This is a genomic window from Phreatobacter sp. (genome assembly GCF_027532945.1).
In the GTDB taxonomy this organism is placed as follows: domain Bacteria; phylum Pseudomonadota; class Alphaproteobacteria; order Rhizobiales; family Phreatobacteraceae; genus Phreatobacter.
In genome coordinates this window covers 1-41,741 of record NZ_JAPZTZ010000024.1, presented here as the reverse complement: position 1 = coordinate 41,741, position 41,741 = coordinate 1, and the positions used below count along the sequence as shown (strand labels likewise).

Sequence of the window (41,741 nt, the reverse complement as noted above, 5' to 3'; positions counted from 1 at the left end):
CTCGCACCTCAGGATGAGGATCGGGGGTGAGTGGCAGAGAGGGCGTCCCGGCGGCTGGGCGGACTGCCAGTCTCAACCTCCCTCATCCTGAGGTGCGCGCGACAGCGAGCCTCGAAGGACGCACTCGGGTTCTGCAAGGCGCAGTTCTGGCTAAGCGCCGGCCCCATCGCCCCCTTTGGCCAGCCCCCAAACGAAAACCGCCGGGCGGGGCCCGGCGGTTCGAAATGGTCAGGTCGCTTCGGCCTTGAGGCGTCAGTTCAGCCGCGCCTTCACCTCGGCGATGCCGGAGGCGATGAACTTCTCACCGGCGGCCCCCTTGGCGAGATCGGCGAGGACCGTGCCGGCGGCGGCGGTGGCGACATCGGCGGCCGCGGCGCGGACGTCGGCGATGGCCTGGGCCTCGGCCTGGGCGATCTTGGTCTCCGCCATCGCCGTGCGGCGGGCGACGAAGTCCTCGATCTTGGCCTTGCCCTCGGCGGCGAGACGCTCGGCCTCGGTCTTGGCGGCGGCGACGATGTCACGCGCCTCCTGCTCGGCAGCCTGCTGGCGCTTGCGGTACTCGGTTGCGATGGCCTCGGCCTCCTCGCGCAGGCGCTTGGCCTCGGCGAGTTCGGCGCTGATGCGATCGGCGCGGGCGTCGAGCGCATTGAGAACGGTGGTGTGGGCGCCCATCTTCCACGCAATCGCGAGGAAGATGATCAGACCGATCCAGATCGGCAGATATTCGCTCATCCCGCTCTCCTCAGCGCTTCAGGGCAGCGTCGACCGCCGCCTCGACACGGGACGCCTCGGCGGAGGCGCCGGCGAGGCGCTCGACGATGGCCTGGGCGGTCTCGACCGCGATCGAGCGGACATTGCCCATGGCGCTCTCGCGCGCCTTGGCAATGGTCGCCTCGGCGGTGGAAAGGTCGGCGGCGAGCTTGGCCTCGAGCGTCTTGCGCTCCGCATCGGCCTCGGCGGTGATCTTCGCCTTGGTCTCGGCGGCGATGGCCTGGGCATTGGCCCGGGCCTCGGCGAGCGACTTCTCGTAGGACGCGGTGGCGGCGTCCGCCTCCGCCTTCATGGTCTGGGCGGCGGCAAGGTCCGAGGCGATGCGACTGGCGCGATCCTCGAGGATGCCGCCGATGCGCGGCGCGATGTGCCGCGACATCAGGTAGTAGAGCAGGCCGAAGGCAATCGCCAGCCAGAGCAGCTGCGAGCCGTAGGTTTCCACCCGGAAGGCCGGGAAACCGCCTTTGGACGGGACCTGAGTCCCAGAAGAGGTGTTCGTCGCCATTGCGGGACCCTGACGGCGCGCAACGGCCTCACGGGGAGACCGTACGCGAATGCGGTGGCCGGCCGGAGCCGGGCGGGGAACGCCGGTTCTCCCGCGCGGACCGGACCCTCAAGGGGCCCGGCGCGCGGAGGAGCGTCCGCCGTGGATCAAACCACGAAGAGCAGGACGAGGGCGACGACGAGCGCGAAGATGCCGAGACCTTCCGCGAGGGCCGCGCCGACGATGGCGTTGGTGAACTGGCCGGCGGCAGCCGACGGGTTGCGCAGGGCGCCGGCAACGAAGTTGCCGAAGATGTTGCCCACGCCCATGGCGGCGAGGCCCATGCCGAGGCAGGCGAGACCAGCGCCGAGGAACTTGGCTGCAACCGGATCCATTTTGAACTCCTGTGAGGTGTTGGGAGCGAAGAGTGCTTAGCGGCCTGCCGTCACCGGATCAGTGATGGCCAGGATGGAGGGCGTCGTTGAGGTAGATGCAGGTCAGGATGGTGAAGACATAGGCCTGCAGGACAGCGACGAGCAGTTCGAGCGCGGTGAGCGCGGTGATCATCAGCACGGGCAGCGTGGCGCCCATCATGCCGAGGACGCCGGCGCCCGCCATGGCGGTGACGAAACCGGCAAAGACCTTCAGCGCGATATGGCCGGCGGTCATGTTGCCGAAGAGACGCAGCGACAGCGAGATCGGCCGCGACAGGAAGGAGATGACCTCGATCACCACGATGACGGGGAGGATCGCCTTGGGCAGACCCGAGGGCGCGAAGAGCGCGAACCAGTGGGTGCCATGCTTCATGATGCCGTAGACGATCACGGTGGTGATCACCAGCATGGCAAGCGCCGCGGTGACGATGATGTGGCTGGTGACCGTGAAGGCGCCGGGGATCATGCCGATCAGGTTGCCGAACAGCACGAACATGAACAGCGAGAAGACCAGCGGGAAGAACTTCATGCCTTCCTTGCCGGTTGTCTGCCTCACCGTCCCGGCGACGAACTCATAGGCGAGCTCGGCCATGGACTGCATGCGGGTCGGCACCAGCCGGCGGCCGGAGGTGGAGAGCAGCAGGAAGGCCGCGGTCACGCCGACCGCGATGAACATGTGCAGCGAGGAATTGGTGAAACCGAAGTCAGCCCCGCCGATCTTGAGCGGGACGAGGTGGACGAGCTCGAACTGTTTGATCGGATCGGCCATCGCCGGTCTGCTCCCACGCGATCTTCTAGTCGGACCGGACCGGCCGTTCAGCCGCCCCGCTGGGCCCGCTGTGCCGACTTGACGAGGTTGTAGATCCCCGTCGCGAAGCCCAGCAGGAGAAACACGATCAGACCCCAGGGCCGCGTTCCGGCGAACCGGTCCACGAGCCAGCCGATCATGGCGCCGGCGATGACGCCGGACACGAAATCGGCCGAGAAGCGGAAGAGCTTCACCAGCCCGGATGGCTCCTCAGCCGTCCGGCCGTCGGGCACTGCACCCGTGGATCGGTCGCGATCAAGTTCCGCGAGCTTCGATTCAAGGGCGCGTCGCCGCGCGTCGAGGTCGGATTCTGGGGGAGACTGACCCGTCATCGTACCGCCGCTCCACTTCTTGGCGCCTCGCCACGGCCTTGTCGGCCGGCGCCTCGCCCGAAATCAACGACGGAAGGACGCCGAACGGCCACCCCCCGAAAACCGGGCACACCTATAGTGATGCGGCCAAATCGTGTCAAGGACACTGACACATGATTTAACGCGTTGATATATATCATTTTTTCAGCCTCTTCGTCGAAGGTCCGAGCAGCCGTGCGACATCGCGTGCGCAGTGCGGCATCCCGCGGAGGCGATTGGGCTTTCGCCCGACGCGAAGGCATGCGCTGCCTGAAAAGGCCGCTTGCCGTCACGGCCGGCGCTCCCGACACTGGCGCCGTCCTATTGGAGTGCCGCCATGTCCTCGCCCCTACCTGCCGCCGATCCCGCGCCGCGCCACCCGCTGGACCCGCTGACGGCGGCTGAGATTGCGGCGGCCCGGACGATCCTGATGACGGCGAAGGCGTTGCCGGAGACGACGCGCTTCCCGACCCTCGAGCTCGACGAGCCGGGAAAGGCGGAGCTTGCCGCCTGGTCACCGGGAGTGCCGATCCACCGCCGGGCCTCCGCGGTGACGCTCGACACGGCCAGTGGCGCGGTCCACGAGGCGCTGATCGACGTCAGCGGCGGCACGGTCCTCGCCTTCACCGCCCGCGACACCAGGGTCGCGCCCTATGGCCAGCCGCCGGTGATCATCGAGGAGTTCTTCAAGGCCGGCGATATCGTCAAGGCCGATCCCGGCTGGCGGGCGGCGATGACCCGCCGCGGCCTCACCGACGCCGAGATCGACCTGGTGCAGGTCGATCCGTTCTCGGCGGGCTATTTCGGCCGCGAGGCGGAGATCGGCCGCCGCCTCGTCAGCGCGGTCAGCTACTGGCGCGCGGCTCCGGAGGACAATGGCTATGCCTCGCCGATCGAGGGTGTCGTCGCCCTCGTGGACCTGATCGAGAACCGCGTCGTCCATCTCGTCGACGAGGACCCGATCATTTCCATCCCGCGCAAAAGGCGGAACTACGACCGCGCCTCGCTCCCCGCCCCGCGCACCGACGTGAAGCCGCTGAACATCGTCCAGCCGGAGGGACCGAGCTTCACGGTCGACGGCTGGAAGGTGAGCTGGCAGGGCTGGTCCTTCCGCGTCGGCTTCACCGCCCGCGAGGGGCTGGTGCTCCACCAGCTCGGCATCACCGACAAGGGCCGCGTCCGTCCCATCCTCCACCGCGCCAGCGTCACCGAAATGGTGGTGCCCTATGCCGATCCCACCGCGAACCATTTCTGGAAGAGCGCCTTCGACGCCGGCGAATATGGCCTCGGCAAACTGGCCAATGCGCTGGAACTCGGCTGCGATTGCCTCGGCCTCATCCACTATTTCGACGTGCCCATGGCCGACGACGCCGGCAACCCCATGGTGATGCCGAACGCGGTCTGCATGCACGAGGAGGATTACGGCCTCCTGTGGAAGCATTACGAGATGAGGACGGGTGTCTTCGAGGCGCGGCGGTCGCGCCGGCTGGTCATCTCGTTCTTCGCGACCGTGGGGAACTACGATTACGGCTTCTACTGGTACCTCTACCAGGACGGCACGATCCAGCTGGAGGCGAAGCTCACCGGCATCATCCAGACCGCGGCAGTGGCGCCCGGCGCCGCCTATCCCTGGGGCGGCATGGTGGATGAGGGGCTCGGCGGGCCGACCCATCAGCACTTCTTCAACGCCCGCCTGCACATGGCTGTCGACGGCAACGGCAACACGGTCACCGAGCATGAATTCGTGCCGCGGCCCTGGGGCACCGACAACCCCCATGGCAATGTCTTCGACACGACGACGCGGGTGCTGGCCAACGAGCGGGACGCCGCCCGCGAGGCAGACGGGAAGACCGGCCGCTACTGGAAGATCATCAATCCGAACGTCACCAATTCCGTCGGCAAGCCCACCGGCTACAAGCTGGTGGTGCAGCCGAGCCCGCTCATGCTGGCGCAGGAGGGCTCGACGGTGGCGGAGCGCGGGGGCTTTGCCCGGAGACATGTGTGGGTGACGCCCTTCGACCCGGCGGAACGCTATGCGAGCGGCGACTATCCGAACCAGCATGCCGGCGGCGACGGCCTGCCGCGCTACATCCGGCAGGGGCGGAGCATCGAGAACACCGACCTCGTGGTCTGGCACTCCTTCGGCCACACCCATGTGTGCAAGCCCGAGGATTTCCCGGTGATGCCGATGGAGTACGCCGGCTTCATGCTGAAGCCGAACGGCTTCTTCTCCGAGAACATCGCCATGGATCTGCCGCCGGAGAAGAACCACGCCAGCGTGCAGAACGGGGCGGGCGAGGATGGCGGCGCGGGGTGCTGCTGCGGGTGAGGGGGATGTTGGCGGGGCGCCTGGCTGGCCGAGGCGCAGCTCTCGAACCTGCCGAAACGATACCGGAACAGCGCTACGCTGTCAAGGACTTTAGTCCTAACGCCGGCATGACGGTGCTGATGCAGGAGAGACCGAAAGGCGATGCCCCCTCACTCCGCCGCGATGAGCTGCTCGGCCCGGCCGAGATCGACGCTGACCAGCGTCGAGACGCCGCGCTCGGCCATGGTCACCCCGAAGAGCCGGTCCATGCGGCTCATGGTGATGGGGTTGTGGGTGATGACCACGAAGCGGGTGTCGGTGGTGCGCGCCATGTCGTCGAGCAGGTCGCAGTAGCGCTCGACATTGGCGTCATCGAGCGGCGCATCGACCTCGTCCAGCACGCAGATCGGCGCGGGATTGGTGAGGAAGACCGCGAAGATCAGGGCGATGGCGGTCAGCGCCTGCTCGCCGCCGGAAAGCAGCGACAGGGTCTGCGGCTTCTTGCCCGGCGGCTTGGCGAGGATGTCGAGGCCGGCTTCCAGCGGATCGTCGGATTCAACCAGCTGCAGCTCGGCCGTGCCGCCGCCGAACAGCGTGGTGAAGAGCCGCTGGAAATTCTCGTTCACCGTGGCGAAGGAGGCGAGCAGCCGCTCGCGGCCCTCGCGGTTCAGCGAACCGATGCCGCCGCGCAGCTTCTTGATGGCCTCGACCAGGTCGTCGCGCTCGCGGACCATGCCGTCGAACTGGGCCTGGACCTCGGTGAGTTCGTCATCGGCGCGCAGGTTGACGCCGCCGAGCCGCTCGCGCTCGCGGCGCAGGCCCTCGAGCTGGTCCTCGACGCGGCGCGCATCGGGCAGGGCCGCCTCGGGCCCGAGCCCGGCGAGGCGGGTCAGCGCCGGCGGATCGGTCTCGAACTTCTCGGCGATCTCGGCGCCGATCTCGCGGAGCCGGCCGCGGGCGGATTCGAGCCGGGCCTCGGCGCGGGCAAAGGCCTCGCGGGCGCCGGTCATGGCCTCCAGTGCGGCGCGGGCGGCGCGGTCGGCCTCGGCGAGCGCCGTCTCGCCGGCGGCAAGCGCGTCGGCCGCGGCGCGCTGGGCGGCCTCGGACTCCTGGATGCGGGCGATGAGCTCGCGGCGCTGCACGAGGAAGGTGTCCGGCGCCTCCGAGAGGGTTTTCGCCTCGGCGCGGGCCTCGGCGAGACGCTGGTCGAGGGCGGCGATCTGGCGGCCGGCATTGGCCTGGCGCTCGATCCACTGGGCGCGATCGCGGGCGAGTTCGCCGCGGCGGCGGGTGCGCATCTCGGCTTCGCGGGTCAGGCCCTGCGCCTCACCGCGGGCCTCGGCCAGCGCGGCACGGGCCTGAGCCACCTCGGCGCGGATCTCGGCGAGCGCCGCCTCGAGCTGGGCAGTCTGTCCAAGGCCGTCGAGGGCGGTCAGGGCATCGGCCTTCACCACCACGGCCTCGTCGATGCTGGCCTTCAGGCGCGAGCGGGCCTCGACCAGCGCCGCGAGGCGGGTGACGATGCCGGCGGCGGCGCGCTCGACACTGGCGAGCTGGTCGCGGAGGCCATCGACGCGGCGCTGGGCGGCGCGCCAGCCGTCGCGGGCGGCGATCTCGCGGGCGGCGGCGGCCTTGACCACGCCGACGGCGACCTCGGCGAGGGCCTTGAGGTCATCGACCTTGGTGCGGGCGGCGACGAGGTCCTTCTCCAGATCGCCGAGGCGGTTGCGCTCGGCGAGGCGGCGGGCGGCGGCGGTCGGGGCATTGGCGGCGACGGTGAAACCGTCCCAGCGCCACAGGTCGCCCTCGCGGGAGACGAGGCGCTGGCCGGGCTTCAGCAGCGCCGCGAGACGCGGGCCATCAGCCTTGGCGACGAGGCCGATCTGGGCGAGGCGACGGGTGAGTTCGGCCGGCGCGGTGACATGGGTGGCGAGCGGCTCGACGCCCTCGGGCAGCGTCGGATCGCCGGCGGTATCGGCGCCACCCCAGCGCTGCGGCGAGGCGCTGGCGGTGGGCACGTCGAGGTCGTCGCCGAGCGCCGCGCCGAGCGCGGTCTCGAAGCCCTTGGCGACGCGGATCGCCTCCAGAACCGGCCGCCACTTGGAGGCATGGGAGACGTTCAGCACCTTGGCGAGGGTGCGCACCTCGGTGTCGAGGCGCTGGACGGCGCGCTCGGCATCGGCGAGGGGGCGGCGGGCCTCGCCCTCCTGCGAACGGGCGCCGGCATGGGCCTGTTCCGCGGCGACTGCCTCGGCCTCCGCCGCGACGAGGGCAGCGGCGGCGGCCTCAAGCTCGGCCTTGAGGGCGGCGAGGCGCGCGGCATGGTCGGAGCCGGCCTCGAGCTTCGCCGTCTCGGCGTCGATCTCGGAGAGCTGCCCCTCGAGCCGCATCAGCCGCTCGCCGGCATCGCGGATGGTGCGTTCCAGCTGGTTGCGGCGGGCTGTGATCTCGGCGAGCGCCGAGGTCGCCTCGGAGAAGGATTTCTCGGCGACGGCAAGACCCGCCTCGGCAGCGGTGACGCGGGTCGCTGCGGCGGCCTCGGCGGCCTTGGCGCCTTCTGCGGCGGCGGCGAGTTCGGCCTCCTCGGCCGCGAGGCGGGCGATGACGCCGTCGGCATCGGCACCGAGCGCCTTTTCGCGGGCGATGTCGCCGTCGAGCTGGGCGATCCGGCGGTCGAGCTCGGCGATGCGCTCGCGGGCGCGCTTCTCCTCGCCCTCCAGCTGGTCGCGGGCAACGACGAGCCGGTGCAGCGCCGCGCCGGCCTTGGCGGCTTCGTCGCGGAGGGTCGGCAGCGCATGGGCGGCCACCGCCTGGTCCTTCGCGGCCTCCGCCTGGGCGGTGGTGCGAGTGGCGACGAGGCGGGTCTCCTCCTCGACGAGGCGCTCGGCCTCGCGGACGAGGTCGCCGGCCTCGCGGAACTTCAGAAAGGCGAGCGTCGCCTCGGCCTTGCGGATATCGGCGGAGAGGCTGCGGTAGCGCACGGCCTGGCGCGCCTGGCGCTTCAGCCCGTCGAGCTGGGTCTCGATCTGGGTGAGCACCGTCTCAAGCCTGTCGAGATTGGTCTCGGCGGCCTTCAGCCGCGTCTCGGCCTCGTGGCGGCGGGCGTGCAGGCCGGCAATGCCGGCGGCCTCCTCGAGGATGCGGCGGCGCGCCTGCGGCTTGGCGGAGATGATCTCGCCGATCTGGCCCTGGCGGACGAGGGCGGGCGAGCGCGCGCCGGTCGAGGCATCGGCGAAGAGCAGCTGGACGTCGCGGGCGCGCACCTCGCGGCCGTTGACCTTGTAGACGGAGCCGGCCTCGCGCTCGATGCGGCGCGACACCTCCAGCACATCGTGGTCGTTGAACTGGGCGGGGGCGAGGCGGCGGCCGTTATCGACCGTCAGCATGACCTCGGCGGTATTGCGCGCCGGCCGGTTGCCCGATCCGGAGAAGATCACGTCGTCCATCCCGGACGCGCGCATGTTCTTGAACGAGTTCTCGCCCATGACCCAACGCAGGGCCTCGACGAGATTGGACTTGCCGCAGCCGTTCGGCCCGACGACGCCGGTCAGGCCCGGCTCGATCAGGAAATCGGTGGGTTCGACGAAGGTCTTGAACCCGTGGATGCGCAGACGGGAGAATTTCATCGCGCGGCGAAGCCCCTTGCGGGATGGAGGAAAGACCCTGCCACGAAACGCGGCCTACCGCCACATCTAGCGGTCGATGCGAGGGGATACCTCAACATCTTGGTGCCAGGAGCTTCGCGGGCAGGGGCCCGCCGGGCAAGCTCCACGGCCGGCTTGTGCACAGAAAGCGCCCGTTTATCCCCCGGGGCCCGTGCGCTGCGGCCACCGCAGCGCACCCAGCGACGTTGCATCGCACGTCAACACACTACGGCCATGAGCCGGCTTGGTGTACAAGAAGGTGCGGAATCAGACGGCCGGGACGCCACGAAGCCCGCCCGAAGGAGGAAACCATGAGTGCCAAACCGCAACCGGTGCCGCCCAAGGGTGTCCGGCTTGAAGATCGCTACGGCCAGGTTGGCCTGAAGGCGGTGGCCGGGGCGATCAAGCCCACCAAGGCCCAGAAGGCCGGCTGACAAAGCCCCCAAAACGATAACGGCGGCCCAAGGGCCGCCGTCGTGCTTTCGAGCCTTGGCTGCGCCTCAGCGCACGATGACCTTGGTGCCCACGCCGACCCGATTGTAGAGGTCGATGGCGTGTTCGTTGTGCATGCGGATGCAGCCCGACGACACGGCCTCGCCGATCTGCAGCGGCGAGTTGGTGCCGTGGATGCGATAGAGCGTGTCGCGGCCGTTCTGGTAGAGATAGAGCGCTCGCGAGCCCATCGGGTTCTGCGGGCCGCCCTCCATGAAGGTGGGCAGGGTCGGCCAGCGGCGGCGCATCTCGGCCGGCGGGGTCCAGGTCGGCCATTCGGCCTTGCGCTGGATCGTGGCGGTGCCGGTCCAGCCGAAAGCCTCGTTGCCGACGGCCACCTGGTAGCGGATGGCGGTGCCGTTCGGCTCGACCAGGAACAGGTGCTTGGTCGAGGTCTCGACGACGATGGTGCCCGGCGCCTCGGTGGTGCGATAGGGCACGCGCAGCGGCATGCGCCAGTAATCCATCTCCACCTGCGGCGCCTGGGCCATCAGGGTGCGGTCGCGCTCGGAGACCGGCTGGGTCTGGGAAACGGTGTTGTTGCAGCCGGCGAGCGCCAGACCCAGAACTGCGAGTACGCCCCAACGCATCATTCGACCCCTCTGATGGCGTCCGCGCGGCGATTGGCAAAGCAACGCGGTTTGTGACCAGCCGTGTCAAGCTTGTGGCGAAGGGTTGGCGCTAGGTCAACGCATCAGCGCGTGGAATCTCGCGGAAAGCCGCAAAACTGTTGCATCCGTGCCATGCCCATGACCTGTCGCGTCAGCCGCATGGCGGGCGCCCCGCCGCCACGATCGCTTCATGATCCCATCGCAACGGCGCCGCGATGGCCCCCTAGCCTTTCTCCTCGTCCGGACCGGCCCATGCACCCGCGTCCGGCGAATGGAGATCGACGATGAAAACCGCCACGGCGGCCCCCCTTGTTCCGCGTCAACCGTCCCGCGAGCCCCTGGAGGCCCGCTACGGTGCCATCGGCATCTCGGCGGTCGCCGCCGCCGCGCCTTTCACCGCTGCCCGCAAGGGCTCGCCGCGTCCCCGGACGCTGGCCGAACCGGTCTCCATGGACTGAGGGATTTCCGGCTCTGCAGGGCTTTCAGACCTCCCGCATGCCTCTCCTGAACACCTTGGGCCGGTCCTCGTGACCGGCCCTTTTTTTTCAAGTCACTGGTCAGGACATGGCCAGCCAGGCCCGGACCAGTGACAGGGCGATCGCCGCCATGACCACGGCGATCAAGGCATCGAGCACGCGCCAGGCGACGGGGCGCGCGAAGAGCGGGGCGAGGAGCCGTGCCCCGAAGCCGAGGCTGTAGAACCAGATGGCCGAGGCACTCATGGCCCCGAGGGCGAAGGCGAGGCGGTCCGCGCCGGTGAAGCCGCCGGAGAGGCTGCCGACCAGCACCACCGTGTCGAGATAGACATGCGGGTTGAGGAAGGTGAAGGCGAGGGCCGCGGCGACGGTGCGGCCGAGATCGGCCTCGTCGCGGGATGCCGCCTCGAGGCTGCCGGGCGAAAGCGCCCGGAGGGCGGCCTTGACCGCGTAGACGGCAAGAAAGGTGGCGCCGCCCAGCGTGGCGACAGTGAGCAGCACCGGCGAGGCGCTGACCAGCGTGCCGAGGCCGGCGACGCCGGCGGCGATCAGCGCCGCGTCGGAAATGGCGCAGATCGTCGTGACGACGAGCACGTGCCGACGCTGGAGGCCCTGTCGCAGCACGAAGGCGTTCTGCGCACCGATGGCGACGATGAGGCCGAGGCCAAGGAGAAAGCCGGTGAGTGCGGCGGAGGCTGAGGTGCTAGCGATCATCTCACCGGCCTAGCGCGCGGCATTGATGCGGGCAACCACACATGCGCCGCCCGCGTCATGGGGATGTCATGATTGCGCCGCACGTGGTTTCAACGCTTTGCAAGCGGCGGCAGACTGGCTAGCACAGGCGCCAGTCCCATCGGAGTTCCCCCATGCTGAATGCCTATGCTGTCCGCAACGAGGCACTGGTGCGGGTGGAGACCTCGCATGACGCCGTTCCGGCCGAGGTGACCTGGGTCGATCTCCTCCATCCCCAGCAGGGCGAGGACAAGGCGCTGGAGCGCTGCCTCGGCATCGAGATCCCGACGCGCGAGGAGATGCAGGAGATCGAGCCGTCGAGCCGGCTCTATGTCGACCATGGCGTGCGCTACATGACGGCGACGACGCTGTGCAACACCGAGCTCGGCACGCCGAAGCTGACGCAGATCTCCTTCGTGCTGGCGCCGCACCGGCTCATCACGGTGCGCTACGACACGCCGAAGCCGATCAACCTCTTCCTCAACCGCGCCCAGAAGCCGGGCTCGATCCAGGGCACGCCGGAGGCGATCCTCACCGGCCTCCTCGACACCATCGTCGACCGGGTCGCCGACATTCTGGAGAAGGTCAGCGAGGAGATCGAACAGGTCTCGACCGGCATCTTCCGCGATGGCGCGGCGCGGCGCGACAAGACCTTCCAGGACGTGCTGCGCACCCTCGGCCTCAAGGGCGAGCTGGTGTCGAAGGCGCGCGAGAGCCTCGTCTCCATCAACCGCCTCCTGCTGTTCCTCGCCACCGAGATCGAGGGCAACAAGGTGTCCAAGGACATCCGCACGCTGGTGAAGACCCAGAGCCGCGACGTGGAATCGCTGATGCAGCACTGCGATTCGCTCGCCAACAAGATCACCTTCCTGCTCGACGCCACGCTCGGCCTCATTGGCATCGAACAGAACAACATCGTGAAGATCTTCGCCGTGCTGTCGGTGGTGTTCATGCCGCCAACGCTGGTCGGCACGATCTACGGCATGAACTTCAAGCAGATGCCGGAGCTCGGCTGGGAGTACGGCTACCTCATGGCCATGATGCTGATGCTGGCCTCGGGCGTGCTGCCCTATCTCTATTTCCGCAAGAAGGGCTGGCTGTAAGGGGCCTGGCTCTTTGGCCCCTCACCCTCTCCCCGCTGGCGGGGAGAGGGGACTTCGACGTTCCGCGAGTTTGGATCGGCCGTGCCAGGCACAGGGGCTGGCGGACGCGACCCGGCGCTGTTGCGCCCTCTCCCCGCCCGCGGGGAGAGGGAAGGGTGAGGGGCAGGTCAGCCCCATCCCGTCGTTTCAGCCTTACAGCCGGCGTGCGCCGATGATCTGCAGCTCGGCGAGCACGCCGACAAAAACAGCCTGTCCGGCCACGAAGGCCATACCGAGCGCGTTCGGCGCAATCGCTCCCATGACCAGCGCGCCGATGCAGGCCAAAACCCATCCGGCATTGAGCAGGCCGACGGTCAGCGCGAGGCCGCGGGAGGGTGAGACCGCGGCCCAAGTGACGAGCGCCACGAAGGGAATGAAGGCGAAGCCGACATTGCGCAGGAGCTCCGTCGGCAGGCCCAGAAGCGGGCCCATCGTCCCTGCGCCGATGAGAAGCATGAAGGTGGTTGGAGCAGCGGTTGCGGCATCGAGGGCGAGGACGCGACGCAGGAAGGTCGGGGCGTCGGCGGCGCGGAACAGGGCGAAGGCGAAAGCGGTCGCTTGGGACATGGCATGGCTCCTCGACATGGGCCGCGGCGGGGGATCCGGGCGGCGATGGGGCGAGGATGGGAGGGCCGGCGCGGCGGGTCGATTACGTCCGAGGTCATTGGACGACGGCGCTGCCGCGACTAGGGTTTTGCGATGAGCACGGCCCAAGCCTCCCCCCGCCCCGCTGCCCGGACCATCGGCGACCACCTGCGCGACTGGCGCCAGCGCCGCCGCCTCAGCCAGATGGATCTGGCGCTGGAGGCGGAGATCTCGACCCGTCATCTCAGCTTCGTCGAGACGGGCCGCGCCGCGCCGAGCCGGGACATGGTGCTGCGGCTTGCCGAGGTGCTGGAGGTACCGCTGCGCGACCGCAACCTCATGCTGGTCGCCGCCGGCTTCGCGCCGGTCTTCCCGGAGCGGTCGCTGGACGATCCGGCGGTGGCGGCGGCGCGGGCTGCCATCGACCTGGTGCTGCGCGGGCATGAACCCTATCCGGCGGTGGCGCTCGATCGGCACTGGGCCATCGTCGCGCATAACCGCGCCATCGCGCCCTTCCTGGAGGGCTGCGCGCCGGAGCTGCTCGCGGGGCCGATCAACATGATCCGGCTGTCGCTGCACCCCCAAGGCATCGCGCCGCGCATCGTCAATCTCGGCGAGGTGCGCGGCCATGTGCTGGCGCGCCTCAGGCGCCAGGTGGAACTGACCGGCGATCCGGTGCTGGAGACGCTGCTCGAGGAGGTCTCGGCCTATCCCCTGCCCTTCGCCGCGCCCCACCCGCGCAAGGGGCAGGAGGCGGAGGAGCTGTTCATTCCCGTCCGGCTGCAGAGCGCGGCGGGGCTGCTGACGCTGATTTCGGCGACCACCGTGTTCGGCACGCCGGTGGACGTGACGCTGGCGGAACTGGCGATCGAGACGTTTTTGCCAGCAGATGCGGAAACGGCGGAGCGGCTCCGGGCGATGGCGGGGTGAGCGCAGAGACGCCGCCCGTCACCACCCGGCTCAACAGCTCTCACACGTGCTGGCCGCCGTTGATGTGGATCTCGGCGCCGTTGAGGTAGCTCGAGGTCTCCGTGCAGAGCACGTAGATGATCTTTGCGACCTCGTCGGGCGTGCCGAGGCGGCGCATGGGGATCTGCTCGACGATCTTGTCGGTGCCGGGGGAGAGGATCGAAGTGTCGATCTCGCCGGGCGCGATGGCGTTGACGCGGATGCCGTGGGGGGCGAAATCCGCCGCCATCTCGCGGGTGAGGCCGGCGAGCGCCGCCTTCGACGTCGCATAGGCCGCCCCGGCGAAGGGATGGACGCGCGAGCCTGCGATGGAGGTGACGTTCACCACCGAGCCCTTGGCCTCGGCAAGCTCCTTGAGAAGGCCGCGCGCCAGCAGGATCGAGGAGAAGAAGTTCACTTGGAAGACCTGCTGCCAGACTTTCAGCGGCGTGTGGAGCGAGTCGAGGCGCGATCCACCATCGCCCTTGGGCGAGATGCCGGCATTGTTGACGAGGGCCTCGAGCCGGCCGGTGCCGAGACGGCCGCGAATCTCATCGATGGCGCGTTCGGTATCGTCGGGATCGGCGAGGTCGACCTGGATGTGGTCCTCGGGTCCCATCTCCCAGGGGCAGTTCTCGGGGAAGGCCTGGCGGGAGCAGGTGATGACCCGCCATCCGGCCGAGGAGAAGCGTTTGACGGTGGCGTGGCCGATGCCACGGCTGGCACCGGTGAGCAGGAGCGTGCGTCGGGATTGGTTCACGGTGGCCTCGGGTGCGCCGCGGAACAGAAGGCCCGTTCATAGAGCCATCTGCGGCATCTGCCTATGGCCGTTCGCGCATCACGGGTAGAGGCGGCGCTTGGCGGTCCAGGGACCGGCCGGCTCCGCGCGGGTGAATTGCACCCGGTCGTGCAGGCGGAAAGGCCGGTCATGCCAGAACTCGATGGAGACGGGCAGGATGCGGTAGCCGGTCCAGTGCGGCGGGCGCGGCACCTCGCCGACAGCATATCTGGCGGTGTAGGAGGCCACGGCCTTTTCCAGCGCGAAGCGGCTTTCCAGCTCGCGCGACTGCTGGCTGGCCCAGGCGCCGATGCGGCTGCCGCGCGGCCGGGAGACGAAATATTCGTCGGCCTCGGCATCGGCGACGCGCTCGACCGGCCCGCGGATGCGGACCTGCCGGCGCAGCGACTTCCAGTGGAAGACGACCGCGGCCTTCTTCTGGCCGTCGAGCTCGGTGCCCTTCTGGCTCTCGGTGTTGGTGTAGAAGACGAAGCCGCGGGGGTCGACGCCCTTCAGCAGCACCATGCGGACGTTTGGCAGGCCGTCGGCGTCGACGGTGGCGAGCGCCATGGCATTGGGATCGTTGGGCTCGGAGCGGCCGGCCTCGGCGAGCCAGGCGTCGAAGAGCGCGAAAGGCTCCTGGCTTTCGGTGAAATCGTCCTGATCCGAACCGGACATTAACGAACTCCGATGTTCACTGCAGCGAGAGCCACGTAGGCTCTGGAGTTGAGGGCGTATGGTCGACGGGTGTGGCGTTCGCCATGTCTATAGCGGAGCGGATGCGGGCAGCCCATGCCCGACGCCGGCTGAGCCGCCATTCCGATTCGCCCCTTGCCGTGGACCCCTTGCCGCCCTTGCGCTCATCACCTTCGTCCTGACGCAGGGATGTACGGTGGCTCTGCCCTCCCTGTGGGAGCGCAGCAATGTCGCACCCCCCGGCACGGCGCAGATGCGCCAGGGCACGAGCGACGACCAGATCACCACCGGCTCCGTTCGCCGGACGCCGGAGGCGGCTGCCGCCGCGGCGCCCGCGCCGCAGCCGAATGGCCTTCCCATCCCCCAGGCCGACTGGGACGCCGCCAAGGCGGTGCTGATGGAGGCGCTGGCCGACCGCGCCGACACGCCGAGCCTGCCCTGGGCCAATGCGGGGTCCGGCATGAGCGGCACGGTGACGGCATTGCAGCGCGCCGCCGGCACCGGCGGCCAGACCTGCCGCGACTTCCTCGGCAGCGCCATCAAGGACGGCAAGGAGGTGTGGTTCGACGGCCGCGCCTGCCGCACCAGCGGGCCCTGGGCCGTGGTGGAACTGCGCCCCTGGCGGCGGAGCTGAGCGGCGGCCCTCTCGAACTTGTGAAGGGCGGCGGCCATCCCCACATGGATCGATGAATCGATACGATCGGAGCGCCCTGAGGCGCGCTCCCCCCTGAAGGACCACCATGGCTCGCGATCCCTATGACGTGATCGGCGTCGCGCGCTCGGCGAGCGCCGACGAGATCAAGCGCGCCTTCCGCAAGAAGGCGAAGGTGCTGCATCCCGACGCCAACCCCACCGACGCGAAGGCGCAGGACCGCTTCGCGGAACTGAACAACGCGTACGAGCTGCTGTCGGATGCCGACAAGAAGCGGCAGTTCGACCGCGGCGAGATCGATGCCGAGGGCAAGCCGCGCTTCGCCGGTTTCGAGGGCTTCGGCGGCGGCCGGCCGCGTGGCGGTGCAGGCCCGGGGGCCGGCGCCGGTCCCAATGCCGAGACCATCTTCGAGAGCTTCTCCTTCGGTCCTGACGGCTTCCGCCGCGGCAGTGGCAAGTCCGGGCCGGGTGGCCAGCCCGGCGGACCGCCGCCGATGGACGATTTCTTCGACATCCTCTCGGGCATGCAGGGCAGGGCGGGCGCGCGCGGCCGCAGCCCCTTCGAGCCGGACACGGGCCCGCCGCCATCCGGCGAGGATGTGACGCTCACCATCAAGGTGCCCTTCCTCGACGCGGCGCGCGGGGCGACACAGCGCATCGTCCTGCCCTCCGGCGAGGCGCTGGACCTGAAGATCCCCGCCGGCACGCGCGATGGCCACCGGATGCGCCTGCGCGGCAAGGGCAGGCCCGGCAGCCTCGGTCGCCCCACCGGCGATGCCTATGTCGTGATCGCGGTCGAGCCTCATCCCGCCTTCAAGGCCGAGGGCAAGGACATCCGCCTCGACCTGCCGATCGCCCTCGACGAGGCGATCCTCGGGGCGAAGGTGCGCGCCCCCACCCTCGATGGCGAGGTGGAGCTGACGCTGCCGGCCATGACCTCCTCGGGCAAGACCTTCCGCCTGCGCGGGAAGGGCCTCACCGGCGAGGGCGAGCCCGGCGACCTCTATGTCACCGTCCGCATCGTGCTCCCCGAGGCGAGCGCCGACCTCGAGGGCTTCGCCCGCGTGCTGCGCGAGCGGCGCAAGGGCTCCCCGCGCGACGGGGCGTGAGGCGCTCCACCCCCTCGGCTTGCGCCATGGCCCGCCCGGTGGCATAGGGACCGGCTGGTTTTCCAAGGCATACCGCCGGGCGAGGAGCGACATGGCAGGCATCATGAAGGGCAAGCGCGGCCTCATCATGGGGGTTGCGAACAACCGATCGATCGCCTGGGGCATCGCCAAGGCCTGCCACGACCAGGGGGCGGAGCTGGCCTTTACCTACCAGGGCGAGGCGCTCGAGAAGCGCGTGCGCCCGCTGGCGGCCGAAGTCGGCGGCCATGTCGTCGGCCATTGCGACGTCACCGATGGCGCGACCATCGACGCGGTCTTCGCCGAGACCGCCAAGGTCTTCGACGGCAAGCTCGACTTCCTGCTCCATGCCATCGCCTTCTCCGACAAGGACGAGCTGACCGGCCGCTACGTCGACACGACGGAGGGCAATTTCACCAAGTCGATGCTCATCTCCTGCTACTCGTTCACGGCCATCGCCCAGCGCGCCGAGAAGCTGATGACAGATGGCGGCTCGCTGCTGACCCTGACCTATTACGGCGCCGAGAAGTGGATGCCGCACTACAATGTCATGGGTGTCGCCAAGGCGGCGCTGGAGGCGAGCGTGCGCTACATGGCCGCCGACCTCGGCGAGAAGAACATCCGCGTCAACGCCATCTCGGCCGGCCCGATCAAGACGCTGGCGGCCTCGGGCATCGGCGACTTCCGCTACATCCTCAAGTGGAACGAGTACAATTCGCCGCTGCGCCGGAACGTCACCATCGACGAGGTCGGCGATTCCGGCATGTACTTCCTGTCGAACCTGTCGCGCGGCGTGACCGGCGAGATCCACCATGTGGACGCCGGCTACCACGTCGTCGGCATGAAGAACCCCTACGCGCCGGACATCACGGTGACCTGAGGGGCGCCGGCGGCCGCAGCCGCCGGACCGGACCTCACTCGTCCTCTTCCTCGTCGTCCTCGACCGCGGCCACAGCCTTGCGGGCCGATTGCTGGCGCGACCACATGGTGGCGTAGAGGCCCCCGGCACGCAGCAGCTCCTCGTGGGTGCCGGTCTCGGCGATATGGCCGTGGTCCAGCACGATGATGCGGTCGGCGGTGACGACGCTGCCGAGCCGGTGGGTGACCGAGACGACGGTGCGCGTCTCGGCGATGCGGCGCAGGGTCTCGTTGAGCTTGGATTCGGTCTCGGCGTCGAGGGCGCTCGTCGCCTCGTCGAGGATGAGGACGGCAGGATTGCGCACAAGCGCCCGGGCGATGGCGACGCGCTGGCGCTGACCGCCGGAGAGCTGGCCGCCGCGCTCGCCCACCATCGTGTCGTAGCCGAGCGGCAGGGCGGCGATGAAATCATGGACCTCGGCCTGTCGGGCGGCGGCGATGATGTCGTCCATCGTCGCGTCCGGATAGGCCATGCGGATGTTCTCGGCGATGGAGGTGTTGAACAGGAAGCTTTCCTGGAACACCACGGCCATCTGGGCGCGCAGCGAGGCCTGGGTGACCGTTCGGATATCCGTTCCGTCGATGGTCACGCGGCCCTCGACGGGGTCATAGAAGCGCATCAGCAGGTTGAGGAAGGTGCTTTTTCCCGAGCCCGAGGGGCCGACGATGCCGAGGAAGGAGCCCTTGGGGACGGTGACGGCCAGCTGCTCGGTGCGGAAGGACGAGCCGGGATAGGAGAAGGCGACATTGTCGAAGACGATCTCGCGCTCGAAGGGGGCGAGCGTGCCGGCATCCGGCGCATCGACCATGGTCGGCTTGACCGCCAGAAGATCGTCGAGATGGCGGATGGAGCCGGCCGCCTGGGCCAGCGTCGGCACATATTGCGTCACGTTGGTGAGGGCGTAGCCCATGGAGAGGAACACGCCCTCGAAGGCGATGATCGTCCCCACCGTGATGCGGTCGGTGAAGGCCCAGTAGGCGCCGAGCGCGAAGACGGCGATGTGAATGACATAGAGGCCGGTCTGCGCGGTGCGCTCCACCAGGGCGGAGGAGAAGTTGGTGCGGCGGGCAACGGCGACCCAGACGCCGTTGATGCCGGCGAAGGCAAGGCGCGCCCGGCCCACCATGCCGAAGGCCTTGATCACCGGCTGGGCCGAGACGTTTTCCTGGACCGCCGTCATGAGGCGGCCTTCGGTCTGGCGTTTCTCATAGGCGAAGAGGAAGGCCTTGCGGGCGAAGATGCGCGGCCACCACAGGATCATCGGGAAGACGAGCGAGGCGATCAGCCCGAGCCAGATGTCGAACATGAACATCAGGATCGTGGCGTAGATGACCTCCATGAAGGGCATGACGAAGCCGGGCACGAAGGCGACGAGGGCCGCCTCGAGCGCCACGAGGTCGCCGGAGAAGCGCGACAGGACCGTGCCTGTCGGCGTCGTGTGGAAGAAGGGCATCGACATCGACTGGACATGGTCGAAGAGGCGCTGGCGGATGTCGCGCGTGATGTCGGCAAAGAGGCGCGTGTAGACGAAATCAGCGAGCAGGGCGACGCCGGAGACCGCAATGGCGGCAATGCCCATGAACATCAGCGAGTTGAGGAGCGCCCGCCACTCCTTTTTGATCAGGCCCTCGTCGATCAGGTACTGGGTGACGAGCGGGAAGGAGAAGTTGAGGGCCGCCTCGGTCAGGATCAGGACGACGAGAATGGCGATGGTGGTCTTGTAGGGCGCGGCGAAGGGCGCCAGGAAGCGGGCCATGAGCCGAAGGTCATCGGCGCTGACATCCTCTTCCTCCTCCTCGTCATCCTCGTCGACGGGCTCGACGTAGTTCTTGTCCTGGCTCATGACGGGTCTTGGGGTCGGTACGGGGCCATGCGCGGCCGGAGGGGCCCGGACGCCTGTCGCCCCATCCTCATGCCGCATTCTGTCACAGGATGCATCCGAAAACCGCGCCGGCAGCCCGCCGGGGACCATAAGCGCGATGCAAAAAAGCCGGGCGCATGGCCCGGCTTTCTCGGATGTTATCGATTGGAGCGGCTCAGCGCTTGCCGCCGGCCACCAGCCGCAGCTTGGAGGTCGGTCCCTTCTCGCGGCCGGCCATCAGCTTCTCCACCCACTGGGCGGCGTCCGGCTTGGCGTAGAAGCAGTAGCGCATGGTCTCCATGTCCGGATACCAGGGGAAGTCGCCCTCGTTGGCGTCGCACTCGATCTTCCAGGCCCTCTTGAGGATCTTCTGGTCGTGGACGGCCGGGCGCCAGCCATGCTTCTGGAAGCGCTCGGACCACTGCCAGGTCGTCTCCAGAGTCAGGACGCCGTCGAAGACGTCGTGATACTCGATCACCTCGCGGGTCATGTCGGCGGTGATGCCGCCGAAGAAGATGCCGATGCGGGTGACGCGGAACAGCTCCTCGATCGCCTTGTCGATCAGCTCTTCCGGCACGTAGCACAGGCAGGTGTCGTAGATGACGTCGAAGGACTTGTCCTCGAAGGGCAGGTTCGTCACGTCGCCGAGCAGGTTGCGGTGCAGCCAATCCTTCGGCGTCTGGGCATGGACGTGCCGGGAATTCTCGATGCCCCAGGCGTCGATGCCGATATCGGCGAAGCACTTCAGCGTCAGGCCCGAGGCCGAGCCCACGTCGAGCAGGGTGTAGGGCGGCTTGATGCCGAAGATGCACTGGTAGAGATCGGCGTTGTACTGCTCGTCGAAATACTCGCGGAAGCTCTCCTCGTAGGAGAGGCCGACGGCATATTCGTCGTGGTAGTCGTCGGTGAGGGTCGACTCGACGAAGCCCTCCTCGATGACGCCCTTCTGCTTCTCGAGATCGGCCTTCTTGCGGGCGCCGGAATAGGCGGCACCGCGCAGCTTGCCCATCATCATATCGACGACGAAATTGGCGCTGTCATAGGCGCCGTTCACCGTCGAGTCGAAGAGGTAGTCGCCGACGAGATAGAGGTTCGGCAGAACCTTGCCGTCCGGCTGGTGACGGTCACGCAGCGACGGGGTCGGATGGCCGCCCGGCAGGCCGGAGATGGTGCCGACCCAGCGCTGGACCTTGGCATCCATCATCTGCTTCTTCGCCGTGGCGATCAGCTCGGCGGGGAGCGAGTCGAGGGCGAGCTGCACGAGGCGCTCGTCGTCGAGATTCGACAGGGCGAGAGCCTGGCTCGCCGGGATCAGCCAGCCGAGCACGCCGTGCTTGGAGGGATGGCGGGCGCTCTCGTCATAGATGCAGCAGCCGCCGAAGGCGTCCGTCATAACGTAGTGGCCCTGGAAGGTCTCGCCCCAGAACGGCTTCTTGAACTGGATGGTGACGCGCAGATAGTGGGCCGGGTTGTCGTAGCGGGCCTGGTGCGCCTGGATCGCCATGCGCTCCTCGCGGCCCTCGAACTCGATCTGGCTGACCCAGTAGTTCGGCACGGCGACGACGACGTGGTCGAACTCGTGCGTCTCGTCGCGGCCCTTGCGGCGGACGGTGAGCGTGTAGGTGCCGCCCTCGTTGCGGCGGACCTTGGCCACGCGGCTCTCCAGCATGACCTTGGCGGAGATGCGCTCGGCGAGACCCTCGATGAGCTTCTCGTTGCCGCCGACGATGGAATAGAGGCGCAGGTATTTCGGGTCGTCCATCAGGACGTTCTTCAGGCCGTTCAGCGCGTTGGTGAGCTGGGCCTCGGTGGCGACGTCGGAGCGCGAGGCGACCTCGATATATTTGCGGGCCATCTCGTCCGGGATCTCGTCGAGCACCTCGCGGAAGGTCTTGCCGCCCCAGGGGTGCTTGTTGTCGTCGCCCGAATAGCCCTCGTAATACTCGTCCGCCGAGCAGAGCTCATGGCACTTGGCGTGGAAATCGTCGATCGCCTTGGCGGTCGCCTCGCCGAAGTGCTTCTTGATGTCCCGGCGGGTGTTGAGGACCTTGCCGTCGAGGATGACGCCCTTGCCGTCCATCGGCACGACGTCGAGGCCGAAGACCTCGGTGATGATGCGCTTCAGCGGGTCCGGGCCGAAATGGGAATAGTCGTAGAACTCCGCCACGCCGCGCTCGAAGAGCGAGTTGCCCTTCTCGAAGCTGTCGGTGGCGACCTTGCCGCCGAGCCGGTCGGAGGCTTCGAACAGGGTCGCCGTGAAGAGGCCGTCACAGAAGCGGTCCAGCAGGTAGTTGGTGAAGAGCCCACCCGGCCCGCCACCGATAATCGCGACTCGCGTCATGTCCGAACTTTCGTCCCTTGGGCCGGCCACGCCTGTGGCGCCGCCTGGCCGTCATCCGCTGAAAATCAACCGGGACGGAGCTATAGCGAGGCTTTCCTGTCGAATAAAGCCACCGTGTCGCGATTCCTCGCGCAGGGTGAACTTCGGCAGGCGGCCCCGACGCCCCGACGGTCGTGAGGCCCCTGTCATGGGACCTTCCAACTGAACGCAATCTGAACCGATCGCCGGGGCGGGCCCGCTCTCAGCGCATGACGCTTGGCAGCCAGAGGGCGATGGAGGGAAAGACCATCAGGATCCCCACCGCCAGGATGTAGACGAGCATGAAGGGCAGGACGCCGGAGAAGACGTCGGTGATGGGCCCGCCATCCTTGCGCATGCCCTGCAGCACGTAGAGCACCGTGCCGTCAGGTGGCGAGATCAGCGCGATCTCCACCAGCATGACGACGATGACGCCGAACCAGATCGGGTCGTAGCCGAGCGCCTGCACGACGGGGAAGATCACCGGTATCGTGGTGATCATCATGGAGAAGCCCTCCATGAAGGTGCCGAGCGCCAGGTAGAACCCGATGATCAGCAGCATGATCGCCCAGGGCGGCAGCGGCATCTCGGAGACGAGCTTGGCGAGGGCCTGCGGCACGCCGAGCGCGGTGAAGACGTAGTTCAGGAGATAGGCGCCGAAGAGGATCAGGCCGATGAGCGCGGTGTTGCGCGCGGTGGCCTCGGCCGAGTCGTTCAGCATCTTGAAGGAGAGCTTGCCGTCGAAGGCGGCGAGCACGATGGCGGCGATGACGCCCAGCGCCGCCGATTCCGTTGCGGTGGCAAGGCCGCCATAGATCGTGCCGAGCACGATGAGGATGAGGATGGCGGTGGGGGTCAGGTCCACGAGGCTGCGGAATTTCTCGCCCCAGGTATAGCGCGGCCCGTCTGGGTCCTTCGGCGCGGCGGTCTTGGCCTTGAGCAGGATGATGGCGATGAACAGCGCGACGACGAGGATGCTCGGCCCGATGGCGGCGATATAGAGCGCGCCCACAGAGGTCTCGGTGATGAGGCCGTAGATGATGAAGGTGATGCCGGGCGGGATGAGGTTGCCCAGCGCGCCGCCGGCGGCGAGGGAGCCGAGCACCATCTTCGGGTCATAGGGCTTTCCCTGGAAGAAGGGCAGCGCCACCGAGCCCATGGTGGCAGCGGTGGCGACCGACGAGCCGGAGATCGCCGAGAAGACGCCGGACGCCGCGATGTTGGTGTGCAGGAGGCCGCCGGGCATCCGGTTCAGCCAGATGTTCAGCGTCTTGTAGAGCCGGTCGGAGAGGCCGGCGCGCAGCAAGATCTCGCCCATCAGCAAGAAGAGCGGCACCGCCACCAGCACGAAGGAGGAGGAGGGATTCCAGATGGTCTGGCCGATGAACAGCCAGAAAGGCCGGTCGGAGAAGGCATAGCCGACGATGAGGCCGAGGACGCCGAGGGCGGCGCCGACATAGATGCCCATTCCGAAGAAGACGACGAAGAGGCCGACCAGCAGCAGGATTTCGCCCATGAGCTCGCCCGACGGCGCATGGCCGGTGAAGCTCATGCCGACCATGATGCCGACGAGGATGAGGAGGAAGACGACGGCGATCACGGCTTCACCTCGGGGCTGGCGGCGGCGGTTTCGGGGACGGGTTCGCCGACGGCTTCGAGCGCCTCGGCGACCTCCTCCTGGTAGGTGCGGCTGGTGAGCAGGGCCTCGGCTTCGCCGGTGCGTCCCGCAAGGACGAGGAGCAGCGCCTCGATGAAGAGCGCGAGGATGAGGACGAAGAAGACGCCGATGCCGGCGGCCCAGAGCCCTTGCGGGATCGCCAGCGGCGTGCGGATGACGCTGATGTCGGTGGCGTTGAACAGCATGGATTCCTCCACCAGCGTCCAGGCCCCGTAGAACAGGTAGCCGGCCAGCACGCCGAGGAAGGCGAGGCTGGTCAGGTGCAGCCACTGGCGGATGCGCGGGGGAAACAGGTTCACCACCACGTCGATCCGCACATGGGCGCGCATGGAGAGCGTGTGGGCGAGGCCCCAGGCCATGCCGAAGGCCAGCGCATAGCCGGAGAGCTCTGTGGTGGCCTGGGTCGAGATGCCGAAGAAGCGGCGGCCCAGCACGTCGAAGGTGATGAGGGCGGAAATCGCGAGGAAGCCCCAGCCGGCGACATAGCCCATGAGGGTGCCGACCCGGGCGACGGCCCTTCGGCCCAGCCCCGCGACATCAATCAATGTGTTCAGCATGGCAGTCCCCTCGCGGCCGGCCAACGGCCCGCCCGTTCCGGCGTCATGATCGCGCCGGCATCCGTCGATGTCGTGATCAAAATGATGCAAGGTTCCGGCGCGGGTCCCCGCCCGCGCCGGGCCGTGTGTGTCAGTTGGTGCCGAAGCGGACGCCGGTGATCGGGGCGACGACGCGGTTGTAGACCTCACCGCAACGGGCGCCGCAGCGCTGCACCCAGGCCGGCAGGATGGTGGAGGTCAGCGTCGTACGCATCACCGCCGTGTCGGCTTCGACGGGACGGAAGACGCGCATCGGATTGGCGTCCGGCACGCGGCCAAGCTTGCAATTGGCACGGTCGCCGATGTTGCAGGAGATGCCATCCTCGGTCTGCTCGAGACCCAGCTTCCACTGCGCCTCCTCGACCTCCTTGATGGTCTCTTCCATGGCGGCGCGCACGGCCGGGTCGAGGCGGTTCCACCACTGGATGTTCACGACATAGGCGGAGACCGACCAGAAGAGCGGCAGGGCATAGAGGCTCTGGGTGACCTCGTACCAGCGAGCCGAGTTCCCCGAACCGCTGCCGGTGATGGCGCAGTCGACAACGCCCCGCTCGAGCGCGGAGTAAACCTCGGGGAAGCCGATGCCGGTGGGCTGGCCACCGATCTGGCTGACGAAGTCATTCGAGGACCCGCCGCTGGTCCGGATGCGCTTGCCGCGCAGATCGGCAAGGCTCTTCACCTCGCCGCGGCAGAAGAACTGCTGCGCCGCGAAGGGATACATGGCGAGGATGCGGACGCCGAAGCGCTCCAGCTCCCTGTTGGCCTCCGGCAGCATGGCGGCGGCGACCTTGCGGGCCTGGTCGAGGCTGGGATTGAGACCGGCGAGGTCGACCACGTCGAGCAGCGGCACGTCGCCAGCCACCGTGTTCAGCGGCACCGCGCCGATATCGACCTGGCCGGAACGGACAAGGCGGAGAATTTCCGGACCGTTGAGGTTGCGCTCGGGCCAGGAGGCGAGCGTCACGCGGATGCGGCCGTTCGACTTGGTGGCGAGGCCGTCGCGCAGCAGCGGCTGATCGACCCGCGTGAACTGCGGCATGGTCGGGTTCGGCTGGGTGACGATCTGCACATTGACCTGCGGTCCGGCCGGCACCGTCTGGGCCAGCACCGGCAGTGCGCCGGTGAGCGTGAGCGCGGCTACGGCCGCGGCGGTCGTCCATCGATACATCGGGTCACTCCTTCGTCGTGTCCGCCCGGAGGCGGGGTTGCGGCGGTCTCTGGATGTTCTGGTTATGGGGTCGGCGGGTAGTACATGAACTCGATCAGCAGGCAGCCCTCGTCGCTGAAGAAGGGACCGTGGACGACATGGGCGGGGCGCACCGCATAGGTGCCCGCCGGCAGAAGCGTGGACTGGTCCCTAGCAGCGGACGTGCCAATGCGGAGCGAACCGGAGACAATGAAGACCTCCTCGCACCAGTCATGCGCCACGGTCGTGGCAACGGCTGCGCCGGGCTGCCAGCGGGCGAGGCGGGTGACGGCACCGGCGCGGCGGGCGGGATCGAGCCGGCCCGAGAGGATCTTCTCACTGACGCCCTCATAGCCGGCGACGTCGGTCCAGCCCTCGGAGCCGAGGGCGTCGAAGAACTCGCGATGGATCTTGCCGAAGGCCCCGAAGCCGGGGTGCGGCGTCGGGGCGGCGGTCACAGGGCGGCCATCCGGCTGTTGGTGAGGTCGGTGACGAGCATGGAGCCCGGTGCGTGGGTGATGGCGAAGGGCGGCTTCGCCGCGGCGATGACCGACTGGGGGGTGACGCCGCAGGCCCAGAAGACCGGCAGCTCGTCCGACTTCACCTCGACCGGGTCGCCGTAGTCGGGCTTGGTGATGTCGGCGATGCCGATGTCGCCGGGCAGACCGAGATGGACCGGCGCGCCGTGGACAGCGGGGAAGCGCGAGGTGATCTGCACGGCGCGAATGGCGTCGGCGGGCTTCAGCGGCCGCATCGAGACGACCATCGGCCCGGCGAAGGGGCCTGCCGGCGCGCAGGCGATGTTGGTCCGCCACATCGGCACAGTGGTGTTGCAGCCAATGTGGCGCATGGGGATGCCGTCCTGGATCAGCGCCTCCTCGAAGGAGAAGGAACAGCCGATGACGAAGGAGACGAGATCGTCGCGCCACCAGGACCGGATGTCGGTCGGCTCGTCGACCATGACCCCGTCCTTCCAGACGCGGTAGCGCGGCAGGTCGGTGCGGATGTCGAGATCGGCGCCGAGCGACGGCACGGCCGGGTCGCCCGGGTCGGAGAGGCCGATGATCGGGCAGGGCTTGGGATTGAGGGTGCAGAAGCGCAGGAAGTCGGCCGCGAGATCCCTGGGCAGGATGGCCAGATTGCCCTGGACGCGTCCCGGCGCGAGGCCCGCCGTGTGGCCGGTAATGTCGCCGCGGCGGATGGCCCGGCGCACGGCGGCCGGATCGGTGACGTCGGCCACGTGCGGCGCGCGAAACTGGGCAATGGCCATAACGTCCCCCAAGGAAGACCCCCGACAGAACAGGGTCCCACACTTCCTTGGGCTGGTAGTCGATCATTCCCCTTGCATTGCGTCCAATCCGAAGTTTGGATCACCTTTGATAAGCAGGATTTATTGGAACGCTGGCGGATGGTGGACTTCAAGGCGCTGGAGACGCTGGTCTGGGTGGCGACGCTGCAGAGCTTCCACCGGGCCGCGGCAAGGCTGAACACCACGCAGCCGGCGGTGTCGCAGCGCATCGCCCAGCTCGAGGCCGAAGTCGGCCAGCGGCTGCTGGTGCGGGAGAAACGCCAGGTCGTGCCGACCGATGCCGGCCGGCGCGTCCTCGACTATGCCGAGCGGCTGCTCAAGCTGCGTGCGGAGATGCTGCACGCGGTGGCCGACCGCAGCGCCATCCGCGGCACGTTGCGGCTCGGGGTCGCCGAAACCATCGTCCACACCTGGCTGCCGCGCTTCGTCGAGCGCATGGCCAAGGCCTATCCGGGACTGGTGCTGGAGATCGAGGTGGACATCACGCCGAACCTGCGCGACCGGCTGGTGGCGCAGGAGCTCGATCTGGTCTTCGCGCTTGGCGCCTTTGCCGCGGCGCAGCTGAAGAACCTGCCGCTCTCCACCTACAAGCTCGCCTTCCTCGCCGGGCCGGGCCTCGCGCTGCCGCAGCCGGTGGATCTCGCGACCCTTGCCACCCATCCGATCATGACCTTCTCGCGCAACACCAAGCCCTATCTGGTGCTGCGCGAGATGTTCTCCGCGCCCGGCCTGCCGCCGGTGCGCATCCACGCCTCATCCTCCATGGCGACGATCCTGCGCATGGCCGAGGATGGACTGGGGATCGCCGCCGTGCCGGAGGCGATCGCGAGGCTGGAACTTGCGAGCGGCCGGCTGCGCCGGCTCGAGACCACCGTCGTCCTGCCGGAGCTCGACTTCTTCGCTTCCTGGCGCATGACACCGGAAGCAGCGACGCCGGAGGCCGTGGCGACCATCGCTGCGACGGTCGCGGCGGAGCGGTGATCGTCAGTCGTGCCGCGGGGTGGCCTCGGCTGCCCAGGCGGACCCAAGATCGTCCATCGCCGCCTCAATGCACTCGACGGAAAGACGCAGGGCCGCGCCCCCGGCGAAGACCAGCTCCACCGTGCCATCAGGGGAGTCCGGACCGGCGGGCGCATAGTTGATGGCGAGCAGCGCCAGCGGCTTGTCCTCGCCCTTCGGCACGCCGCGCACCTTCACAGCCGTCACCCGCTCGAGGCGCAGACCGGCCCGCCGGCGCTGCGGCACGCCGTCCGACGCCGCGGTCCAGTCGAAGCGGTCGCAGACGAGGGCGAAGCGGCGCTCGCGCGCGAGAAAGGCCATGTCGGAGGCCTTCAGCACCGCATCCTGCAGATGGGCAGAGAGCACGGCGAGATCCTCGGCGTCGAAGGCGTAGAGCTTGAGCGGCGTGGCGGTCATTGGATTTCTCCGGCCCGTCGCCCTATAGGACCTGACACGGCCTCGCGTCCACGGCAGCGGCGCGGCCTTCGTCTCCTTCGCGCACCCGGTGCCACCATGACCATCCGCTCGCATGTCGGCGACCTGCCCGACCTCAGCCACTACCGTACCGGCATCGTTGCCATCGACACCGAAACCCTCGGCCTCGTGCCGCAGCGCGACCGCCTCTGCGTCGTCCAGCTGTCGCCGGGCGACGGCTCCGCCGACGTGGTGCAGATCCGCTCCGGCCAGCCGGCGCCGCCGAACCTCTGCGCGCTGCTCACCGACCCGACGGTCATCAAGCTGTTCCATTTCGCCCGTTTCGACGTGGCGGTGCTGAAACATGCCTTCGGCGTCGTCACCTCGCCCATCTACTGCACCAAGATCGCCTCCAAGCTGGTGCGCACCTACACCGATCGTCACGGCCTGAAGGACCTGTCGCGCGAACTGCTCGGCATCGACATGTCGAAGGTGCAGCAGAGCTCGGACTGGGCGGCCGAGACGCTCACCCCCGCGCAGCTCGACTATGCCGCCTCCGACGTGCTGCATCTGCACGCGCTGAAGGAGAAGCTCGACGCCATGCTCGCGCGCGAGAACCGCACGGCGCTCGCCGAAGCCTGTTTCACCTTCCTGCCGACCCGCGCCCAACTCGACCTCGCGGGCTGGCCGGAAACCGACATCTTCGCGCATTCGTAAGCGTGTGAGACGATCTCGCCCGATGGCCGCTTTGCCTTGGCCATGGTCGGGCCATAGAATGGTGGTCTGACGCCCTGAGGCCGGCCCATGCCGGCAAGGGCGAGGCTTGGACAGGGCATGGCGGCGAAGCGGATCGAGGACTTTGGCGGGACGGCCGGCGGCAGCGACCGCATCGGCTTCGCCGACGGCGTCGATCGCGAGGCGGCGTTCCGCGCCGCCTACCGTCACTCGAAGCGCGTGCGCAGTCTGCGGGTGCTCGTGCCGAGCCTGGCCGTGCTGATCTTCTCCGGTGTGGTCTTCATCTCCTGGTGGGATCCGCTGAAGGCGCTGAATCTGCCGATCTCCATCGGCGCCATCTCGCTGTCGGGCTCCAAGGTGACGATGGAGGCGCCGCGCCTCACCGGCTACACCACCGACAACCGCTTCTACCGCGTCGCCGCCACCAAGGCGGAGCACGACGTGACCCAGGCGAACCTCGTGGCGCTCTCGGCCATCGACGCGGAAATGCAGCTCGAAGGCGGCGGCACGGCGCGGGTCGTGTCCTCCGCCGGCCTCCTCGATACCAAGACCGGCCGGGTCGAACTCAATGACAATGTCTCGGTGACGACCACCGACGGCCAGCGCGGCACGCTCGGCCACGCCATGGTCGACACCCGCGCCGGTACCATCATGTCGAATGGGCCGGTGCAGCTCGCCTCGCCGCGCGGGGAGCTGTTCTCCGACCGCATGCAGGTTAGTGACAATGGCAAGGTGATCGTGCTTGAAGGCAGGGTGCGTGGTAACTTCATGCCCGAACCGCCCGACCCCACCATCACCGACCTGTCGCAGCCCTCGCCGCCGCGTGGTCGCCCCGGAGCTTCCCCATGATGCCGGCTTGCACCGCCCCGGTTTCCGTCCTGCGGCGCGCCTCGGCTGCGGCCATCCTGGCCCTCGGCCTGGCGACTCCGGCGCTGGCCCAGCAGGCGGGCAGCCCCTTCGTCGGCTTCACCCAGAACCGCAGCGAGCCGATCAATTTCGAGGCCGACCGGGCCGAAGTCTTCGACAACGAGAAGCGCGCCGTGCTCTCCGGCAATGTCCGCATCCAGCAGGGTGAATCGACGCTGCAGACCGGCCGCCTCGTCATCTTCTACGAGGACAATTCGGCGGCCGGCCGCGCCGCCACGACCACGCCGCGCCAGGGCCAGGCGGCCTCGGGGGGCAACACCCCGACGCAGAATGTCCGCCGCTTCGAGATGCAGGGCGGCGTCGTGGTGCGCTCGAAGAACCAGACGGCGACCGCCGAGCGTGGCTCCTTCGATGCCCGCCGCAACGAGGCAATCATGGAGGGCAACGTTACGCTGACCCAGTGCGAGAACGTGCTGCGCGGCGCCCGCCTGCATGCCGACCTCACCGCCAACCGCGTCCGGCTCGACGCCGCTCCGTCGGGCGGCCGGGTCTCCGGCATCCTGCAGGGCGGTGGCGGTGGCGCACCGGGTGGCGGCACCAGCAATCCCGACTGCGCGCCGGCCCGGCCGCAGGCCCGCAGCCCTCGCGGCTGAGGCCCCCGCCTCGTGTCCGTCCTCGACCGCGTCACCGGCCTGATGGGCCGCAAGCCGGCTCCGGCCCCGGAGCCCGTCGACGGAGACTGGCTGGTCAGGGAAATGGCGGCGCAGGTCGCCGAGCTCGACCAGCCGCCGCAGGCCCCGCTGCCGCGTGAGCAGGAGGAGCCGCGCTCCGGCCAGGGCGTGCTGTCGGTCCATGGCGTGTGGAAGAGCTACAAGGGCCGCGCCGTCGTGCGCGGCGTCAGCCTCGACCTCAGGCGCGGCGAGGCGGTCGGCCTGCTCGGCCCGAACGGCGCCGGCAAGACCACGGTCTTCTATATGATCACCGGCCTCGTCGAGGCCGACAAAGGCCATATCGAACTCGACGGCCATGACATCACGGCGCTGCCCATGTATCGCCGCGCCCGCCTCGGCATCGGCTACCTGCCGCAGGAGGCCTCGATCTTCCGTGGCCTCAATGTCGAGGACAATATCCGCGCCGTCCTCGAGGTGACCGAGAAGGACAAGGCCAAGCGCGAGCGCGACCTCGACGAGCTGCTCGAGGAGTTCACCATCACCCGGCTGCGCAAGAGCCCGGCCATCGCCCTCTCGGGCGGCGAGCGCCGCCGCCTCGAAATCGCCCGCGCTCTGGCGACGCGGCCCTCCTTCATGCTGCTCGACGAGCCCTTCGCCGGCATCGACCCTATCGCGGTCGGCGACATCCAGAATCTCGTCCGCCACCTGAAGGAGCGCGGAATCGGCGTGCTGATCACCGACCACAATGTCCGCGAGACGCTTGGCCTGATCGACCGCGCCTACATCATCCATTCCGGCCAGGTGCTGATGGAAGGCACGCCGGACGAGATCGTCGCCAACCCGGATGTGCGCCGCCTCTATCTCGGCGAGGAATTCCGGCTCTGACCTAGCGCCGGACTGCCGAGTGTGGCGAGGAATGGTGGTGCAGGATCAGCCACCGGCCGTCCCGCCGCACCAGCAGCATCGAGAAGCGCGAGGGGCGCGGCACGTTGCCCTCAGCGGCCCGGGCGAAGGCATAGAAGCCCGTCGACAGCACAGCATCGGGCGACAGGACGCGCGTACGGCGATCGGTGATGCGGTTCGACCGGCCGCTGCCGGGAAGTTCGTCGAAATAGGTGCGGATCTGGTCCGTTCCCTCGGAGATGACGGGGCTGGTGGTGCCAAGCAGGATCGCATCCGGCGCGTAGAGCGCGACGACCCCGTCGCGATCATTGGCGCTGTAACGGGCGACCCAGGCATCGACCACGGCATTGGCCTCGTCGGCGGGTGCGGCGGCGGCCGGCGACAGAGCAAGGATCAGGGCAAGGACCAATAGCCACGGGCGCTTCATGGGAGGCTCCAGAATGACGCAGCGTCAGGTACCGTGGCCCCGACAGGGCCAAGGCTCAAGCCCGGATATCTCCGCCGCCCTTAACCTCGCAGTCATCGGTACCATGGCATGAACCTTGCTATATGCGACGGCCCCCGCCTATGATCGGCCGTCACGCTCGCAACGGGTGAAGCCGAAGGACACCGATGGCCCTGTCTGCACGATTGGAGCTTCGCGTCGGCCAGTCTCTGGTCATGACGCCCCAGCTCATGCAGGCCATCAAGCTCCTGCAGCTGTCGAACCTCGATCTTGTCGCCTATGTCGAGCAGGAGCTGGAGAAGAACCCGATCCTGGAGCGCGCCGACACGCCCGAACCGACCGTCGAGGGCGAGGCGCCGGAGGCCCCCGCCATAGCCGATGGCGGTGATGCCCAGGCCGGCGACTGGCTCGGCGATGACATGGGCAACAGCCGGACCGACATCGAGGATCGACTCGGCACCGAGCTTGAGAACGTCTTTCCCGACGACAAGGGACCCGAGGCAAAGCATGTGGACGCCGCCTCCGACCCCATGACCTCGTCCTGGGCCAATGTCGGGTCGGGTGGCAGCGACAACGAGGATTACAACCTCGAAGCCTTCGTCTCGGCCGACCTGTCGTTGCAGGACCACCTGTCGAACCAGCTGGCGCTGGCGGTGGAGGTGCCGGCAGACCGGCTCATCGGGCAAATGCTGATCGATGCCATCGACGAGGCCGGCTACCTCACCGTGACGGTCGAGGATGTCGCCGACCGGCTCGGCGCCGAGGTCGAGGATGTCGTCAGCGTGCTGGAGGTCATCCAGAGCTTCGAGCCCTCGGGCGTCGCGGCGCGGAACCTCGCCGAATGCCTCGCCATCCAGCTGCGCGACAAGGATCGCTTCGACCCGGCCATGCAGGTGCTGGTCGGCCATCTCGACCTGCTGGCGAAGCGCGACTATGCCCAGCTGCGCAAGCTCTGCGCCGTGGACGAGGAAGACCTCGCCGACATGGTCGCCGAGATCCGCCGCCTCAACCCCAAACCAGGCCTCGCCTTCGGCTTCGCGCCCGTCCAGCCGCTGGTGCCCGACGTGATGGTGCGTGCCGGCCCGGATGGCGGCTGGATCGTCGAGCTGAACAGCGAGACGCTCCCGAAGGTGCTGGTTAACCAGAGCTATTACGCCCGGGTGTCGAAGACGACGAAGAGCGACGGGGAAAAGGCTTTCCTCGCCGACGCGTTGCAGACAGCGACCTGGCTCGCCCGCGCCCTCGACCAGCGCGCCCGCACCATCCTGAAGGTCGCGACCGAGATCGTCCGCCAGCAGGACGCCTTCTTCGCCCTCGGCGTCGAGTATCTGAGGCCGCTGAACCTCAAGACCATCGCCGATGCCATCGGCATGCATGAATCGACCGTGTCGCGCGTCACCTCGAACAAGTCGATCGCCACCAGCCGCGGCATTTTCGAGATGAAGTACTTCTTCACCTCGTCGATCGCGAGTTCGGAGGGCGGCGAGAGCCATTCGGCGGAAGCCGTGCGCTACCGCATCAAGCAGATGATCGATGCGGAGACGCCGGACGACGTGCTCTCCGACGACGCGATCATGGACAAGCTCAAGGACGCCGGCATCGACATCGCCCGCCGCACGGTGGCGAAATATCGCGAGGCGCTGCGCATTCCCTCGTCGGTGCAGCGCCGGCGCGAGAAGCAGGCCATGGCGGTGTGAGGCAGCGACTGCTGTCCAAGAGGCGCTCTGCATCAGCCTAGTGCGTCCTTCGAGGCTCGCTTCCGCTCGCACCTCAGGATGAGGAATGGGGAGACCTGCAAGCAAGAATGGACCGGCCGTTGAGGTCTTTCATGCAAATCTCCGCCCCTCCTCATCCTGAGGTGCGAGCGGAAGCGAGCCTCGAAGGACGCACTTCGGCTGTGCAATGCGGATCGGCGGGAGGATCAATAACTCCCGCGGATACGGATGGCGAAATACCCATCCCGCCGTTCACTGCATTCGCAGACGACCATTCTATCCCGCCGAATTGACTTGAATCGGCGTCGTACGGAGGTCTTATTCCCCCTCCAAGCTGATCCTGCGGAGGATTTTTCTCTCATGGCCAAGCCGCAGACCACCGGCACCGTCATCCCGATGCCGTCCGATACCGCCGACCTCGCCTGGCACCGGTTGCGGACCGAGGCCGAGGCGACCGCTGCCGCCAATCCCGAGATCGCCACGCTGGTGCTGCGCACCATCGGCCGGGCCTCGTCCTTCGAGGATGCGGTGGCCCGCCGCGTTGCCGCCCGCCTCGCCACGTCGGACGTGCCGGCGGATGTGGTGCACGACGCTTTCACCGAGGCCCTGGAGGCCTCCCCCGCCATCGCCGAGGCCATGCGCGCCGACGCCGCCGCGGTGATCGACCGCGACCCGGCCGCCGACCGGCTGATCGAGCCGGTGCTGTTCTTCAAGGGCTATCATGCCATCCAGGCGCATCGGATCGCCCACTGGCTGCTCGGCCAGGGCCGCCGCGACTTCGCGCTCTACCTGCAGAGCCGCTCGTCGGAGGTCTTCCAGACCGACATCAACCCCGCCGTGCGCATGGGCAAGGGCGTGTTCCTCGACCATGCCACCGGCCTCGTTGTCGGCGAGACGGCGGTGATCGAGGACGATGTCTCCATCCTCCAGGGCGTGACGCTCGGCGGCACCGGCAAGGAGGCGGGCGACCGCCATCCGAAGGTGCGCCGCGGCGTGCTGATCGGCGCCGGCGCCAAGATCCTCGGCAATATCGAGATCGGTCGCTGCGCGCGTGTCGCCGCCGGCTCGGTGGTGCTGCATGCGGTTGCGCCGAACACCACGGTCGCGGGCGTGCCGGCCAAGCCCGTCGGCACAGCTGGCTGTGCCGAGCCCTCGCGGTCCATGGATCAGATCCTCGCCCGCGAGGCGGTGGATGGCTTCAACTACGTGATCTGACCCTCACGGTCAGCCGTCCCTCTCCAAGGCCCGCGCCCACCGCGCGGGCCTTCGTCATTTGCGACCCCCTCCCCCGTCCGGCGCGGTTGCGGCGGCGCGTTTCATGGTGAGAAATACCGCTTCATGAATGGACCCGGGACCACCGGGGCAGATGGGGCGATCGGCATGACGGGCATGGCAGGGCATCGTGGGGCGAGGCGGGAGACCGCGCCATGACGATGCAGCTCACCCTCGCGCTGCACCGCGCGCAACGGCTGTTTCCGGACAAGACGGCCCTGGTCTTCGCCGGGCGGCGCTGGACCTACACGCAGTTCCTGGACCGGGTGGCGCGGCTCGCAGGGGTCCTGAAGGGTCTCGACTTCCAGCCCGGCGACCGCGTCGCCATGCTCTCCCATTCCTCCGACCGCTATCTCGAATTCTTCTTCGCGGCGTTCTGGGCGGGCGGCATCGCCGTGCCGGTCTCCACCCGCTATGCGCTGCCCGAGACCACCTTCCTGATGCAGGATTGCGGCGCAAAAATCCTTCTCGTGGGCGACGAGTTCGTCGAGATGGCCGAGGCCCTGAGGCCGCAATGCCCGGATCTCGCGCACATGATCCATGCGGGCGAGGGGCCCTGCCCCGCCGGCATGATCGCCTATGACGCCGCGCTGGCAGCCGCTGCGCCCGCCGAGGATGCCCGCCGCGGCGGCGATGACATCGCGGTGCTGTTCTACACGGGCGGGACGACCGGGCGCTCCAAGGGCGTCATGCTCACCCACACCAACTGCATGGCGAATTCCTTCGGCGGCATGGTCCACACCAAGCTCGACAGCTCGGTGGTCGGGCTCCATGCCGGGCCGCTCTATCATGCGGCGGCGGGGTCCCGCGTCTTCACCAACACGCTGCTCGGCGCGACCCATGTCGTCATCCCGCGCTTCACCGTGAAAGGCGTTCTGGAGGCGATCCAGACCCACCGGATCACCATGACCTCCATGGTGCCGACCATGATGACGATGATCCTCAACGAGCCGGATCTCGACGCCTATGACCTCTCCTCGCTGCAGCTGATCGGCTATGGCGGCGCGCCCATGCCAGTGGCGACGCTGGAGGCGCTGATCCAGCGGCTGCCGCATGTGCGCTTCTCCCAGGCCTATGGAATGACCGAGCTCTCGCCGGCCTGCACCTATCTGGAGCCCGCCGACCATTCGCTCGACCCGGCCAAGGTGCATCGCCTCGCCTCGGGCGGACGCGCCATCGTCGGCTGCGACATCCGCGTGGTGGACGAGAACGACCGCGACGTGCCGGTGGGCCAGATCGGCGAGATCATCGTCGCCGGGGCGACCGTGATGAAGGGCTACTGGGGCCAGCCGGAGATGACGGCGGACGCGCTGCGCGGCGGCTACATGCACACGGGCGATGCCGGCTATCTCGACGCCGACGGCTATCTCTACGTCTCCGACCGCATCAAGGACATGATCGTGACCGGCGGCGAGAACGTCTATTCGATCGAGGTGGAGAACGCCGTCCTCACCCACCCGGCCATCCGCGAATGCGCCGTCATCGGTGTGCCGCACGCCATCTGGGGCGAGGCGGTGCACGCCGTCGTCACCTTCAAGGCCGGCCAGAGCGCCACGCCGGACGAGATCATCGCCCACTGCAAGACACGCATCGCCGGGTTCAAATGCCCGCAGACCATCGAGGTCCGGGACGAGATGCCGCTGTCGCAGGCCAACAAGATCCTGAAGACCGCCCTGAGAAGCCCCCATTGGGAGGGGCGGGCGCGCGCCGTCAACTGAGGACGCGAGGAGGCCGGGAGGGCCGCCATGCCTGAGGAGAAGACCCTGTCCCGCGGCATCGTCAGCGGCGCGCGGCAGCGTGCGCCCGAGGAGGTCGAGGCGCGCACGCGGCGCATCGCCGGGGGCTTGCAGCGGCTCGGCGTTGGCCCGGGCGACTGCGTCGCGATCCTCATGCGCAACGACATCGCCTTCCTCGAGGCGACCTATGCGGCGGCAACGCTCGGAGCCTATGCGGTGCCGGTGAACTGGCACCTGAAGCCCGACGAGATCCGCTACATCCTCGACGACTGCGAAGCGAAGGTGCTGGTCGGCCATGACGACCTTCTGAGCGCCCTCGCCGGCCACCTGCCCGCGGACCTCACCGTGCTCGCCGTGCCGGTGCCGCCGGAGGTGGCGGAGCATTTTCCGCAAAGGCCGGGCGCGGCCCTCGCCGGCGCCGAGGCCCTGGAGGCCTGGATGATCGGCCAAGAGCCCTATGCGGGTGCCGCTCGCCCTGCGCCGATGAGCATGATCTACACGTCCGGCACAACGGGAAGGCCGAAGGGCGTGCGCCGCAAGGCGCCGACGCCGGAGGAGGCCAAGGCGACGGAGGGGCTGCGCGCCCTCGTCTATGGCCTCAAGCCGGGGGTGCGGGCGCTGCTGCCGGGGCCGCTCTACCATTCCGCGCCCAATTCCTTCGGCATCCGCGCGGGGCGTCTCGGTGGCGTGTTGGTGCTGATGCCGCGCTTCGATGCCGAGGAGATGCTGCGGCTGATCGAGGAGCACCGGATCGATACGATCTTCATGGTGCCGACCATGTTCGTGCGGCTCCTGAAGCTGCCGGATGCGGTGCGGGCGCGCTACGACACCTCCTCGCTCCGCTTCGTCATCCATGCCGCCGCGCCCTGCCCGGCCGAGGTCAAGGCGGCGATGATCACCTGGTGGGGGCCGGTCATCCACGAGTTCTATGGCGGCACGGAAACCGGGCCGGTGACCTTCGCCACCTCAGAGGATGCGCTCACCAAGCCCGGCACGGTCGGGCGGCTGTCGCCGGGCGCCGAGATCCGCGTCGTCGATGAGGAGGGCGCGGTGCTGCCGCAGGGCGCCATCGGCGAACTCTACTGCCGGATCGAAGGCTATCCCGACTTCACCTATCACAAGGCGCCGGAGAAGCGCCGCGAGGTCGACCGCGACGGTTTCATCACCTGCGGCGACATCGGCTATGTCGATGCCGACGGCCACGTGTTCCTCTGCGACCGCAAGCGCGACATGATCATCGCCGGCGGCGTGAACATCTATCCCGCCGAGATCGAGGCGGCCCTGCTGGCGCTTCCGGAGGTGCGGGATTGCGCGGTCTTCGGCGTGCCCCATGCCGAGTTCGGCGAGAGCGTGATGGCGGTGGTGGAGCCGCAGCCGGGGGTCGAGATCCGCGCCGAGGCGCTGAAGGCGAAGCTTGGCGAGCGCATTGCCGACTACAAGGTGCCGCGCACGATCGAGGTCAGCCACGACCTGCCGCGCGAGGATTCCGGCAAGATCTTCAAGCGGCGGCTGCGCGATCCCTATTGGGCGGCGGCGGGGCGGTCGATCTAGAGGGCTATCAGAATCCCAGTTGCCGCCTGAGCTCCGCGGCCGTCACGCCGGACTGCCGCAGCGCCCGGAATCCCTCGGCCTGGTCGCTCTTCGACAGCTTGCGGCCGTCCGGCCCGAGCAGCAGGTCATGGTGGCGATAGAGGGGCACAGGTAGCCTCAAAAGCTCCTGCAGCAGGCGATGGACCGCGGTTGCTTCGAACAGGTCCATGCCCCGCACCACATGGGTCACGCCCTGCAGCGCGTCGTCGGTGACGACAGCGAGATGATAGCTTGTCCCGAGATCCTTGCGGGCGAGAACGACGTCGCCCCAACGCTCGGGATGAGCGGTCACGACGCGCAGCGGGTGGCCCGCCGCATCCACCTCGGTCCAGCTCAGCGGCGCGTCGAGCCGCGCGAGAGCCGTCGCCATGTCGAGGCGCAACGCATGGGGCTCGCCGGCCGCCAGCCGCGCCGCGACCTCCTCCGCCGGGAGGTCGCGGCCGAGGCCGGCATAGAGCGGCGCGCCGTCGGGATCGTTCGGCCAGGGCCGACGACTGGCACGCGCGCGGGTCTCCGCCATCACCTTCAGCTCGGTGCGGCTCTCGAAGCTCGGATAGACGAGGCCCATCGCCTGAAGCCGCGCCAGCATGGCCCGGTGGTCGGCGAGATGCTCGGACTGGCGGCGGTGGGGCGGCGTGAAGGGAATGCCAAGCCAGGCGAGGTCCTCGATCATCGCGGCTTCGAGATGCGGTGGGCAGCGGGCGCGGTCGATATCCTCGATGCGCAGGAGCAGCCGGCCGCCGAGCGCTGCCGCCAGCCGCTCGTTCTCCAGCGCGCTCAGCGCATGGCCGAGATGGAGATAGCCGTTGGGGCTCGGGGCGAAACGCAAGACCGGCTGCGGTTCGAGGTGGTGGGCTGGTGCCATGGGTGAGCCTATGGTCAAGGCATGGTCCTTCGACAAGAGGCGACCGGCAAGGAGACGCATGACCATCGCCAGCGACGACGATCTCGATGCGGCCCTGACGGCGCTTTCCGCCGCCTGCCCGGTGATGGCGCGGCTCGCCGCAGCCAACGGGCGACCGCCGCTGCGGCGGCGCCCGGCCGGTTTCGAAGGGCTCGTCCATGTCGTCGTCTTCCAGCAGATCTCGACGCTGGCGGCGCAGGCCATCTGGGAGCGCACCCGCAGCGTCTTCGGCGCCATCACGCCGGAGGCGCTGGCCACGGCCGATGACGAGGCCTATCGCGCCGCCGGCCAGTCGCGGCCGAAGACGCGGACGCTCCGGGCCATTGCCGCAGCCGTCCTCGACGGCACGCTTAACCTTGACCGGCTTGCGGCGCTCTCGCCGGAGGAGGCCGAGGCGGCACTGACCCGCGTTTCCGGCATCGGCCCCTGGACGGCTGAGGTCTATCTCCTCACCTGCCTTGGCCATCCCGACGCCTGGCCAGCCGGCGACATCGCCCTGCAGGCGGCCGCGGCCGATGCGCTGGGGCTGCCCGCGCGCCCCGATACGCCAGCGATGCGGGCGATCGGCGAGCGCTGGCGGCCGCACAGGGCCGTAGCGGCGCGCCTCCTCTGGGCCCATTATGCCGTGCTCAAGGGCCGGTCCGCCGTTCCGGCAACGTGAGGCTTGCGCCGCCAGAGGGCTTCACAAGAGCGACACGAACCCCATACTATTCATCAGTGCCTGAATTCGCGGCTCGCGAATCGCCGAGCCGCCCGATCGCAAGGAGTTCATCTTGACGGTCGCCGTATCGCCTGGGGCATTGCCGGTTTCGACCGCAATCTCCCCGGGTTCATGGCCGGCCCTGGTGCTCAACGCGGATTACCGCCCGTTGAGCTACTATCCCCTGTCGCTCTGGTCCTGGCAGGACACGATCAAGGCCGTCTTCCTCGACCGCGTCACCGTGGTCTCGACATATGACAAGGCGATCCACTCGCCGAGCTTCGAGATGCGCCTGCCCAGCGTCGTCTCGCTCAAGACCTATGTGAAGCCGTCGCGCAACCCCGCCTTCACCCGGTTCAACGTCTTCCTGGCGTACTCCGCAATGCAAAACCACTTGTTGGTGTTTTATCAGCGTCTTAGGAGCACGATACATATTGGCAAAACGTATTCCATCCATATTCGTCACGGGGCGGCTTGGGGTGGAGCGGTTCCATGATGGATCTTCAGACGCTAGTGTTGAATGCGGACTATCGGCCCCTTTCCTACAGTCCCCTATCCCTTTGGGGTTGGAGAGACGCTTTAGTAGCGCTGTTTTCGGAACGAGTGACCCTAGTAGCGACTTATGATTTAGAGGCGCGGTCACCCAGTCGAAGTATGCCAATTCCGAGTGTTGTGGCGCTCAAGAATTATATATCTCCGGTCCGACACCCGGCGTTTACTCGATACAACATCTATTTGCGCGATCGCTTTACCTGCCAATACTGCTCTCAGTATCTTCCGTCGGGTGGGCTTACGTTCGATCATGTGATGCCTCGCTCACGCGGCGGCTTAACTACTTGGGAGAACGTCGTTGCCGCTTGCTCCCCTTGCAATCTGCGCAAGGCCAACAGGACGCCGCCCGAGGCGGGAATGCCTCTCATTCAAAGACCACGACGTCCAACACGACTTGAATTACATAGGCGCCAGCCTGATTTCGATCATCACCGGTACCATCATACGTGGATCGATTATTTGTACTGGGACAGCGAACTTGATCACTGACCCTGCCGCGCCATTTTCCTAAGGGCCGAAACAAACGGAAGACCAATAATCAGCCTTCCAGACCGGTCACTTACAAGGCCAAGACTTTCATCAACGCGCATGTTCTCATCATATAGGAATCGGTCACTCAGGAAGGTGCGTATCGCATCGATCTCAGCTTCAGTCAGCGGGCTACGAGATAGTCGACCTTCGCTGACATCCTCATCAGCACATTCTTCGATTTGTTCGTAACATTGCGTGTGGTTTAGATGGGTTACCTTGATACGCCGAAAGGCAGCGCGCAAGCTGCTAAGCTCACCCTGTGCGTCGTCCAGACTGGTCATTAATGCGCTCACATAGGCGCGCACGTTTATATCAGTTATTGCATCCAGCACGCTCTCATCTTTCGATGCTTTCTGACCCTTTCTACCGTTTGATTGCGCGCCACTTGCGGTAGCCTCGGCTTGTTGCTCCCTCCCGTATAGTTCCACTAACAGTCTCAAGCGCAGCGGCTGATCACGGATCGACTGCTCTTTGGGACCGCCGTATTTTGTCACCAACTCACGGGCGACGGCCGCGACATAAACGGGGCGCCCATCAGCCAAGAATTCCAAACACACGGAGCGGATGTTGCGCAGAGTCCGCCTGGCTCGATCCGTTTGTGCTTCCTCAATCAACTTGGAATGACGTTGCCCCTCTGGGATAATCCAGTTTGAAGTTCGTTCTGGCCCATCGAGAGGACCAGAACATGAGGCGCAGCCGCTTCACGGAAGAGCAGATCATCGGGATCCTGAAGGAGCACGAGGCCGGGATCCCGGTCTCGGA

The 41,741-nt window shown here is 67.9% G+C and carries 41 protein-coding genes and 1 pseudogene; 20 read left to right on the top strand and 22 right to left on the bottom strand.

The window, feature by feature from the left end:
- Window positions 1-252: 252 nt before the first annotated feature.
- The 5 genes from O9344_RS17280 to O9344_RS17260 all read right to left on the bottom strand — a co-directional run bounded on the left by O9344_RS17280 (window position 253) and on the right by O9344_RS17260 (window position 2,829).
- Window positions 253-732, bottom strand: a complete 480-nt coding sequence (locus tag O9344_RS17280) for an ATP F0F1 synthase subunit B (RefSeq protein ID WP_298480231.1) — start codon at window positions 730-732, stop codon at window positions 253-255.
- 10 nt (window positions 733-742) lie between these two features.
- Window positions 743-1,276 carry a F0F1 ATP synthase subunit B gene (locus tag O9344_RS17275; protein WP_298480228.1) on the bottom strand — a complete coding sequence of 178 codons (534 nt, stop codon included), beginning with the start codon at window positions 1,274-1,276 and terminating at the stop codon, window positions 743-745.
- Between the two features lie 146 nt (window positions 1,277-1,422).
- Window positions 1,423-1,650, bottom strand: coding sequence for a F0F1 ATP synthase subunit C (locus O9344_RS17270; RefSeq protein WP_106750262.1), 228 nt, complete (start codon window positions 1,648-1,650; stop codon window positions 1,423-1,425).
- Window positions 1,651-1,708: 58 nt separating this feature from the next.
- Window positions 1,709-2,458 (bottom strand): F0F1 ATP synthase subunit A, encoded by a 750-nt coding sequence (locus tag O9344_RS17265; RefSeq protein ID WP_298480225.1) that lies wholly within the window; start codon window positions 2,456-2,458, stop codon window positions 1,709-1,711.
- 47 nt (window positions 2,459-2,505) lie between these two features.
- Window positions 2,506-2,829, bottom strand: coding sequence for an AtpZ/AtpI family protein (locus O9344_RS17260; protein WP_298480222.1), 324 nt, complete (start codon window positions 2,827-2,829; stop codon window positions 2,506-2,508).
- A 355-nt stretch (window positions 2,830-3,184) separates the two neighbouring features.
- Between O9344_RS17260 and O9344_RS17255 the strand changes: the two genes are divergently transcribed.
- Window positions 3,185-5,176 (top strand): primary-amine oxidase, encoded by a 1,992-nt coding sequence (locus O9344_RS17255; protein ID WP_298480219.1) that lies wholly within the window; start codon window positions 3,185-3,187, stop codon window positions 5,174-5,176.
- 149 nt (window positions 5,177-5,325) lie between these two features.
- On the opposite strand, the gene O9344_RS17250 is transcribed toward O9344_RS17255, so the two are convergent.
- Complete coding sequence (locus O9344_RS17250; protein WP_298480216.1) at window positions 5,326-8,781, bottom strand: AAA family ATPase; 3,456 nt, start codon at window positions 8,779-8,781, stop codon at window positions 5,326-5,328.
- Window positions 8,782-9,110: 329 nt separating this feature from the next.
- Between O9344_RS17250 and O9344_RS17245 the strand changes: the two genes are divergently transcribed.
- Window positions 9,111-9,233 (top strand): hypothetical protein, encoded by a 123-nt coding sequence (locus O9344_RS17245; RefSeq protein ID WP_273512744.1) that lies wholly within the window; start codon window positions 9,111-9,113, stop codon window positions 9,231-9,233.
- 66 nt (window positions 9,234-9,299) lie between these two features.
- Here the strand turns inward: O9344_RS17245 and O9344_RS17240 are convergent, their stop codons facing one another.
- Window positions 9,300-9,881 carry a L,D-transpeptidase gene (locus tag O9344_RS17240; protein ID WP_298480240.1) on the bottom strand — a complete coding sequence of 194 codons (582 nt, stop codon included), beginning with the start codon at window positions 9,879-9,881 and terminating at the stop codon, window positions 9,300-9,302.
- A 305-nt stretch (window positions 9,882-10,186) separates the two neighbouring features.
- On the opposite strand from O9344_RS17240, the gene O9344_RS17235 reads away from it, so the two are divergent.
- Window positions 10,187-10,360: a hypothetical protein gene (locus tag O9344_RS17235; RefSeq protein WP_298480208.1), complete on the top strand. Its 174-nt coding sequence runs from the start codon at window positions 10,187-10,189 to the stop codon at window positions 10,358-10,360.
- Window positions 10,361-10,459: 99 nt separating this feature from the next.
- On the opposite strand, the gene O9344_RS17230 is transcribed toward O9344_RS17235, so the two are convergent.
- Window positions 10,460-11,092, bottom strand: a complete 633-nt coding sequence (locus tag O9344_RS17230; RefSeq protein ID WP_298480205.1) for a LysE/ArgO family amino acid transporter — start codon at window positions 11,090-11,092, stop codon at window positions 10,460-10,462.
- A 152-nt stretch (window positions 11,093-11,244) separates the two neighbouring features.
- Between O9344_RS17230 and corA the strand changes: the two genes are divergently transcribed.
- Entirely contained in the window at window positions 11,245-12,213 is a 969-nt protein-coding gene (gene corA / locus O9344_RS17225) for a magnesium/cobalt transporter CorA (RefSeq protein WP_298480203.1), read from the top strand.
- A 192-nt stretch (window positions 12,214-12,405) separates the two neighbouring features.
- On the opposite strand, the gene O9344_RS17220 is transcribed toward corA, so the two are convergent.
- Window positions 12,406-12,819 (bottom strand): hypothetical protein, encoded by a 414-nt coding sequence (locus O9344_RS17220; protein ID WP_298480200.1) that lies wholly within the window; start codon window positions 12,817-12,819, stop codon window positions 12,406-12,408.
- A gap of 132 nt (window positions 12,820-12,951) precedes the next feature.
- Here O9344_RS17220 and O9344_RS17215 point away from each other — a divergent pair, with 132 nt between their 5' ends.
- Window positions 12,952-13,767 carry a helix-turn-helix transcriptional regulator gene (locus O9344_RS17215; RefSeq protein WP_298480197.1) on the top strand — a complete coding sequence of 272 codons (816 nt, stop codon included), beginning with the start codon at window positions 12,952-12,954 and terminating at the stop codon, window positions 13,765-13,767.
- A gap of 40 nt (window positions 13,768-13,807) precedes the next feature.
- Here O9344_RS17215 and O9344_RS17210 read toward each other — a convergent pair whose 3' ends face one another.
- Window positions 13,808-14,545 (bottom strand): SDR family oxidoreductase, encoded by a 738-nt coding sequence (locus O9344_RS17210; protein ID WP_298480194.1) that lies wholly within the window; start codon window positions 14,543-14,545, stop codon window positions 13,808-13,810.
- 78 nt (window positions 14,546-14,623) lie between these two features.
- Window positions 14,624-15,241 carry a pyridoxamine 5'-phosphate oxidase gene (gene pdxH, locus O9344_RS17205; protein ID WP_298480191.1) on the bottom strand — a complete coding sequence of 206 codons (618 nt, stop codon included), beginning with the start codon at window positions 15,239-15,241 and terminating at the stop codon, window positions 14,624-14,626.
- A 214-nt stretch (window positions 15,242-15,455) separates the two neighbouring features.
- On the opposite strand from pdxH, the gene O9344_RS17200 reads away from it, so the two are divergent.
- From O9344_RS17200 to fabI, 3 genes are all read left to right on the top strand, one after another.
- Window positions 15,456-15,893, top strand: a complete 438-nt coding sequence (locus O9344_RS17200) for an RT0821/Lpp0805 family surface protein (RefSeq protein WP_298480188.1) — start codon at window positions 15,456-15,458, stop codon at window positions 15,891-15,893.
- 106 nt (window positions 15,894-15,999) lie between these two features.
- Window positions 16,000-17,019: a DnaJ C-terminal domain-containing protein gene (locus O9344_RS17195; RefSeq protein ID WP_298480186.1), complete on the top strand. Its 1,020-nt coding sequence runs from the start codon at window positions 16,000-16,002 to the stop codon at window positions 17,017-17,019.
- Between the two features lie 91 nt (window positions 17,020-17,110).
- The gene (gene fabI / locus O9344_RS17190) at window positions 17,111-17,917 is read left to right on the top strand and encodes an enoyl-ACP reductase FabI (RefSeq protein ID WP_298480183.1); all 807 of its coding nucleotides are present in this window, start codon (window positions 17,111-17,113) and stop codon (window positions 17,915-17,917) included.
- Between the two features lie 34 nt (window positions 17,918-17,951).
- On the opposite strand, the gene O9344_RS17185 is transcribed toward fabI, so the two are convergent.
- The 7 genes from O9344_RS17185 to O9344_RS17155 all read right to left on the bottom strand — a co-directional run bounded on the left by O9344_RS17185 (window position 17,952) and on the right by O9344_RS17155 (window position 26,906).
- On the bottom strand, window positions 17,952-19,799 hold the full coding sequence (locus O9344_RS17185; RefSeq protein ID WP_298480180.1) for an ABC transporter ATP-binding protein: 1,848 nt from the start codon (window positions 19,797-19,799) through the stop codon (window positions 17,952-17,954).
- A 193-nt stretch (window positions 19,800-19,992) separates the two neighbouring features.
- Window positions 19,993-22,158: an FAD-dependent oxidoreductase gene (locus O9344_RS17180; RefSeq protein WP_298480177.1), complete on the bottom strand. Its 2,166-nt coding sequence runs from the start codon at window positions 22,156-22,158 to the stop codon at window positions 19,993-19,995.
- Between the two features lie 241 nt (window positions 22,159-22,399).
- A complete protein-coding gene (locus O9344_RS17175) occupies window positions 22,400-23,776 on the bottom strand; it encodes a TRAP transporter large permease (protein ID WP_298480174.1) in 1,377 nt (458 codons plus the stop codon).
- On the bottom strand, window positions 23,773-24,411 hold the full coding sequence (locus O9344_RS17170; protein WP_298480171.1) for a TRAP transporter small permease: 639 nt from the start codon (window positions 24,409-24,411) through the stop codon (window positions 23,773-23,775). Before O9344_RS17170 ends, O9344_RS17175 begins: the two co-directional genes overlap by 4 nt.
- A 130-nt stretch (window positions 24,412-24,541) precedes the next feature.
- The gene (locus tag O9344_RS17165; RefSeq protein WP_298480168.1) at window positions 24,542-25,618 is read right to left on the bottom strand and encodes a TRAP transporter substrate-binding protein; all 1,077 of its coding nucleotides are present in this window, start codon (window positions 25,616-25,618) and stop codon (window positions 24,542-24,544) included.
- 62 nt (window positions 25,619-25,680) lie between these two features.
- Entirely contained in the window at window positions 25,681-26,094 is a 414-nt protein-coding gene (locus O9344_RS17160) for a cupin domain-containing protein (protein ID WP_298480165.1), read from the bottom strand.
- Entirely contained in the window at window positions 26,091-26,906 is an 816-nt protein-coding gene (locus tag O9344_RS17155; RefSeq protein ID WP_298480162.1) for a putative hydro-lyase, read from the bottom strand. The genes O9344_RS17160 and O9344_RS17155 overlap by 4 nt, the downstream gene beginning before the upstream one ends.
- A gap of 138 nt (window positions 26,907-27,044) precedes the next feature.
- On the opposite strand from O9344_RS17155, the gene O9344_RS17150 reads away from it, so the two are divergent.
- Window positions 27,045-27,926 (top strand): LysR family transcriptional regulator, encoded by an 882-nt coding sequence (locus O9344_RS17150; RefSeq protein ID WP_298480159.1) that lies wholly within the window; start codon window positions 27,045-27,047, stop codon window positions 27,924-27,926.
- Between the two features lie 3 nt (window positions 27,927-27,929).
- On the opposite strand, the gene O9344_RS17145 is transcribed toward O9344_RS17150, so the two are convergent.
- Window positions 27,930-28,361: a DUF2948 family protein gene (locus O9344_RS17145; protein WP_298480156.1), complete on the bottom strand. Its 432-nt coding sequence runs from the start codon at window positions 28,359-28,361 to the stop codon at window positions 27,930-27,932.
- Between the two features lie 96 nt (window positions 28,362-28,457).
- Between O9344_RS17145 and O9344_RS17140 the strand changes: the two genes are divergently transcribed.
- The 4 genes from O9344_RS17140 (at window position 28,458) to lptB (ending at window position 31,516) form a co-directional block, all read left to right on the top strand.
- Window positions 28,458-29,075: a ribonuclease D gene (locus O9344_RS17140; protein ID WP_298480152.1), complete on the top strand. Its 618-nt coding sequence runs from the start codon at window positions 28,458-28,460 to the stop codon at window positions 29,073-29,075.
- An 87-nt stretch (window positions 29,076-29,162) separates the two neighbouring features.
- The gene (gene lptC / locus O9344_RS17135; protein WP_298480149.1) at window positions 29,163-29,942 is read left to right on the top strand and encodes an LPS export ABC transporter periplasmic protein LptC; all 780 of its coding nucleotides are present in this window, start codon (window positions 29,163-29,165) and stop codon (window positions 29,940-29,942) included.
- Entirely contained in the window at window positions 29,939-30,613 is a 675-nt protein-coding gene (locus O9344_RS17130; protein ID WP_298480146.1) for an LptA/OstA family protein, read from the top strand. The genes lptC and O9344_RS17130 overlap by 4 nt, the downstream gene beginning before the upstream one ends.
- A gap of 42 nt (window positions 30,614-30,655) precedes the next feature.
- Window positions 30,656-31,516 carry an LPS export ABC transporter ATP-binding protein gene (lptB, locus tag O9344_RS17125; RefSeq protein ID WP_298480237.1) on the top strand — a complete coding sequence of 287 codons (861 nt, stop codon included), beginning with the start codon at window positions 30,656-30,658 and terminating at the stop codon, window positions 31,514-31,516.
- Between the two features lies 1 nt (window position 31,517).
- Here the strand turns inward: lptB and O9344_RS17120 are convergent, their stop codons facing one another.
- Window positions 31,518-31,961, bottom strand: a complete 444-nt coding sequence (locus tag O9344_RS17120; protein WP_298480143.1) for an SgcJ/EcaC family oxidoreductase — start codon at window positions 31,959-31,961, stop codon at window positions 31,518-31,520.
- A gap of 185 nt (window positions 31,962-32,146) precedes the next feature.
- On the opposite strand from O9344_RS17120, the gene rpoN reads away from it, so the two are divergent.
- The 4 genes from rpoN (at window position 32,147) to O9344_RS17100 (ending at window position 38,253) form a co-directional block, all read left to right on the top strand.
- Window positions 32,147-33,676, top strand: coding sequence for an RNA polymerase factor sigma-54 (rpoN, locus tag O9344_RS17115; protein WP_298480140.1), 1,530 nt, complete (start codon window positions 32,147-32,149; stop codon window positions 33,674-33,676).
- 414 nt (window positions 33,677-34,090) lie between these two features.
- Window positions 34,091-34,909: a serine O-acetyltransferase gene (gene cysE / locus O9344_RS17110; protein ID WP_298480234.1), complete on the top strand. Its 819-nt coding sequence runs from the start codon at window positions 34,091-34,093 to the stop codon at window positions 34,907-34,909.
- Window positions 34,910-35,121: 212 nt separating this feature from the next.
- Window positions 35,122-36,684, top strand: coding sequence for a long-chain fatty acid--CoA ligase (locus tag O9344_RS17105; RefSeq protein WP_298480137.1), 1,563 nt, complete (start codon window positions 35,122-35,124; stop codon window positions 36,682-36,684).
- A gap of 27 nt (window positions 36,685-36,711) precedes the next feature.
- Window positions 36,712-38,253, top strand: coding sequence for an acyl-CoA synthetase (locus O9344_RS17100; protein WP_298480134.1), 1,542 nt, complete (start codon window positions 36,712-36,714; stop codon window positions 38,251-38,253).
- Between the two features lie 7 nt (window positions 38,254-38,260).
- Here the strand turns inward: O9344_RS17100 and gluQRS are convergent, their stop codons facing one another.
- Complete coding sequence (gene gluQRS / locus O9344_RS17095) at window positions 38,261-39,157, bottom strand: tRNA glutamyl-Q(34) synthetase GluQRS (RefSeq protein ID WP_298480132.1); 897 nt, start codon at window positions 39,155-39,157, stop codon at window positions 38,261-38,263.
- A gap of 58 nt (window positions 39,158-39,215) precedes the next feature.
- Here gluQRS and O9344_RS17090 point away from each other — a divergent pair, with 58 nt between their 5' ends.
- From O9344_RS17090 to O9344_RS17080, 3 genes and pseudogenes are all read left to right on the top strand, one after another.
- A complete protein-coding gene (locus O9344_RS17090) occupies window positions 39,216-39,857 on the top strand; it encodes a DNA-3-methyladenine glycosylase 2 family protein (protein ID WP_298480129.1) in 642 nt (213 codons plus the stop codon).
- Window positions 39,858-39,996: 139 nt separating this feature from the next.
- Window positions 39,997-40,266 (top strand): annotated as a pseudogene (locus tag O9344_RS17085) (HNH endonuclease); the annotation flags it as partial.
- A gap of 122 nt (window positions 40,267-40,388) precedes the next feature.
- On the top strand, window positions 40,389-40,937 hold the full coding sequence (locus O9344_RS17080) for an HNH endonuclease (RefSeq protein ID WP_298480126.1): 549 nt from the start codon (window positions 40,389-40,391) through the stop codon (window positions 40,935-40,937).
- Here O9344_RS17080 and gmtX read toward each other — a convergent pair.
- Window positions 40,931-41,593 carry a gamma-mobile-trio protein GmtX gene (gene gmtX / locus O9344_RS17075; protein WP_298480123.1) on the bottom strand — a complete coding sequence of 221 codons (663 nt, stop codon included), beginning with the start codon at window positions 41,591-41,593 and terminating at the stop codon, window positions 40,931-40,933. The two genes, O9344_RS17080 and gmtX, sit on opposite strands and share 7 nt — an antisense overlap.
- Between the last annotated feature and the right edge of the window lie 148 nt (window positions 41,594-41,741).

Excerpts from the sequence above, each read along its gene's own strand:
- O9344_RS17280 (WP_298480231.1), bottom strand. The coding sequence starts at position 732 with ATGAGCGAATATCTGCCGATCTGGATCGGTCTGATCATCTTCCTCGCG.
- O9344_RS17275 (WP_298480228.1), bottom strand. The coding sequence starts at position 1,276 with ATGGCGACGAACACCTCTTCTGGGACTCAGGTCCCGTCCAAAGGCGGT.
- O9344_RS17270 (WP_106750262.1), bottom strand. The coding sequence starts at position 1,650 with ATGGATCCGGTTGCAGCCAAGTTCCTCGGCGCTGGTCTCGCCTGCCTC.
- O9344_RS17265 (WP_298480225.1), bottom strand. The coding sequence starts at position 2,458 with ATGGCCGATCCGATCAAACAGTTCGAGCTCGTCCACCTCGTCCCGCTC.
- O9344_RS17260 (WP_298480222.1), bottom strand. The coding sequence starts at position 2,829 with ATGACGGGTCAGTCTCCCCCAGAATCCGACCTCGACGCGCGGCGACGC.
- O9344_RS17255 (WP_298480219.1), top strand. The coding sequence starts at position 3,185 with ATGTCCTCGCCCCTACCTGCCGCCGATCCCGCGCCGCGCCACCCGCTG.
- O9344_RS17250 (WP_298480216.1), bottom strand. The coding sequence starts at position 8,781 with ATGAAATTCTCCCGTCTGCGCATCCACGGGTTCAAGACCTTCGTCGAA.
- O9344_RS17245 (WP_273512744.1), top strand. The coding sequence starts at position 9,111 with ATGAGTGCCAAACCGCAACCGGTGCCGCCCAAGGGTGTCCGGCTTGAA.
- O9344_RS17240 (WP_298480240.1), bottom strand. The coding sequence starts at position 9,881 with ATGCGTTGGGGCGTACTCGCAGTTCTGGGTCTGGCGCTCGCCGGCTGC.
- O9344_RS17235 (WP_298480208.1), top strand. The coding sequence starts at position 10,187 with ATGAAAACCGCCACGGCGGCCCCCCTTGTTCCGCGTCAACCGTCCCGC.
- O9344_RS17230 (WP_298480205.1), bottom strand. The coding sequence starts at position 11,092 with ATGATCGCTAGCACCTCAGCCTCCGCCGCACTCACCGGCTTTCTCCTT.
- corA (WP_298480203.1), top strand. The coding sequence starts at position 11,245 with ATGCTGAATGCCTATGCTGTCCGCAACGAGGCACTGGTGCGGGTGGAG.
- O9344_RS17220 (WP_298480200.1), bottom strand. The coding sequence starts at position 12,819 with ATGTCCCAAGCGACCGCTTTCGCCTTCGCCCTGTTCCGCGCCGCCGAC.
- O9344_RS17215 (WP_298480197.1), top strand. The coding sequence starts at position 12,952 with ATGAGCACGGCCCAAGCCTCCCCCCGCCCCGCTGCCCGGACCATCGGC.
- pdxH (WP_298480191.1), bottom strand. The coding sequence starts at position 15,241 with ATGTCCGGTTCGGATCAGGACGATTTCACCGAAAGCCAGGAGCCTTTC.
- O9344_RS17195 (WP_298480186.1), top strand. The coding sequence starts at position 16,000 with ATGGCTCGCGATCCCTATGACGTGATCGGCGTCGCGCGCTCGGCGAGC.
- fabI (WP_298480183.1), top strand. The coding sequence starts at position 17,111 with ATGGCAGGCATCATGAAGGGCAAGCGCGGCCTCATCATGGGGGTTGCG.
- O9344_RS17185 (WP_298480180.1), bottom strand. The coding sequence starts at position 19,799 with ATGAGCCAGGACAAGAACTACGTCGAGCCCGTCGACGAGGATGACGAG.
- O9344_RS17180 (WP_298480177.1), bottom strand. The coding sequence starts at position 22,158 with ATGACGCGAGTCGCGATTATCGGTGGCGGGCCGGGTGGGCTCTTCACC.
- O9344_RS17170 (WP_298480171.1), bottom strand. The coding sequence starts at position 24,411 with ATGCTGAACACATTGATTGATGTCGCGGGGCTGGGCCGAAGGGCCGTC.
- O9344_RS17165 (WP_298480168.1), bottom strand. The coding sequence starts at position 25,618 with ATGTATCGATGGACGACCGCCGCGGCCGTAGCCGCGCTCACGCTCACC.
- O9344_RS17155 (WP_298480162.1), bottom strand. The coding sequence starts at position 26,906 with ATGGCCATTGCCCAGTTTCGCGCGCCGCACGTGGCCGACGTCACCGAT.
- O9344_RS17150 (WP_298480159.1), top strand. The coding sequence starts at position 27,045 with ATGGTGGACTTCAAGGCGCTGGAGACGCTGGTCTGGGTGGCGACGCTG.
- O9344_RS17145 (WP_298480156.1), bottom strand. The coding sequence starts at position 28,361 with ATGACCGCCACGCCGCTCAAGCTCTACGCCTTCGACGCCGAGGATCTC.
- O9344_RS17140 (WP_298480152.1), top strand. The coding sequence starts at position 28,458 with ATGACCATCCGCTCGCATGTCGGCGACCTGCCCGACCTCAGCCACTAC.
- lptC (WP_298480149.1), top strand. The coding sequence starts at position 29,163 with ATGCCGGCAAGGGCGAGGCTTGGACAGGGCATGGCGGCGAAGCGGATC.
- O9344_RS17130 (WP_298480146.1), top strand. The coding sequence starts at position 29,939 with ATGATGCCGGCTTGCACCGCCCCGGTTTCCGTCCTGCGGCGCGCCTCG.
- lptB (WP_298480237.1), top strand. The coding sequence starts at position 30,656 with ATGGGCCGCAAGCCGGCTCCGGCCCCGGAGCCCGTCGACGGAGACTGG.
- O9344_RS17120 (WP_298480143.1), bottom strand. The coding sequence starts at position 31,961 with ATGAAGCGCCCGTGGCTATTGGTCCTTGCCCTGATCCTTGCTCTGTCG.
- rpoN (WP_298480140.1), top strand. The coding sequence starts at position 32,147 with ATGGCCCTGTCTGCACGATTGGAGCTTCGCGTCGGCCAGTCTCTGGTC.
- cysE (WP_298480234.1), top strand. The coding sequence starts at position 34,091 with ATGCCGTCCGATACCGCCGACCTCGCCTGGCACCGGTTGCGGACCGAG.
- O9344_RS17105 (WP_298480137.1), top strand. The coding sequence starts at position 35,122 with ATGACGATGCAGCTCACCCTCGCGCTGCACCGCGCGCAACGGCTGTTT.
- O9344_RS17100 (WP_298480134.1), top strand. The coding sequence starts at position 36,712 with ATGCCTGAGGAGAAGACCCTGTCCCGCGGCATCGTCAGCGGCGCGCGG.
- gluQRS (WP_298480132.1), bottom strand. The coding sequence starts at position 39,157 with ATGGCACCAGCCCACCACCTCGAACCGCAGCCGGTCTTGCGTTTCGCC.
- O9344_RS17090 (WP_298480129.1), top strand. The coding sequence starts at position 39,216 with ATGACCATCGCCAGCGACGACGATCTCGATGCGGCCCTGACGGCGCTT.
- O9344_RS17080 (WP_298480126.1), top strand. The coding sequence starts at position 40,389 with ATGATGGATCTTCAGACGCTAGTGTTGAATGCGGACTATCGGCCCCTT.